Here is a 54268-nt window from a genome sequence, read left to right as displayed (position 1 = left end):
GCGCGCCGGCCGCAGGCGCTGCAACCCCTGTCAGTCCATGCCGTGCCGCGGGAGGTGGCGCCATTGGTGACAGCCCTCAATGGCCTGTTCGAGCGCATGACCGACTTGCTGGAGTCGGAGCGGCGATTCACGGCCGATGCGGCGCACGAACTGCGCACCCCGATCGCCGCCATCCGGATGCAGGTGCAGGTGGCTCAAGAAGCCCCATCGGACGCAGGGCGTGAACAGGCGCTGGCGGCCACATTGCAGGGGTGTGACCGTGCGGCGCGGCTGGTCGAGCAGCTGTTGCAACTGGCCCGCCTGGAGAGTGAAGCGTCTTATGGCGAGGGCCCGGTGCGACCGGGGCCTTCATCGGCGGACATGGCTGCCACCGCGCGCGCCCTGGTGGCCGAGTTCGAACGACAGGTGACGGCGCGTGGCCAGCGACTGGTCCTGGATGCCGCCGCCGCCGTGCCTTCTCCATTGCCGGCGGCGCTGGCACAGGTTCTGATGCGCAATCTGATCGACAACGCCGTGCGCTACAGCCCCGATGGTGCCCTGGTGCGGATTTCGGTCGGCTGCTCGCCTGAAGGGGGCGCGGGGCGGCTGGTGGTAGAGGATGGCGGCCCGGGGCTCACGCCCGATGCCATGGCGCGGCTGGGTGAGCGCTTCTTCCGTGTGGTCGGATCGCCACAGACTGGAAGTGGGTTGGGATGGTCCATCGTTCGCCGGCTGGCCCGCTTGTTTGAACTTGACCTTGTTGTGGATCGCAGTGCGGCACTGGGTGGACTGCGCGTGACGGTGTCCTGGAAGCAGGATGGGCGGGTGCACCAAGCTTGATGTTGGTCAATACTGGTGGAAAGGTTACGATATTCAATCGTGATACTTTTCACGGCACAGGAGCGGGCAATGCGCACAGACATGTTTCAGCAATCGCTGGAGGACCTCAACGGCTCGACCGCCGATATCGAGGCCTCCGCGCTCATTTCAACCGATGGTCTGATGATTGCCTCGGCCCTGCCCAACGGCATGGACGAGGACCGAATCGGTGCGATGTCCGCAGCCCTGCTCTCTCTTGGTGACCGCACCGCGCGCGAGCTGGCGCGTGGCAACCTGCAGCGGGTGCTGGTGCAGGGTGAACGTGGGTACGTGATCATGAGTTCAGCCGGCCCGGAAGCGGTGCTCACGGTGCTGGCCAAGCCGAACGCGAAGCTTGGCCTGATCTTTCTGGACATCAAGCGGGCCGCGGAGACGCTGTCCAAGCTGATCTGATGGAGGCCATGATGGGACTTCCCGATATGGCCCGGCCCGCGGAACCTTCCAGCGAGTCGCGCCTGACCTATACCGACGGCAGTTCGCGCACCGTCTACGCAACCGACGTGGAGAAGCCCTTCCCGGAGGGGCGCCTGATCGTTTCCCGCACCGATCTCAACGGCATCATCACGCACGCCAATGACGCCTTCGTCGAGATGAGCGGATGGGCCCGCGAAGAGTTGATCGGCGCGCCGCACCACATCCTGCGACACCCTGACATGCCGAAGATCGCATTCAAGGGTCTTTGGGACGACATCGCCGCTGGCAAGAAGTGGCACGGCTATGTCAAGAACCTGCGCAAGGATGGCGCTTTCTACTGGGTCTATGCCACGGCGGTGCCCAATATCCGCAACGGTGTGATCGTGGGCTACACCTCGGTGCGCCGCAAGCCCTCTCGCACGCGCATCAATGAACTGGTGCCGGTGTACGCGCAGTGGCTGGCTGAAGAAAAGGCCGCATCATGACCCTAAATTTCCTGATCGCCCCTGACTTTGCGCCCGAACGCTTCGCCGGCTGGCACATGCTCAACACCACGCTGCAACGGCGTTCCGGCATCGGACTGCATCTGCTGACGCCCGTCAGCGCGCACGAGCAGGCCGAGCTGCTTTCTGCCGGAAAGGCCGACCTCGTCTACGCCAACCCCTTCGACGCGACCGACATGATCCGCACGCAGGGCTATATCCCCTTCGCGCGGCCCGCCAAGCGGTACGACGAGATGGTCATCGCCACGGGCGCTGAATCCGGTCTGACCCATGTTGAGGACCTGAAGCCCGGTTGCCGCATTGCGCTGACCGAGAATCGGGACGTCAAACTGATCGGGCTGCGGCTGCTGGAGCCGGCCGATCTGACCGAAGCCACCATCCAGTGGGTTCCTGTGGACAGCTACCAGGCGGCGGCGCGACTGGCCATCAAGGGTGAGGTACAGGCCGCTTTTTTTCTTGCCGACGCCTACGCCTCACTGACCCGCATGTCGCGCAGTCAATTGCGGGTGCTGGTAGAGAGCGCCATCAGCGACATCTCGCATGTGGTGCTGGCCCACCCCCGAGTGGGCGAGAACCTGCCCGCCATCGAAAAGGCTCTGCTGGGCCTGGGCCAGGCGCCGGGTGACAACGAAGTGCTCGACGCACTGGGCCTGCCCAACGGTTTCGAGGCGATGAACCAGGAAGAGGCCGAGTTCATGATCGACCTCATGGATACCCTGCTCGACTGAGAGAGCCAGAAATGAGCGAATCACAGGCTCCGGTCCGGCAGGTTCGCATTGCGGTTCGCCAGCATGCGCGTCGCTTGCTGCGGGATCCGTCCGATGTGAGCGCGCATTTCGCGCGCCTTCATGCCGCGCTGGAGTTGCCTGGGGCGGAACCGGTCCAGGGCGCGCTGGCGGATCTGTTCGTCACGTTTGGCGAGCGTGAGGAATCGCTCAAGCGAACGGCGCTGCAGATGGCGCGTGACCGGCTTGCGGTCCACGCGGCACGTTGGTTCGAGGCACAGGCCGGCCTGTCGCGCCTGTCACGCATCACACCGCTGGCCACCCGCTGGAGTGTGCTGGCGCGCCCATCGGCCGACATTTCGACCCGTGCCCGCCGTTGCAGCACCGACGATTCGCGGGCGCTGGCCGAACAGGTCATGCAGGCGGTCGCGCAGGGCGATGCGCAGGCGCAGCAGGAGTTCCTTCACCATTGTGTGACTTGCCACGACAATCTGGCCTTCATGCTCGCGCGTCGCGCCCTGCTGCGCTTTGGCGGGTCGTTGCCAGCCGACTGGGAAGCCGTCAGCCAACAGCTTGAGCAGGCCGGGACCACGCCATGAATGTGCTGGTCGCCGGGCTGTCGCCGCGTGACGAGGCCGCTTTCGGTTTCTTTCTGAGCCGTTCGATGAAGGGCTGGTCCTGGGCCAGCACGCCGGCCGGGCGCGGCACCGTATTGCCCAAGGCCGATCTGCTGGTGGCCGACCTGGTTGCGCTGGGACTGGCCCAGTGGTCGCAGGCCGCTGAGGCTGAGTTGCTGAGAGTGCTTCAGGGCAATTCGGCGGTGCTCCTGGTGCCATCGAACGACCAGACCTGGGCCACCATGAATCCGGTGACGGTGAAGCAGCATGCGCTCGTTTGGCTGCGGAAACCGTATGGCACCGAGGACATGCGCATGGCCCTCGAAAAGGCGGCGGCTGCGTGCCAGCAGGCCGCTGCGCCACCGCCTGCTGCCGCGAGAGCGAAGCCCGCGCCGAGAAGTCCCGGGGCTGTGCCCGGCGCGGCAACCCTGTCGGAGGGACCTGGTCCGGTCACGCCAACAGCGCCACCCGTCGCGCGATCGCCTCAGGAAAGGCCTGTGCTGCCGACCGTGAGTTTCCGTTCGCCAGCGAGTCTGCCCCAGGTGGTCAGCCACGATGCGAGCGACGAGGTTCCGGGTCTGTCGGCGCAGGACCTGCAAACCCGGCTCGCCGGCCTCCCGGATTCCGGGCGTCATCTGTTCCTTCGCAAGCTGGCGGCGATGCTGATGCAGAGGCAGCCATTCGAGGCGCGCTTCACGGTCCACAACTCCGTCATCTTCCATCCGGTCGATGGATGGGTGGCGAGCAACACCCCCATGATGGTGATTGAACGGGTCTGCCAAAGTGACGCGCTTGCCGCCGCGGTGACGGTTCGGGAAATCGAAGGCTCCCAGGCCGAAGAGCGCGCGCACCGCTTGGGCATGCCCCTGCGCGAACTCGACACCTTCCTTTGGGAGCTGGCGACGGCATCGTTGGACAAGAAGAGCGGCGGCGCGGCCGGCTCCCGACTGCACTGAGGTTGCTTCGACCATGGCAATTTCGACTTCGATTGCTGGCAATGTGGCTTCGGCGGATGTTCGTCGCTTGCTACCCGTCGGCTTGGCATTCCTACAACCTCATTCTTGACAGGTACTTCGATGACGACCCCAGCATCCGAATGGTTCATGTTGACCCCTGCGGGCGCCCTGCATGCTTTTGCCCGTGCTGAGCCCGGCGAATCGGAACTGGCCTTGCAGGCTCTGCTGACCGGCGATCGGGCGCTCGATGCCGCGGCATGGAGCGAGCGCGCTCCCCAGGCGCCTGCCCTCGTTGCGCAGGCCATTCAGGAGGGTTGGGTGCAGGTATTGCACCGGCCGCTGCAAGGACCGGATGCGAAGCTGGACGACTTCCTGCAGCACGTGATTGCTTCTTTGTCCGGTGAGCGTCGGGCCGTGCTGGCTTCTGAAGGCGGCTTCTGCCTCGGTCGTTCCGGGATCGATCAGGACGAGGCCGATGCGCTGAGCGCCGCTGCGGCCGACTATTCGGACTTTGCCGCTCGGCAGGCGCGCCGTGGCTGGAGCGGTGCCAAAGGACTGGTGTCTTTTCACGTCGACGCCGACTTCCTGCTACCGACCTTTTCGTTCGTACCGCTCTGGGTTGATGGCGCGGGCTACTGGCTGATCGTGGCGGGTGAACCCCTGCTCAACAATCCGGCGCTGGTTGAACTCCTCTGGGGCGTCAAGGCCGCCGGTACGCGCTTCGCCGTACCCGCCGGCCTCTAGATTGGGCCTTCGGCCGGGCGGAAGAAGCTGGCGAGCAGGTTGTGAAGCCCCGGCGACTCGTCGGCGAGTCGCCGGGGATTGACGAAGTAGGCCTCAACGGCCACCGCGAAAAACTCGCTTGGGGCCTGCGCGGCGTACGGGTCCATCCAGGGCATCTCCACGAGACCAGCGAAACGCTGTGCAGCCGCGACGCGATCGCTGAATCGGTCGTATTCGGCCTGCAAGCGCGAAAGCCACAATGTGCGTGCCTGCGACGCGCTGGTGCTGCCGAGGAAGCCGGACGGCAAAGGCGGGCAACCGTCGGCTTCCCCGTCGCGCATGTCGATCTTGTGGGCAAACTCGTGGATGACGACGTTATAGCCTTCTTCGGCGGTTGCGCCGGCATTGGCCACGTCCGACCAGCTCAGCATCACCGGTCCGCCGTCCATCGCCTCGCCGGTCAACGCCTCGCGGTAGTGGTGCACCACGCCGGATTCATCGGTCACTTCGCGGCGCGCAAGCACCTCGCCGCGGTGTAGCACGATGCCGACGAAGTCGTCATACCACTGCAGGGCGGCCATCGGGGACGCGGCGGGTGTCAGCCAGACCAGCGGCAGGCACGCCTGCGCGGCAACCGCCAACGCCATGGAATCGGTGACGGCCAGACCGGCGGCACCGTGGAACTCCTTTTCCCGGAGAAAAGCCATTGACAGCTCGCGCAGGCGGCCGCGGGCCGCGGGATCGAGGGTCTCCAGAAAAGGATAGGCCGCCAAGGTCCCAAGCCAAAGCTCGTCTGCCAACCGCAACCCATCCGTCCGCGTTGCGGTCGGGCTGAACTTTTGACGAAGCCAGCTCAACATCAGCCGATTGCGATGCGTTCCAGTCCGGCGCTGGACAGGCGCAGAACCTCGGCGCGGGGCGGCTTGGCGCGCATGTCCCAGTCGCTAAGTACCACACGGCGCAGTGTGGGTCCGGTGCTGGCGCGGGCACCTTCTGGCTCGGGCAGGTCGTGGGCGCCCGGGCGATGGGTGTGGCCGTGGATCAGGGTGGTTGCGCCGGCGGCCTGCAACCAGCCTCGGGCGGCCGTGGCGTCGACGTCGGCGTAGTCCCCGGGATTGCCGGTCGACGCGCGGTTGCCATGCTCACGAATCTGACGCGCGATGGCTCTTCGTTCGGCCAGCGGTCGTGCCAGCATCGCCGATTGCCATACGGGGTCGCGCACGACTTGGCGAAACTGCTGGTAAGAAACATCGTCCAGACACAGCGCATCGCCATGGGACAGCAGCCACCGACTCCCGGCAAAGGCCAGAACGGTGGGGTCGGCAAGACCCCGCATGCGGCTGGCCTCAAGGAAGTCCGGGCCCAGCAGGAAGTCCCGGTTGCCCTGCATGAAGTGGATCTCACATCGCTCGGCTGCCTTTGCCAGAATCCCGGCGCAGTCCTGCTCGAAGCCAGGCGCGGCCGCGGCGTCGTCGCCGACCCAGACTTCGAACAGGTCACCGAGGATGATGATGGCCTGTGCCGGCGTGCTGGTCAGATAGTGCTTCCAGGTGTCGACCGTGGCCGGATCGCCGGCTTGCAGGTGCAGGTCGGAAATGAAATCGATCCGATGCCAGGTCGCCGGTGCGTGGAGCTCAGGCAACACCGGCGCAGGCGCGGTCACGGTGGATTCCGGGTCAGAGGGCGACAGCCTTCTCGATGACCACATCCGTCACCGGCACATCGGCATGTCCCATCTTGTTTCCGGTCTTGACCGCCTTGATCTTGTCAACCACATCGGTGCCTGCAATCACCTTGCCGAAGACGGCATAACCCCAACCCTGGGCGCTGGGTGCGGTGTGGTTGAGGAAGTCGTTTTTCGCCACATTGATAAAGAACTGCGAGGTGGCGGAGTGGGGCGCATTGGTTCGGGCCATCGCCACGGTGTACATGTCATTCTTGAGACCGTTGTTGGCCTCGTTTTCGATCTGTGGATCGGTGGCCTTTTGCTTCATGCCCGGCTCCATGCCGCCGCCCTGGATCATGAAGCCCGGAATCACCCGATGAAAGACGGTGTTGTCATAGTGGCCCTTGTTGACATAGCTCAGGAAGTTGGCCACCGACTTGGGTGCCTTGTCCGCGTCCAGTTCAAGCGTGATGACGCCGTAGTTGGCGATGTGGAGTTCGACTTGGGGTTTGTTCATTTATTTCACCAGGGTGGCTGAGTTGATGATGATCGGCGTCTTGGGGACGTCCGAAGGGAAGGGGCCACCCGCACCAGTGGGTGTGGCCTTGATGCTGTTGACGACGTCCATGCCGCTGACAACCTTGCCGAAGACGGTGTAGCCGTACAGCTGGGGTGCATTCATCAGTTGGGCGCGCGGCGTATTTTCATAGACGCGGCCCTGGTATTCGAAGCGGGGCACGGGGTCACCCGGCGGGATCGGCGTGGGGTCGAGGAAGGCATTGTCCTTCACGTTGATGAAGAACTGGGCGGTTGCCGAGTGGGGGTCGTTGGTGCGCGCCATGGCCACGGTGCCGACCACGTTCTTAGCCCCACCCTTGGCGAGTGCGTCGCGGCCTTCGTGCGTCACCGCAGCACGGGTTGGCTTTTGCACGTACTTGGCATCAAAGCCGCCGCCCTGAACCATGAAATTGTCGATCACGCGGTGGAAAATGGTGCCGTCGTAGTGCTTGTCCTTGACGTATTGCAGAAAGTTCTCAACGGTCTTGGGGGCCTTGTCCGGATACACCTCGATCACGAAGTCCCCTGCCGTGGTGGTGAACTTGACGCGCGGCGCGTCGGCACCGATGGCCGGGCCGGAAAGAATCAAAAGAATTGCACTCGCCAGCAGCGCGCGGCGGGTAGCCGCAATCCTGTGAATCGTCATCCAAGCACTCCTTCAAAGAATATCTTCCACTGGGTGCCCCTGCGCACCCAGTATTGCCGCTTCACCACTCCGGTCCGCGTGCCGGCGACCACCTCGCCGAAGGTGGCGACCATGATGTCGGAACTGTCGGTCCAACGCAGGTAAGACAGATCCTTGAGTTCGATGCCACGTCCCTTTGCGCTGGCCATTTCACTGCGAAGCGTGGGCGTCCACTCCTGCAGCGTCTTGGCAAAGCTGCGGAAATCCGGTGCATAGTAGCCCAGCACGCGGTTCAGGTCACCACTGGCCTTGGCGCCGCGCCAGGCCTGCAGGGCGTCTTCGAAGGTCTTGCTGTCGGCGCGCACGCTGTGGGGCGGGGCCCAATGCAGTTGCTGTGCAATCACAACCGGGGTGGTGCGAACCTCCACGGTGCGGATGATGCGCTCCAGATCGGGGTTGGCCAACACCACTCAGCCGTCGGACGCTTTGGGCGCGCGCGAGAACTGGCCTGGCGGCGTGCCGTGCAGCCAGATGCCTCCACCGGTTTTCCCCCGGCTGACGTCCAGCGGGGTGCGCTGGTCCCCCTCCAGGTTCTTCTCAATACCTGATTTCCCGATTGAGGTGTAGTAATCGGCAATCAGCTTCAGACCTTCGGCGGAGTTCTCGAAAAGGTAGAGCCGCGACTTGGAGGTGTCCACCGCGATGGCATGGCGGGTGCGGGGCGACAAGGCCAGGAATTGCGACTGAATGCTCCCGGGCCGCGGGCGCTCGCGCAGTGCTTTCAGCCGGATGCGGGACTCTTCGCGCAGGTCGGCCAGCATCGGGGCTGCTGTCTTTATAGCAGTCCACGATGGCGACTCGGTCGCCGCACCGTACGACTGCTGGTACTGTCTGGCCAGTACCAGCCTTGGATACCGAGCGAAGACCCGCATCACAGCGCGTCTGGAACAGAAGCGGCACGCCGCGCGGGAGCCGTGTAGATCCATTTCATCCGGCGCCCGAAGATTCCTTCACGATGACCCACCGATCACCGGATTTCACCAAGTCCAAGGTCTTGCGGCTCGATAAGTTGAGCGAGTCGGCGTAGTAGCTCGGGCGGAACTTGGCGATGGCCTTATTGCCATACAAATCAAGGTTCAAGGTGGACAGCTTGACCGAAATACACGACTTGCCAAAGACGTGTCTGCGATGGTCTTCTTCCCACATCTTTCGCGTCTGCTTGCCCGGTGGGTCGAGGTCGGTGCCGTACGCGGAGAGAAAACGGGCCATGTCCTAGGCAGACCAGGCTGCCGCCCATGCGATCACCGCGGTTTCGACGCCATTCTCAGCGTTTGAGGGCGCTGCCGGGGTGGGTGCCGTTGCCGGGGTAGTGCTGGCAGCTTTCGCTGCAGGTTTGACCGGCGTGGCGGCAGGTATCGCCGGAGGCAGCGACACGGTGGCCGGCCCCAGTGTGCTCGCGGACGGCGTGCCGGCTGGGGCGGTGGTTGGTGTCTGCGTGGCAGGCGTTACCGCCGGAGCAGTCGGACGCACACCTTTTGCACCCAACGCAAAAACGCCGCCGATCAGGGCCAGCTTGGGCTGGACGCCGGTGTTGCTGCTGTCCAGTTGCAAAGCCTTGCTGTAGGCCTGGCTGGCGAGCTTGGCGTAGACATCGCCGAGGTTCTCATGGGCCGTGGCATAGCTGGGGTTGGTGCGGATGGCCATTTCCAGAGCGGCACGGGCCTTGTCGTACTGTCCCTGGCTCGCGTACAGCACGGCCAGGTTGTTGTACGGCTCGGGCAATTCCGGGTAATCCTCGGTCAGCTTGACAAACGTGCCGATCGCATCCGTCGGCTTGCCGGACTCGGTCTGGATCACGCCCTTGAGGAAGCGCATCTGCGGGTCACGCGGTTTGGACACCAGGTACTGGTCGGCCTTGGTCAGCGCTTCGGCCAGCTTGCCGGAGCGCACGAGTTGATTTACATCGCTGTATTCGTCTGCGTAAGTCAGTGGCGCTGCCAATGCGGTTGCCAAGGCAACCAGGCGGAAGACCTGACGCACGCAGTGCGTGATGGCAGACGGGGCGTTCTTCATGGCGTCTTTTCTAAAATGCGCAATAGCGAGCCCAAGCGCGGGCTTTATACTGGCCTCGATTGTAGCTGAGGGGGTCAAGTTACGACCCCGCCACGAAAGCCACTTCGCCACACCGACTCCGCTGGAAAAAGCACGCTTTCCATGCCATTTCTGCTCCGCTGCCCGCATTGATCCCATGAGCCTTCGCATCTACAACACCTTGTCGCGTTCCCAGGAGGCGTTTCACCCGATCGAGCCCGGTCATGTGCGCATGTATGTCTGCGGCATCACCGTCTATGACCTGTGCCACATCGGCCATGCGCGTGCCAATGTGGTGTTTGACGTGGTGCAGCGCTGGCTCAAGGCCTCGGGCCTGCGGGTGACCTTCGTGCGCAACATCACCGACATCGAAGACAAGATCATTCGCCGCGCGGTGGAAAACGACGAACCCATCAAGGCGCTGACCACGCGCATGATTGCCGAGATGTACCGGGACTTCGACGCGCTGGGCATCGAACGTCCGACCCATGACCCCTGTGCCACCGATTACGTGCCGCAGATGCTGGCGATCGTGAAGCTGCTGCAGGACAAGGGGCTGGCCTACCGCACCGAGGCGGGCGACGTGAACTATGCGGTGCGCAAGTTCCCGGGCTACGGCAAGCTGTCGGGGAAATCGCTGGACGAACTGCATGCGGGCGAGCGCGTGGCGGTGCTCGACGGCAAGGAAGACCCGCTGGATTTCGTGCTCTGGAAGGCGGCCAAGGCAACTGAGCCCGAGGACGCCAAATGGGACAGCGCCTGGGGGAAGGGTCGTCCGGGCTGGCATATCGAATGCTCGGCCATGGCCTGCGCGACGTTGGGCGAGACCTTCGACATCCACGGCGGCGGAGCGGACCTGCAGTTCCCGCACCATGAGAACGAGATCGCGCAGAGTGAAGGCGCGCACGGCAAGCCCCTCGCGCGGTTCTGGATGCACAACGGCTTCGTGAACATCGACAACGAGAAGATGTCGAAGAGTCTCGGCAACTTTTTCACCATCCGTGAGGTGCTGGAGAAGTTCGACGCCGAAACCATTCGGTTCTTCATCGTGCGCGCGCACTACCGCAGCCCGCTGAACTACAGCGATGTGCACCTGGACGACGCGCGCAATGCGCTACGCCGCTTGTATACCGCGCTTGACGCCGTGACGCCGGCTGCCGTGGACATTGAATGGACGCAGCCCCATGCAGCCCGCTTCAAGGCGGCGATGGACAACGACTTCGCAACGCCGGAGGCCGTAGCGGTGTTGTTTGAATTGGCGGCCGAGATCAACCGTGGCAAGTCGCCCCAGGTGGCCGGGCTGCTCAAGACGCTCGGCGGTGTATTGGGCTTGCTGCAGTGTGACCCGAAAGCCTTCTTGCAAGCGGGCGCCGGGCTCGACGAAGCCAGCATCCAGCAGCAGATCGTTGCCCGGGCGGCAGCCAAGAAAGCCCGTAACTTCGCCGAGGCCGACCGCATTCGCGACGACTTGCTGGCCCAGGGTATTGTGCTCAAGGATTCCGCCGCTGGCACGACCTGGGAAGCGGCCCAGTGAGGGCTTTCTGCATGATTTTTTGCCTTTCCCAGCGTCGAACGGTTCATGTCTGCTACAAAAATTAAAGCTCCCGAGATCGCCACACCGGCCTATTGGGACGAGGCCTGCAAGCACCTGATCCGCAAGGACCGGGTCATGAAGCGGCTGATCCCGCAGTTTGGTGACGCCTGTTTGCAGTCGCGCGGCGACGCCTTCACGACTTTGGCCCGAAGCATCGTGGGCCAGCAGATCTCGGTCAAGGCGGCACAGACGGTGTGGGACCGGTTTGCGGGCCTGCCACGGGCCATGACGCCGCCCAACGTGCTCAAGCTCAAGGTGGACGACATGCGGGCGGCGGGGTTGAGCGCGCGCAAGGTCGAGTACCTGGTTGATTTGGCCTTGCATTTCGACTCCGGCGCTGTGCATGTCGGATCCTGGGAGGGCATGGACGACGAGGCCATCATTGGCGAACTGGTGGCGATTCGTGGCATTGGCCGCTGGACCGCCGAGATGTTCCTGATCTTCCACTTGCTGCGGCCCAATGTGCTGCCACTGGACGATGTGGGCCTGATCAACGGCATCAGCCGGAACTATTTTTCCGGCGAGGCCGTCAGCCGCAGCGATGCGCGCGAGGTGGCCGCTGCATGGGCGCCTTACCGCAGCGTGGCGACTTGGTATATTTGGCGCTCCCTCGACCCCGAGCCCGTCGCTTACTGAGCCCTCGGACATCGGACAAGCCCCCTCGCGGTGAACCAGGAGAACAGTCGTTGGCCAAGAGAACATTTCTGGATTTTGAGCAACCGATTGCCGATCTCGAAGGCAAGATTGAAGAGCTGCGCTATGTGCAGACCGAGTCTGCCGTTGATATTTCAGAAGAGATCGATCAGCTCAGCAAGAAGAGCCAGCAGCTCACCAAGGACATCTATTCGGACCTCACGCCGTGGCAGATCACCAAGATTGCCCGCCATGCCGAGCGTCCCTACACGCTGGACTATGTCAACGAAATATTCACCGATTTCGTCGAACTCCACGGCGATCGGCATTTTGCCGACGACCTGAGCATCGTCGGCGGCCTGGCGCGTTTCAATGGCACGGCCTGCATGGTGTTGGGGCAGCAGAAGGGCCGCGACACCCGTGAACGCGGCCTGCGCAACTTCGGCATGAGCAAGCCCGAGGGCTATCGCAAGGCCTTGCGGCTCATGAAGACCGCCGAGAAATTCAAGCTGCCGGTTTTTACCTTCGTGGACACGCCGGGCGCCTATCCGGGCATCGACGCCGAGGAGCGCGGCCAGTCGGAAGCGATAGGGCGCAACATCTTCGAGATGGCGCAACTGGAAGTGCCGATCATCACGACCATCATCGGTGAGGGCGGCTCCGGCGGCGCACTGGCGATCTCTGTGGGCGACCAGGTGCTGATGCTCCAGTATTCGATCTACTCGGTCATCAGCCCGGAAGGCTGCGCCTCGATTCTCTGGAAGACCTCCGACAAGGCCCAGGAGGCGGCCGAAGCCTTGGGCATCACTGCGCATCGACTCAAGGCCCTCGGCGTGGTGGACAAGATCGTGAACGAACCCGTGGGCGGCGCCCACCGTGATCCCCGCCAGATGGCCGCCTTTCTCAAGCGGGCTCTCAACGATGCCTTCCGCCAGGTCGGCGATCTCAAGGTCAAGGACCTGCTGGAGCGCCGCTATGAGCGGATCAAAGGCTATGGCCGTTTCACCGACACCAAGGCCGACAGCAAGTAAGGCCACCACGGGCGCGTGAACCGCCCGCGCCCGAACTCCCGCCATGAGCCAGACCCTGCCTGAGGCACTGGCTGCATTCCATCCCGGCTTGCCCCTGGCGGTTGCGCTCAGCGGCGGCGCAGATTCCACCGCGCTGTTGCTGGCCTGCGCCGAAAAATGGCCCGGGCAGGTGCGCGCCATGCACGTTCACCATGGCCTTCAGGCGGCGGCTGATGGCTTCCAGTTGCACTGCGAGACGTTGTGCGCACGCCTGGGTGTGCCATTGGCCGTGCGCCGGGTGGACGCGCGGCACGGGCGCGGCGCAAGCCCCGAAGATGCCGCCCGCCAGGCAAGATACGAAGCTTTTGAGGCAATTCCCAGCGTGGAATGGACCGATGTTGCTATCGAAAACATTGCGATTGCCCAGCATGCGGACGATCAGGTCGAGACCATCCTGCTGGCCCTGTCGCGCGGCGCGGGCCTGCCCGGCCTGTCGGCCATGCCGGCTTGCTGGCAACGGGGCGGCCTGACCTTCCACCGCCCGCTGCTGGCGGTGCCCGGCCCGGCTATCCGTGACTGGCTGATCGCGCGCGGCGAGGCATGGGTGGAAGACCCCAGCAATGCCGATGTACGGTTCACCCGCAACCGCATCCGGGCACGCCTGCTGCCGGCCATCGAAGCGGCGTTCCCGCACTTTCGCGAGACCTTTGCCCGCAGTGCGGCCCATGCCGCACAGGCCCAGGCGATCCTCTGCGACCTTGGCGCGCAGGACCTGGTGGCCCTGGGCCTGCCACCCCGGATCGACGGGCTTCAAGCCTTGTCCCGACCGCGCCAGGCCAACGCGCTGCGCCATTGGCTGCGCCAGGTCCACGGCACCAGCGCGAGCAAAGCGCAACTGGATGAACTGCTGGACCAACTGGCCGACTGCACCACACGGGGCCATCATCTGCACCTGAAGATCGGCCGGGGATTCGTGCGCCGGCAGGGCGATACCCTCGAGTGGCATGCCGCCTGAGTGCGGTGTCCGGATGCCGTCGGTCCGGTTGGTACAATCCCGAGGCTTTGCCGGACCCTGCCGGTGGGGCTTTTCGGCGCGTCTGGGGTGCTTTCGAGCCGATCCGGGGCCGCGCTATTCCCGTTTTTCCGCATCACACCACATGGCATTGATCGTTCATAAATACGGCGGCACGTCGATGGGCTCGACCGAGCGCATCCGCAACGTCGCCCGGCGGGTCGCCAAATGGGCCCGAGCCGGCCACCAGATGGTGGTTGTTCCCAGCGCCATGAGTGGCGAAACCAACCGGCTGCTCGGCCTCGCCAAGGAGTTGGCGCCCTCCAAGGCGGACACGGCGTACAACCGCGAACTCGACATGCTGGCCGCGACCGGTGAGCAGGCCTCGTCGGCGTTGCTGGCCATCGCGCTACAGGCCGAAGGGATGGAGTCGGTCAGTTACGCCGGCTGGCAGGTTCCGATCCGCACCAACAGTGCCTATACCAAGGCGCGCATCGAGAGCATCGATGACCAGAAGGTGCGCGCCGACCTGACCGCTGGCAAGGTGGTCATCGTCACCGGCTTCCAGGGTGTCGACGACGCGGGGCACATCACCACGCTGGGCCGAGGCGGCTCCGACACCTCGGCCGTGGCCGTGGCGGCCGCGATGAAAGCCGACGAATGCCTGATCTACACCGATGTGGATGGCGTCTACACCACCGATCCGCGCGTGGTACCCGAGGCCCGGCGTCTACAGACGGTGAGTTTCGAGGAAATGCTGGAGATGGCGAGCCTGGGCTCCAAGGTTCTGCAGATCCGCTCGGTCGAATTCGCCGGCAAGTACAAGGTTCCCATGCGCGTGCTGTCCAGTTTCACGCCCTGGGATATCAACATTGACGAGGAAGCCAAGTCCGGCACCCTGATCACCTTTGAGGAAGACGAAAAAATGGAACAAGCCGTCGTATCCGGTATTGCGTTCAATCGCGACGAAGCCAAAATTTCCGTACTTGGCGTGCCCGACAAGCCCGGCATCGCCTACCAGATCCTGGGTGCGGTGGCCGATGCAAACATCGAAGTCGACGTGATCATCCAGAACGTCAGCAAGGATGGAAAGACCGACTTCAGCTTCACCGTGCACCGCAACGACTACGCACGGACGATCGACCTCCTGAAAGACAAGGTGGTGCCGGCGCTGGGCGCGCAGGAAGTGGCGGGCGACGCCAAGATCTGCAAGGTCTCCATCGTCGGCATCGGCATGCGCAGCCACGTGGGCATTGCCAGCAAGATGTTCCGTTGCCTGTCGGAAGAAGGCATCAATATCCAGATGATCTCCACCTCGGAGATCAAGACCTCGGTCGTGATCGACGAAAAGTACATGGAACTGGCCGTGCGAGCGCTGCACCGCGTGTTCGAACTGGACCAGCCAGCCGCCTGAAGCGGCGGCCTGCTTGAGGCATAATACGTACGCTGGAAACGTGACCGAGTGGCCGAAGGTGCTCCCCTGCTAAGGGAGTATGGGGTGTAGAGCCTCATCGAGGGTTCGAATCCCTCCGTTTCCGCCAAAGATAAGTTTTAGGACTTCCAAAGAAGTCCAAAAAACAAGAAAAAAGCCCCGTAATTCATAGAGTTACGGGGCTTTTTCGTTTGTTAGCGTCCAGCAAAGTGTTTTGACAGCCACTTCATTCCGGGGGCATATTCGGGGGCATCAATCGGGATTTTCCGGTGCCCCCAAGAAAAGTGCCCCCAAATGCCACTGACCAAGATCGAATGCGACCGGGCCGCGTGCCCACCAGGGCGGCCCGTTGCCCGCTTGTCTGATGAAAAGGGGATGTACCTTGAGGTCACGGCGGCCGGGGGCAAGTACTGGCGGATGAAGTACCGCCACGGCGGCAAGGAAAAGCGCCTGGCGCTGGGGGTGTACCCGGCTGTTTCCCTGGCACAGGCCCGCAAGGCCCGTGACCTGGCACGCGAGACGCTGGCCGCTGGCAACGACCCCGCACAGATCAAGCGTGACGCGAAGCTGATCCGGGCCATGAGCGACGCGAACACCTTTGAGAAAGTGGCCCGCCAGTGGTGGGAACACTGGAAAGGTCCCAAGAGCCCGCGCCATGCTGACTACGTGATTCGACGCCTTGAGGCGGACGTGTTCCCGGCGCTGGGGGCACGCCCGGCCGCCAGTGTCACGGCCCCCCAGTTGCTGGCGATGGCAAAGGCAATCGAGGCCAGAGGCGCAGTGGACATTGCCAAGCGGTCATTGCAGACGTGCGGACAGATCCTGCGGTTTGCAGTGGCGCATGGCCTGATCGAGCGCAACCCGGCCGCCGATGTGCGGCCCTCCGACGCCCTCAAGCCCCGCACCAAAGAGAACTACGCCCGACTGGACGCAAAGGAAATGCCCGAGCTGCTGCGCAAGATCGAGGCGTACCAGGGCAGCGCCTACACCCGCCTGGCCATGAAGCTGATGGCCCTTACCTTTGTACGCACGGGCGAACTGATCGGGGCGCGGTGGGCGGAATTCGACCTGGGGGCGGCTGAGTGGCGCATCCCGGCCGCCCGCATGAAGATGAAAACCCCGCACATCGTGCCTTTGGCCCCGCAAGCGGTGGAAGTGTTGCAGGCGCTGGAAACAGTGCCCGGGGGCCGTGCGCTGCTGTTCCCTGGAGAGCGCGACCACGAAAAGCCCATGAGCAACAACACCATATTGGCCGCGTTGAAACGCATGGGCTACGCGGGCCGAATGACCGGACACGGCTTCCGGGGGGTGGCTTCGACCATCCTGCACGAACAGGGCTACCCGCACCACGTCATAGAGCTACAGCTTGCGCACCAGGAGCGAAACGCAACGGTGGCCGCTTACAACCACGCAACCTACCTGAAAGAGCGCCGGGCCATGATGACCGCCTGGGCGATCCACCTGGACAAGCTGCGCAAGGGTGCCGACGTGATCGAACTACCCCAGCGGGCCGCGTGACCATGACGAAAAGCACCGCGTGCAGACGTTTGCACGGGCTTCCAACCCTTGCTAACGGCGGAAATCGTAGGGATGCAGGGGGGAAATCGTTGAAACCCAGCATTCATGCGGGTTTGCGGCCGATACCTGTAGGGACCTGGCAGGGGGCAAACAGGGGGCAAATAGGGACTGAATTAGATGATGAAGATTTATTCAATCATTCATACCCTGCCACTTCCCAGCTAAACCGCCCGGCGCTGCACCTGTGCGGCCCGTAGTGGCCCACCATGCACGTTTATGGAAATGAGCGCAAAGAGGCCTTCCCCTGGAACCCCTCAGCGGGCCGCGAAACGGTGGCGAATGCCCCCAACGATGAAAGAATCCGCCATGCCCGGCGGCGGTTTGAGCCGGGCACAAAAGGCGACGGAGCGGGTGTCATCACCACCCGCCCCGCCTGGCCACAAACAGGCTACAAAGGAGCTTGAATCATGGTTGCAACAAACTCTACAGCAAAGGCAAAGCGGCCGGCCGGCCGGTCCGGCGTCAGGACGTGCGAACCCGCCCCCGCTTATGGCGTTCCCGATGGCGTGCTTTCGTTCCGGCACGGGCTGCGGGCGCGCGAACGCGGGGTGCTTGATCGAGCACTCGAAATCGTGGGGCGGGCCTTACGTGAACGCGAGGTTTTCCGCACGCCCGATGCGGTGAAGCACTACCTGCAATTGCACCTAGCCGGGGAACAGCGCGAGCATTTCGCGGTCATGTACCTGGACAGCCAACACCGGCTGATCGCGTTTCAAGTCCACTTCACGGGCACGGTGACGCAGACCAGCGTGTACCCGCGCGAGATCGTGCTTGCGGCACTGGGCTACAACGCGGTAGCCGCAGTGCTGGCCCACAACCACCCCTCAGGCACCGTTACCCCAAGTCCTGCCGACGAGGCTCTGACGCAGGCCCTGAAAGCGGGGCTGGCATTGGTTGATGTGCGGGTGCTGGATCATGTGATCGTGGCACCAGGCGCAGCCCTGAGCATGGCCGAACGGGGCCTGATCTGAGGGCTTGAGTTTTGCCACGCCTAGCCCGACGGGGCGAAAAGCCGGACACCTTCACCGGCCTGGCGCTGGCACCCAATGAAGGCCGCACCGTGAAGGGGGCGCGAATGAAGAAGCACCAAACACCGGCTAGCCCAAAGGCCGACGCGAACACTGGCTTTAAGCTAGGTTTCGACAGCGAAGCGGCATTCGTTATCGGTCTCGATGGGGAAAAGTATGACGGGACGGAAGGCGATTTGGCCAGTATGGCGGCCCGATATATCGAACAGGAAAGAATCGAGCGCGAACGCCTGTTTGACGGGCTTAAAAGGGCGGCAGAGTTTCAAGGGAAATGCGAGGATGACGCAGCGGAATTTGTCGCGCTTTACTGGAGCGGTTACGACGGCAAAAGCAATACCCTTTGCCTTGAGAAGTTTGAACGCTGGCTACAGGATCACGAGCCATTGGACCGCTGGTTCTATATTCACCTGATCGAAGCGGCGGGCGCGAAAGCATTGGAGCTTGGATACTCGCAACACAAGTCCGACATTGCCAAATCCAAGAATGCCCAGCCTCGCGCCTGGGTGCTTTCAGAGTGGCACAACAGGACCGACAAAGGGCAAAGCAAAGCGTCATTTGCACGGCAATATGCCCCGATAGTAAAGAAGCGGTTCCCGAAGGATTCGGCTGCTGTGACCCCCGATACCATCGCCCGAGAGTGGCTGCCAAAGGCCAAAAAAGCAGCGCCCAAATAGGGGGTTTGCTAGCAAACCGCGTGGTTTGCTGGCTGGCTACATTTACCGCGATTGCGGCAACGTAGACCATGCATTCCTCAACTTCATGAGGCATGTATGGACCCCAGAAAACCACCCGAAACCCAGCCCGAGCAAAGCACGCACGGCGCAACCCCCAAGACCTATGACGGCCGCGTGACCGTCACCCAGACCCGGCCCGAAAAGCTGCTCAGATTGGACGCAGTGGAGGAACGAACGGGCTTGAAAAAATCAAGCGTCTATGCCGGGATGAAATCACACACCTTCCCGGCCCCCGTGCGTCTGTCTGCCCGCGCGGTGGCTTGGCGTGAAAGCGAAATTGACCAGTGGATTGCGGCCCGGACGGCGACCCGTTGATTGGGTCGCGAAGTGGCGACCATCAAGAGCCTTGAGCAAGCCCGCATCCTTGCTGAAGCCAGAAAACTTTTCAAGGCAAGTTTCTTCCCAAGCCAGCCGATCTGGCGGCGGCGCATTCGATACGCCTGGCAGACCAGTTTGAAACGGGGTTTTGTCGTGGAGCTGCTGCCAAGCCTTGAGCTTCAAGTGAAAGACGGCAAGACCGGCGAAGTGCTTTGCATCGGTCCAGCGATCCCTCCCCATGAAAAAAACAACCATCACGCCTGAGCTGATCCGCGAAGCGCTTTCGCACATCCCGGCGAACTGCGACCGCGAAACCTGGGCACGGGTGGCGATGGCCATCAAGTCCGAATATCCCGACAGCACGGGCCGCGAACTGTTCGAGGCATGGAGCGCCACGGCCGATAACTTCGACCCCAAGGCCACGGCCGCCACCTGGCGCAGCGTGAAGGCAGGCGGCGGCGTAACCGTTGGCACGTTGCTGCACCTGGGCAAAGAAAACGGCTTCACACTGCCCAAACCCGACCAGGCACCGGCCGCACCCAGCCCCGAAGCCCTGGCGCAACGCGAACGCGACCGAGCCGAAAGCCAACGGCGCGAGCAAGCCCGCACCAAAGCCGCCCACACCCGCGCAGCGGCCGAAGCGGCGGCCCTGTGGGGGCAAGCCAGCGACGCGGGCGAAAGCGCCTACCTGACCGCCAAGGGTGTGCAGGCGTATGGACTGCGCTTCACGGATGACGGCCGCGTGCTGGTGCCTATGCGCGACGCGGGCGGCGAGTTGCGCAACGTGCAAACGATCAACGCCAGCGGGGTAAAACGCTTCCTTCCCGGTGGCCCAAAGTCCGGGCTGTGGCACTGGTGCGGCACACCCGAAGGTGCGCCCGTGCTGGCCGTGTGCGAGGGCTACGCCACGGCCGCCAGTGTTCACCAGGCCACGGGCCGCCCGACTGCTGTGGCCTTTGATGCGGGCAACCTGGCCAACGTGGCAAAGACCCTGCGCAAGCTGTACCCGGCCGTTTTGGTTGTGATTGCTGGCGATGATGACCGCGCCACCGAAGCCCGCACCGGATCGAACCCCGGCCGCCTGAAGGCCGAAGCGGCGGCGCGTGCGGTGCATGGCCTTGCCGTGTTCCCCGCGCCCCTTCCTGAAAATGGATCTGATTTCAACGATCTGCACCAGGGCGAAGGGCTTGACGCGGTGCGGGCTTGTATCGAAGGCGCAATCGAGGCGCACCAGGCCTGCGCATCGGCCGCCCACGCTGCGCAAACCGACCGGCAGGGCAACCCTAGACACGGCCCGCGCCATGCGCCCCACGATGGCGGCAACGATGCCCACGACACCGGCCGCGCCTTTGACCGCTTCCATGTTGACGATGAAGGCGTCTGGTTCACCCCGCCCGGCGATGATGGCGGGATGCCGCGCAAAGTGTGCGGGCCGCTGCGCGTCACGGGCCTGGCCCGCGACGGCAACGACAACCAGGCGGCATTGCTGTTGGAGTTCGATACGCCCTTCCGGGCTGGGCGGCGCTGGTTGATGCAGCTGTCCATGCTGGCGGGCGATGGGGCCGCGTTTCGATCCGCGCTGCTGAGCCAAGGATTCATGACCCCGACCGATGCGAAGCGCCGGGGATGGTTGACCGAATACCTGCAAAGCCGCGCCCCTGCCGAGCTGGTGCGGCATGTTCCCCGTGTCGGCTGGCACGGCCGCTGCTACGTGTTGCCAGAAGAGACGCTGGGCACCAGCCCGAGCGGCGAGCGTGTGATCTTTCATAGCGAGGCAGGCATTGAAGCCCGCTTCAGTCAACGCGGCACGCTGGAACGATGGCGGCAAGACCTGGCCCGCCTGTGCATCGGTAACAGTCGGTTTGCATTCGCCACGGCGACCGCGTTTGCCGGGCCGCTGCTGGCCTGGGCAGCGGGCACACCTGGAGGCGGATTTCAGTTGACCGGCCCGACCAGTATCGGCAAAACGACCGCCTACCTGATCGCTGCGAGCGTGTTCGGAAAGGGTACAGAAAACGACCCCGAGAGCTACATCCAGAAATGGCGCGGCACATCAAATGGGTTCGAGTACCTTGGGGAGCAACACAACGACGCGACCTTGATCCTTGACGAAATGGGCGCGATTGACGCGATTGAAGCCGGGCTCGTGGCGTACATGCTGGCCGACGGTGCAGGAAAGAGCCGCGCAAAGGCGGGCGGCGGACTGCGCCAGAAGCCAACCTGGCGCACGCTGTTTCTGAGCAGTGGCGAGGTTTCGCTTGAGCAACACATGCGCACGGCCGGCAAGGTGATGAAGGGCGGGCAGGAAGTCCGGCTGATCCCGATCCCGGCCGAAGTGTTGCCTGGCTCTGCGGCCGAAACCAATCATGAATTTGACGGGGGGCATGAGCTATCCGGCTGGGTGAAGCAACACGCGGCCCGCTGCTACGGCACGGCAGGGCGTGCCTGGCTGGAGTATCTGGTGAGCCATACCGAAGGGCTGGCGGCGACGCTGCGCGAGCGTATGAACGCTGTAGAGGCGCAGATCGTGCCCGAGAGCGCGGCCGGGCAAGTCCAACGCGGCGGGCGGCGCTTCGCCTTGGTGGCAGCGGCGGGCGAGCTGGCCACCGAAGCCGGCTTGACCGGCTGGCCAGCGGGTGAAGCCACGCGGGCCGCCCGTGCCTGCTTCGAGGCGTGGATTCAATCGCGGGGCGGGTCCGGCAGTAGCGAAGTCGCGGCCATGCTGCGACAGGTGCGGCGCTTCCTTGAAACCAACGGTGACGGTCGCTTCTCGTATTGGCATCGTTCCGGCGCCAATGACCGCGTTCCGAAGACCTTGATGCGGGCCGGGGTACGGCGGATGCTGGATTCGGGCGGCAAGCCAATCAAGACCAACTCTCAGCACGGCGCAGAAATTGGCGACGAGATGCCCGCAGACATTGGTGAGGGCATGAGCTTCGAATACTACGTCCTGGCTGAGACGTTCAAGACCGAAGTCTGTCAGGGCTTCGACCACCAGGCGGTGGCCCGCGTGCTTCTGGAGCATGGGTGCTTGATTACCAGGGAACCCGGCCGCTACAGCATCAAGACCACGTTACCCGGCATCGGCCCCGCCCGGTGCTACCTCATCCCGCCCGCCATCTTCGGGCTTGACCCATGACCCGGCGGAGCACACGGGCCGCCGAAGGGCGGCGGGGCGCCGAAGTTCATTCCGCGCAGCAAAACCAAGGCACCAGGATGCAATGGAAGCTGAAGGCGGGGCCGAAAGCTGGCCCACCCCCTTGTGGGTCCTTCCACATCACCCGCCAACGCGGGTTGTTCGTGCCGCGTCAAAAGGCTAGCGGGTGGCCTGGCAATTAGTTACTCAACAAGGTAAATGCATGGCAAAAGTTAGCAAGGCTGAGCGGGATCGACCCGTTACGCGGCTATGAGGGGGCCCAATATGACGCCTCCCCTGCGAGGTGATGCGCTGCTGGAGGCGCTTTCGACCGGCGCGTTCAACCAGGATGCGATGGTGGCGCTTTTACTGGCTGCACAGATGTGGCTTGCGTCCGGCGGCACGACGTCGATCAATCGGTTTCTCAGACTCCCCGCCACGGGCGCGCAACTTAAAAAGGCGACCCGGAATTACTGGCTTCGCAAGGCGGCCGACACGATGAATGATCCAAGTTCGTTCAAACGCGCCTGCTACCTGGAGCGCGAGCTGAACGCATTCATCACGCGCGGGCCGTGGGCGACCTGGCGAGAGTGGCAGCACCCGCCCGAGGGCTGTAGCGATCTGCGGCGGTGCCTTTTCTACGTGGCCAAGTTCAATGATGGCGAAGGTCTGACAGACCGCACGATCTACCAAGCGGTGAAGTGAATGGCCGAAGCTTTTTCAGTGGATAGCGATTTCAATGGAGGCTCCATCAACCAACCGAAAGGCGAACATGCAGGTCATTTTTGTGCATGGCGGATACATCAACGACATGGGGCCGTTCGAGCCTGGGGCACTTGTTTCCGTGCCAGATGAGATTGGCAATCATCTGTTGGGAACCGGGGCCGTAACGCCCGTGCTCCCGGCCAGCAAAAAGCCGATCTCTTTTTCTCTGAACGTCAAGTTCGACAACAAGGAACCCACCGATGTTTGACCTTTTTTCCGTTCGCAAGAACCTGAAGAATTTCGCCGACGAGCTGGCATCTGTGCGGGTGCAAATTGAAGAGGTGACGCGCGAGATTGAAGACGTCAACTTCGCACCGCTGCCCGATGCTGATGTGCTGGCCATGTTCCGCACCTGGGCCGAACGCGGGGCAAACGAATATCAAGCCCACCTGAAAACCGTCATCAACGGCGTGCGGCACCGTCCAACCATCACCGATGGCGACGTTTACCGGCACCTGCAAAACATGGAGCTTCTGCCCGAGCCGAGCATGAACCGGCCGCTGAGTCACGACAAAAAACTGTGCGGCTTGTTTGGGCCAGATGCTGTTGTGGCGCTGCTGGCCGAGCGAATGGCAGCAATGGACCTGCCCGCTGCCGGGCTGCCGCGTGCAGAGCGAGCAAAGGCCCTGGAAGCACTTGAAGCGAAGCTGTCCAAGCTGAAGGCGACCGAGGCCAATTTGCTGGCCACGGCAGAGAAGGCCGGGCTGGCCGTTTCGTGAATTGAGTCAGTCACGCGGGCCGAGGGACGAAGCCCATAGGCGCGTGCGAGCGACAGTCCGGCGGTGTCCGGCACATACGCTGAACATGGGCTTCGACTGGGGGCCGGGTTGTCACCGCAACCCGGCCGTGAGTCACCAGGCACGGCGCAAGTTCACGGCGCAAGTGCGGCATGACTCACACCACCACCAATAGGAAGGACCCGCCATGAATGAGCCGCAAAAAGCCGCCTACGCCGAGGGCTTCGCAATGATCGTGAAGAATTTTCAGGCCGGCTCACGACTTGACATGGAGCGATTGACCGCCTTGATAAATGCTGCGTTGTCTGGAGACACCTCAATTGCGGAGAGCACCAAGGTTGTCGCCCGAGATGGAAACGGCGAGATTGAAAAAATCATAACGCACGAGGTCCGGCGCAACGAGCGGGCGGGATACGTCCTGATCGGAGCTTTCAATGCAGTTGAGGGCATCCGTGCCGGGCTGGCCGCCAAGGGCGTCTCCTTTACCGTGAGCGCAGCACCGTGAACAACTTCATCAACATCATCAACGCGCCGTGGGCCATCGAACCCGGCAAGCTGCTGGAGATTCAAGCCATCTACGCCACGCGCCTACGCGGCGAGAAAATCGACCTGGAGGCCATCGAAAAGCGCCTGGGCCGCCCGCTGGCCAACGAGCCCAAGGCCTTCGACATCATCGACGGCGTTGCCGTGCTGCCCATCGAGGGCATCATTGCCAAGCGCATGAACCTGTTCACGCAAATCAGCGGCGGCACCAGCACCCAAATTGCGGCGCAATCTCTGCAAAGTGCGCTACTCGATCCGTCCGTGCATAGCATCATCCTTTCCATCGACAGCCCCGGCGGCACCGTGGACGGAACCGAAGCCTTGGCAAATGCCGTCCATGCCGCGCGATTGCAGAAGCCCGTGGTGACGCTGGCTAGCGGCACCATTTGCAGTGCAGCCTACTGGATCGGCAGCGCCGCGCAATCGGTATTCCTGGCGGATGGCACCACACAAGCCGGGAGCATTGGCGTTGTGTCCACTCACACCGACATTTCCGGCTCGCAAGCCGCGCAGGGCGTCAAGACAAGCGAGATAACCGCCGGCCGATACAAGCGCATTGCCAGCAACTACGCCCCCCTGAGCGAAGAAGGCCGGCAAACGATTCAAAACCAGGTGGACTACACCTACAGCCTGTTTGTGGAGGCCGTTGCCAAGAATCGGGGCGTCAGCACAGCAACCGTTTTGCGCGACATGGCCGACGGTAAGGTTTTCGTTGGCAAACAGGCCATCGACGCAGGGCTTGCCGACGGCATCGTGACGATGCCCAATCTGGTTTCAATGCTGAACAAGGACCGCACCGCAGCGAAAGCCGCTTCGGCATCTGCGGCAAATCGCCCCAAGACCCGGGCCGAACTTGACCAGGCAGCGAAGAACTACATGCGCAGCCGACCTGGCACGGATTATCTGTCTGCGGTCAAGGCGGTAGAGCGCCTGGCATGAGCCCCTTTTACCTCTGACTGCCCAGCGGTAACGCAGGGCTTCACGACCGGCCGCAAGGCCGCGACCTGCCTGGCCACGGTGACAGCCATCAAACTGTGGAATCCTTCGGGGTTTTTCGTGCGGCGGTGGCACCGAAGGAGGAAAAGCCCGGCAGTGTCCGGGCTTTTTCCGTGGCTAGATATTGCACCTCTGCGCGATCAGGATAAGCGGTGAGGCGTGCCGTTCCGTTCAGGTGAACAGCCAGCAAATGCCGCAGGCCAGCAGCACGAAGGCAATGCGACGCACCCACTTGGCGCTGATGCCGCGCGTGGCGGCCAAGGCGGTGGCGTCGCCAGCGGCAATGGCGATCAGGGATGTGATGTGGTCCATGCCGGGAGCGTACTCTGATGGCCAACGAAGTCAAGATCAAGCTGAGCGTGGATGGCGCGAGCTCAAGGCGCGGGATACGGGTTGGGACGGGTCAGCGCATGAACAGGCCGAACAGCACGGCCGCGCCCAGCGCCTGCATCCGCGTCAGTCCGGCCCAGCGGGCCAGCGCGCCGAAGGCCAGCCATAGGCAATACAGGCCGGCAAATACCGTGACTGTAGCCATGAGATCGAAAAAACCGTTCAGGGCGGGCATGGGCGGATTTTAGCCTTCGCGTCCGGTCAACAGCCAGCTTGCGCCACGCGCTACCGCGTGCGCGGCGTCGGACAGCACCAATGCCGCAGCACCCAGCAGGCACAGCACGAAGCCTTGCATGAAGAACGCGCTCAGCGCCTCGTGCAGCGGCAGGCTCAGCAGGGCCAGCAGGCCGCATGCTATGGCAAGGTGGAGTATGAATCGGAAGGGGGACATGAGGGCAATCGTAGCATGAGGGTTGCGCGCTGGTGGCCCGGACCTGCCTGCACCTTGCTGGAGTGAGTTGCCCCCTGTGCCCCCTGCTGAAAAACGTTTAGTCCCTACACTGCCGGGACTGGAATTCTTCAATGGTGACAACGGGTTACGAGCGTTTTTCATTTTCGTCCCGGTAGTCCCTACAAAACGAAGCGGGAGCCCGAAGCCGACCGGGGCAAGCACGGGCCAAACCGCCTGGGGATCAAGCTGGCAAGGTGCCCAGCGTTGCAGAAGGGCCACAAAACGCAATGCGCTATCCGACCCGCCAGAGATGATGGGACGGGCCACTGAAAAGCCGGGGAAGCCTGTGCGACTTGGGGGCATATTCGGGGGCACATTCTGAAATTGAAAAACGTGAAACCTAGTATCCATGCGGGTTTCAAGGCATCATGTGAAGCCCTCCGTTCCGCCAATTTGAACCCTAAGTGATTGATTCACTTGGGGTTTTTCATTTTGGTGCTCCTGGCCTTGTCCCGTCATTGGGTTTGCACCTTCAAACGGGGCCGGGTTTGCTTCATGCCCTTGCCGCCTCCGGCGACCCTCGTACTGTCGTGGCCCGCGATCCACGATCCCGCTGCCCGGAGCCCGCCCCTGCCTGACGGAACAGGAGCAAGCAGCAATCCGTTTGAGGAGTGGCTGGTTGGTGATCGGTCGGCACGCGGCAGACCATAATCATCCTTTTTTGGGTTCTCGCATGAAACTGGAATCTCCTATCGATCCTTCGTTCTCGCGCCCGGCCGTTGCGGCGTTTGTTCTTGCTGGATGCGCGCTGTTCTCCGGCTGCGCGACCAATGATTCCATGACCATCAGCGGCACGGGCATCACCGCCACCGATTCGGCGCGGCTCACGCGCAGCGGATTCCTTTCCGATTTCGCGCGACTGAAACCGACGACCTGGGGGCAGGGCATTGAGTGCTGGCGCGATTCGAAGCTGGACGCGCGCAGCTACGACAAGGTCCTGATTTCGCGCATTGTGGTTTCGCTGGCGCCGGCCAAGGCCGGTAGCGGGGCGCAGACGATCGACCCCAGCGATCTGAAGACCCTGACCGACTACTTTCACAACTCGTTGGTCCAGGCCCTGAAGCCGCAGATGCAGGTTGTCGACAAGGCCGGGCCCGGCGTGCTGGTCATGCGCATTGCTCTGACCGATCTCGTGCCCACCGTGGTCACCGACAGCCTGGCCGGCACGCTGATTCCCTACGCGTTCGTGGCCGAGGCCGGATCGGGCGTGGCCACGGGAAGACCGGCCGGCTCGACGCCCTACATGGGTGAAACCGGAATGGAGATGCAGTTCCGCGATGGCGCCACGGGCGCCGTCCTCGGCGAGTGCCGTGACACCGAAATCGGACGCAAATACGCCGCTGACGTCAATGCAGGGGCTGCGGGGGCGGCACAGACCTGGGTCGGCGGCTACCTGAACTCGTTCCAGGCCTGGTCCTATGCCCGCAACGCATTCGACAAATGGTCGAGCCTGGTGGCGCAACGCCTCGCGCAGCTGCGGGGCGCATCCGCGCCAGCCCAATAATGGCGTCGACCTCGGCGGCGGTGCTACACGATGGTCAGGCTCAGGGATGGAAGCGGTGAGCTGAATCTGGCTGTCCAGCGATCACCGGCCTTGACCGGCCAGGCATCGGTCCAGGTGCCGGTCGTGACCACGTCGCCCGCCGTCAGGTCGGGCGCGCCCGGGCATTGGCGAAGTTCCGTCAGAAAGTGAAGAAGGGCCTGCAACGGGCTGTCCAGCACGTTGGCGCCCGCGCCCTGCTCGACAAGCTGTCCGTCTTTCAGCAGAGACACCTGGGCCGCCGCGAGTTGATGATGCAGGCCCGATGCGGAGGATGCGAGGGCCGCGACCGGGATTTTTCGGCCGACGATCAGCCGGGCGTGAAGGCCCCCGTCGGCAACCGTGTCGGCGGCCTTGAACTTCCAGTCGGGCCGATGGGACTGCACCACCTCGAACCCCGGTGCCACCCAGTCCAGCGCGTCAAAGAGCTCGTCCAGCGATGCGTCCGGGACGGGCGTGCTTTTCATGCCGAAAACCGCTTCAGGCTCCAGGCGGGGCTGGCAGGTACCTGCCGAGGACACGATGCCGTGTTCGTCAACGAAGCTCAGGGTGGTGTCCCACACCGTTCCCCAGATGGGGGCAAAGACGTTGTAGCGCGCCCAGATCTGGCGGTTGGTGAATCCGATTTTGAAGCCTCCGGGGCGTTCGCCGCGTGCGATGCGCAGCGCCCGAACCGCCAAGGCCTGTTGATAGGCCTCTTTCACGCCGAAGCCGGGCTCGTCACTGGGCGCGCCGTTCCACAGTTGTCCGCTGTCGGTGTGTTCGAGCAAGGTGTGCGGGTCCATGGATGCTCTTTCAAACGATGGTGCGGCCTTGATCAGGTCCCGGCGTTGATTCGGAAAAGGGTCCGGCGCAGCCGTGGCCGAACCAGCATGGAGCTCTGAAGGCCTGGCCGCCTACCGCTGTCCGATCCGGATGTCACCGAACAGCCCGGTCAGCTCGCGCGGCTGCGATCGCCAGTATTGCCGCGGGGCCTGCACCCTCGCACCCAGTTTCGCGGCCGCGTGCCAGGGCCAGTGCGGGTCGTAAAGCATCCCGCGGGCCAGTGCCACCAGATCGGCCTGGCCAGTGGCAACAATCGCTTCGGCCTGTTCCGCCTCGGTGATCAGGCCCACCGCGATCGTCGGCAGGCCGGTGGCGGTGCGGATGGCCTCGGCAAACGGCAGCTGGTAACCCGGTCCGAGGGCAATCTTTTGCAGCGGCGACACGCCCCCGCTGGAGACATGGATGAAGGCACAACCCCGCTGGCGCAGGGCCTGGCTGAATGCGATGCTCTGCTCGAGATTCCAGCCGCCGTCGACCCAGTCGGTGGCCGATAGTCGGATACCGACCGGATAGCCAACCGGCAGGGCGGCGCGCACCGCCTCGAACACCTCCAGCGGGAAACGCATCCGGTTCTCCAGCGAGCCACCGTAGGCGTCGGTGCGCTGGGTTGCAATCGGCGAGAGGAACTGATGCAACAGGTAACCATGCGCGGCGTGCAACTCGATGGCGTCGATGCCGATCTTTTGCGCGCGCACCGCGGCATCGGCAAAGGCCTGTTGGATGCGTGCCAGTCCTGCGGTGTCCAGCGCCTGTGGCGGCGCTTCGCCGGCCGCGTGCGGCAGGGCCGATGGTGCCAGTGGCAGCCAGCCGCCATCGCCGGGCGCGATCAGCTGTCCGCCGTCCCAGGGTGCGCGGCTGGATGCCTTGCGCCCGGCGTGCGAGAGCTGGATCGCCACCGGCATGGGGGAATGGCGCCGCGCAGTGGCCAGAACCCGGGCCAGCGCGGCCTGCGTCGCGTCGGACCACAGGCCCAGGTCGCCGGGGCTGATGCGGCCCTCGGGTGTCACGGCCGTGGCCTCGATGATCAGGAGTCCGGCGCCTGACAGCGCCAGCTGCCCCAGATGCACGGTGTGCCAGTCACTGGCCTCGCCGTTCTCGGCCGAGTACTGGCACATGGGGGCGATGACGATCCGGTTGGCCAGTTGGATCGGGCCAAGGTGAAAGGGTGAGAAGAGGGCGCTCATGGATGCCATTATTCCTCGACCCCGGGGCAGTCGCGCAGGTGCAACGCAGTGCCCCGCGCGGGCAGTTACCATCGCTCGTCGACCCACTTCCCGGATCCTGCCCCATGACCGACACCCCGCAGCGTGAGAGGCTGGAGAAGCCGACGCTCATCTACCCGTTCAAGTCGGCGCCCGAGCCCGGCAAGGTGCAACAGATCGCACCGGGCGTGGTCTGGATGCGCATGCCCTTGCCGATCGCGCTCGACCACATCAACGTCTGGGGCCTTGAGGACGACGAGGGCTGGGCCGTGGTGGACACCGGGATGCGCACTGATGAGACCCTGGCTGCCTGGCGCGAACTCTTTGCCTCCACCACCGAGCAGCGGCCGTTGACCCGGATCTTTGGCACCCACATGCATCCGGACCACATCGGCATGGCCGGGTGGCTCACGCGCAAGTTCAACTGCAGGCTGTGGATGACGCGGCTGGAGTACCTGAACTGCCGCGTGTTGACCGCAGATACCGGTCGTGAGGCACCCGACGACGGTGTCGCGTTCTATCGCCGGGCAGGCTGGAGCGAGGCGGCGCTGGAGAATTACCGGGCCCGATTCGGCAATTTCGGCAAACGCATCCACGCCCTGCCTGAGAGCTACCGCCGCATCGTCGATGGGGAACTGATCCGCATCGGAGGCAATACCTGGAGGGTCATCGTCGGCACCGGCCATTCGCCGGAGCACGCCTGCCTGTACTGCGCCGAACTCAAGCTGCTGATCTCGGGCGATCAGGTCCTGCCGCGCATCTCATCCAACGTGTCGATCCACCCGACCGAACCCGACGCCGACCCGATGCGCGAATGGCTGGAGTCGCTGGCCAAGCTCAAGCGCGAGGTGCCCGACGACGTGCTGGTGCTGCCGTCGCACAACGAGTGCTTCCGCGGGCTGCATGCGCGTCTGGACTATCTCGGCGCCTCGCAGGGCCGCACGCTGGACCGGCTTCGCAAGACACTGAAGGAGCCTCGGCGTGCGGTTGATGTGTTCGCGGCGCTGTTTGGCCGGGCCATCGACGAGTCGGATGCCGGTTTGCTCAACCTGGCCACGGGCGAGAGCCTGGCCTGCCTGAACTACCTGTGGCACCGCGGTGAGGTGCGGCGATCCCTGGATGGCGCGGGCGTGGCCTGGTACCGGATGGAGAGCTGAAGGTATCCCGTATTTGCCCGTGTCGATGCGGGCCTCAAGAGTACGGCCGCTTTGCGCGCCCGGCCGGCAATGCCGCCTCCTCTCAATCGTCGATCGATGCGCTCCAGCGATCGCCCCAGGCCTTGCCAATGTCGCGCCGGTCGCGTTTGGTGGGCCGGCCGTGGGCGATGCCCAGCGCGGGCTCTGGCGCGAGTCGGCGCTGTTCCGCGGCGCGTTCACGCTCGACGACGCTGTCGGCGGTTTCTTCGTAAAGCGCCTGGGCCACCGGGGCCGGGCCGCGCATGCCCGAGATGCCCCGAACGATAACGGTGCGCCGCACCGGTCCCTGCTGCAGCGCCACCGTATCGCCGGACTTGACCTCTCGCGAGGGCTTGGCGTCCTGCCCGTTGACCTGGACCCTTCCGCGACCAATCTCCTCCACGGCGAGGCTACGGGTCTTGTAGAAGCGGGCGGCCCACAGCCACTTGTCGATGCGCAGTTTTTCCATCAAGGCGGATTGTGCCCCGGGTCGTTGGCCCTTGGCAGTCGCACCGTGGCATCCAGGCCGGCCGTGCGCCCGCGCTCGATCCGGTTCTCCAGGCTGATGCTGCCGCCGAGCGCTTCGGCGATTTCCCGGCAGATGGCCAGTCCCAGCCCCGATCCGTGGCGTACGTCGCCCGCGGAGAAGGGCTGGAACAGGCGTGCCGCCATTTCGCTGGCGATTCCCGGTCCGCTGTCGCCGACGGTGAGTGCGACGGTGCGCGAGTCGGCCACCACGCGCACCGCCAGCGGCGCGCCGTCCGGGGTGTGCTTGATCGCGTTGTGCAGGAGGTTGCGGGCCAGTTCCTGCAGCATCCACTGGTGCGCGACGACCGGAGCCGGCGTGGTCTCGATCGTGAAGTCGATGTCCTTGCCGGCGATGAGGGGCGATAGGTCGAGCGCCACCGCGCGGACCGCATCGGCCAGGTCACGCACACCCTCGCCGGTCTGCTGGCGAAGCTGCTCCACCTTGGCCAGCGCCAGCATCTGGTTGGCAAGTGCGGTTGCACGGTCCACGGTTTCATTGATTTCCTCGAGCGCCTGCCGGGGCTCGACGTCGCCGCGCAAGGCCGATTGCACCTGGGTCTTCAGCACCGCCAGGGGCGTGCGCAGCTGGTGCGAGGCGTCGCGCACAAAGCGTTTCTGGTGCGCAAGCAAGTGCTCCAGACGGTTCATCACCGCATTGGTGGCATCGACCAGCGGCAGCAGTTCCCGCGGGGCGTCGGGCGCGTCGATCGGGGTCAGGTCGCCCTCGGGTCGAGCCTGGAGCTCGGCACTCAGCTTTCGCACCGGCCGGGTGGCGCGCTGGACCACGACCACGACCACCAGGGCAATCACGCCGACCAGCAAAGCCTGGCGCCACAGCGTATCGAGCAGCATCTGCCGCGCCAACGTGTGGCGCAACTCCAGCGTCTCGGCCACCTGGATCACGGCCATGGCCCTGCCTCCGGTGCCGGTGACTGGCTGCAGTAGGGCGGCCACGCGCACCGGTTCACCGAGGTAGGTGTCGTCGTAGAAGTCCACCAGCGCGGCGTAGGCCGGCTTGTCGGGGATGCGTCCCTGCCAACGGGGCAAAGCGGTGTAGCCTGAGACCAGCTCGCCGGTCAGGTTCGACACCTTGTAGTAGATGCGGCTCTGGTTGTCGGCCTCGAACGCTTCCAGTGCGGAATAGGGCACCCGCGCCCTCAGCCGGGCGTCGTCGTCGTAGCCTTCGACGTCCAGCTGCTCGCTGATCGACTTGGCCGAGGCCAGCAGCGTGCGGTCATACGCGGTCGTGGCCGCGACCTGTGCCTGGCGGTACAGGCTCCAGGTGTTGATCACGACGAAGAGGCCGACCGGCAGCAGGATGCCCAGCAGCAGGTAGCGCCGCAGCGACAGTGCGCGCGCCGAGGTGGACGCGGGCCGCGCCGCGCCCGCCGGGACAGCACCCATGGGTTCGCTCACGTCGCAACCTTCAGCAGGTAACCCAGGCCGCGCAGCGTGACCAGCATCACGCCGCTGTGCGCCAGCTTCTTGCGCAGACGGTAGGCCACGACCTCGATGGCCTCGTATTGCACATCCTCGGCGCCCGGGAAGACCTGCTCGAACAGATGCTCCTTTGATACCGCATGCCCGGGCCGGGCCATCAGGGCCTGCAGCAGGGCCAGTTCGCGCGGGGCCAGATCCAGCACCTCGTCTCGGCAGTAAATGGCGCCGCTGTGGCGGTCGTGCCGCAGGCTGCCCAGGCTGACCGATGCGCCGGGATCGTCGCCGGCGGGGGGGCGGACGCCGGCGCGCCGAGCCAGCGCGCGCACCCGCGCCTCCAGTTCATCGAGGTCGAATGGCTTGGGCAGGTAGTCGTCCGCGCCGGTGTTCAGGCCGATGATGCGGTCGCCCACCGTGCCGCGCGCGGTCAGGATCAGCACCGGGGTGGCCCAGCCCTTGCCGCGCGCGCGCTGCAGCACCTGCAGGCCGTCCAGACCGGGCAGGGTCAGGTCCAGCACGACCACGTCGGGTTGAAACGCGGGCCATTTCTCAAGGGCCAGACCGCCATCGCCGCAGGTCGCCACCTCCATGCCGCGGCGCGACAAGCTGCGCTGCAGCGTGGTTTGCATCGTGGGGTTGTCTTCGACCAGCAGCAGTTTCATGGGGGCGACATTAGCACTTTCCCTGATACACCGGACAGCCGTTTGACAGCTTTCGGCCGCATGATCGGTGGGTTATTCATCTGTACCAAGGAGATACTCATGCGTCGCGACACCTTTCTCAAATCCATGGCTGCACTGGCCGTTTCGGGCGGCTTTCCCCTTTCGGCACTGGCCGGAGCCAACATCAAGATGATGATTCCGGCCAATCCTGGAGGCGGCTGGGATACCACGGGACGTGCGCTCGGAAAGGCATTGCAGGATGCCAAGGTGGCCGATACGGTGACTTATGACAACAAGGGCGGCGCCGCTGGCGCCCTGGGCCTGGCCCAATTTGTCAATGGCAGCAAGAGTGATCCGAACGCCATGATGGTGATGGGCCAGGTGATGCTGGGTGGCATCATCACTGGCAAGCCCCCCGTAAACCTCAGTACCGCCACGCCACTGGCGCGGTTGACCAGTGAATACAACGTCTTCGTGCTGCCCGCCAACTCCCCTTTCAAGTCCATGAAGGAAGTGATCGAACAACTGAAGAAGGATCCTGGCAGCGTCAAATGGGGCGGCGGGTCGCGGGGCTCCACTGAACACATCGCGGCCGCCATGATCGCGCGCGAAGCGGGCGTCGATGCCTCCAAGATCAACTATGTGGCTTTCCGTGGGGGCGGCGAGGCCACGGCGGCCATACTGGGTGGTAACGTGACCATCGGCGGCAGCGGTTACAGCGAGTTTTCCGAGTACATCGCCGCAGGCAAGATGAAGGCCGTGGCTGTCACATCGGGCACCCGGTTGAAGGGGGTCAATGTGCCGACCCTCAAAGAGCAGGACATCAACGTCGAGATTGGTAACTGGCGCGGTGTCTACGGCGCGCCCGGCATCACGCCGGATCAGGCCAAGGCCTTGATCGAGATGGTGGTCAAGGCCACCAAGTCCAAGGCATGGGCCGAGGCGCTCGAAAAGAACAGCTGGACACCTGCGCTGCTGACCGGCGCCGAGTTCGCCAAGTTCGTCGACAATGATTTTGCCTCGCTGCGCGCCACGATGGTGAAGTCCGGCATGATCTGAGAAGCGTCATGGCTCAAGACAAGCGCAACCCGTCCTTCTTGCATGCGCTGGTGGGCCTGGGGGTGGTCGCGATCGCCCTCGGATTGGCCTTTGGCGCAGTCAGCATCCCGTCCGCGGCCGGGTATGCGGGTGTCGGTCCCAATTTCCTGCCGTGGCTCGTCTCGGGGGCGCTGTTCTTGTGCGGGGGCTTCATGCTCTATGAAGCACGCACTGGCGGATTCCGCCATATGGAAGAAGGCCCGCCAGGCGACCAAGCTTACTGGCCCGGCTTCGTCTGGATGTCCGCCGGCTTGCTGGCCAATGCGGCTTTGCTGACCACGATCGGCTTCATCTTCAGTTGCGCCCTGTGCTTTGTGCTGGCGGCGCGGGGCATGCGCAACGCGGAAGGCCAGGCGACGGACGGCCTCAGGACCTGGGTCCAGGACGGTGTCACCGGATTGCTGATTGCGGCGCCGGTCTACTGGATGTTCACGAAATTCCTGGCCATCAATCTGCCAGGCCTGACACAAAGCGGGTGGTTGTGATGGATATCTGGAGCCAGCTGATTCAGGGCTTTGTCACGGCGGGCACGCCGGTCAACCTGCTGTGGGCGTTTGTCGGTTGTGCGCTGGGCACCGCCGTCGGCGTGCTTCCAGGTATCGGTCCTGCCACGGCAGTGGCCATGCTGCTGCCGATCACGGCCAAGGTGGATGCGACGGCGTCGATGATCTTTTTTGCCGGCATCTATTACGGTGCCATGTACGGCGGCTCGACCACGTCGATCCTGCTGAACACCCCGGGCGAAACCTCCAGCATGGTCACGGCCATGGAAGGCAACAAGATGGCCAAGAGCGGGCGTGCCGGTGCGGCGCTGGCCACGGCCGCCATCGGTTCGTTCGTCGCGGGCACGATCGCCACGATCGTGGTGACCCTGTTTGCGCCGGTGGTGGCCGAATTCGCGGTCAAGCTCGGCCCGCCGGAATATTTCATGCTGATGCTGCTGGCGTTCACCACGGTGAGTGCGGTGCTCGGGCAGAGCACCTTGCGTGGGCTGACCTCCCTGTTCGTCGGTTTGGCCGTGGGCCTGATCGGCTTGGACCAGATCACCGGCCAGGCGCGCTACACCGGCGGGGTGCCCGAACTGCTGGACGGCATCGAGATCGTGCTGGTGGCGGTTGGCCTGTTCGCGGTGGCCGAGGCCCTGCATGCGGTCCTGTTCGAGGGCAAGATCGTCGAGTCCGAGAACAAGATGAGCCGGGTGACCATGACGCGCGACGACTGGCGCCGCTCGATCCCTGCCTGGCTGCGGGGCACGGCGATCGGCGCGCCGTTCGGCTGCATTCCCGCCGGGGGCACCGAGATTCCGACCTTCCTGAGCTACGCCGCCGAGAAAAAGCTGGCCAAGGAGGCCGACAGGGCAGAGTTCGGCCGCAAGGGCGCGATTGAGGGGGTGGCTGGCCCCGAAGCGGCGAACAACGCGACGGTGACCACCGCGCTGATTCCGCTGCTGACGCTGGGCATCCCGGTTTCCAACACCACCGCGATCATGCTGGGCGCGTTTCAGAACTACGGTATCCAGCCCGGGCCGCAACTGTTCAGCAGTTCGGCGGCGCTGGTCTGGGCCTTGATCGCTTCGCTCTACATCGGCAACGTGATGCTGCTGGTGCTGAACCTGCCGCTGGTGGGTTTCTGGGTCAAGCTGCTCAAGGTGCCCAAGCCCCAGCTGTATGCCGGCATCCTGATCTTCGCGACGGTGGGCGCCTATGGCATGCGCCAGAGCGCCTTCGACCTGTTCCTCCTGTACGCCATCGGCGTGATCGGTCTGATCATGCGGCGCTTCAACTTCCCGACGGCGCCCGTGGTGGTGGGCATGATCCTGGGGCCGCTGGCCGAGGCCCAGCTGCGCAACGCCATGTCGATCGGCGAAGGCAGTCCGATGGTGTTCCTGCAGCGCCCGATGTCGCTGACGCTGCTGTTCATCGTGCTGTCGGTGCTGATCCTCCCGCGCGTGGTGAGCTGGTGGCAGGGCCGAAAGGCTGCTGCGAGGGCCGTCTGATCTCATTTTCAGGAGATAAAGTGCCTGATCCCAGCGTGAAACGGTCGTGAGCAGCTACAAGTTCAGGAGTAATTTCGGCGGAAAGAAGGCGGGGTTACTCGTGCGTCCGGCGCGGTAACATCGCCGCATGAACACCCCCATGCCCCGCTTGCCGGTGTCCCAGCGGGATCTCCCGCGGGACGCGCAGAGCATCCTGGAGCTGGCCGCACGCTCGATGTTCGACCTGTTCGCCAACGCCAGCGAGGGCATGCTGCTGGTGGACCGCGAGGCCCGCGTGGTCTGGATCAACGACCAGTACCGCCGCTTCCTGCCGGCGCTGGGGTTCACGCGCGAAGAGGATTTTGTCGGCCATCCGGTGTCGGCCGTGGTGCAGAACACCCAGATGCACAAGGTGCTCGAAACCGGCAAGCCGATCCTGATCGACCTGCTGTCCAACCGCGCCGGCACCTTCGTCGTCAGCCGCATTCCGCTGCGCGATGCCGACGGCGCGGTGATCGGCGCGCTGGGCATCGTGCTGTTCGACCAGCCCGAGACCAATCTTCAACCGCTGATCGCCAAGTTCTCGCTGGCGCAGCGCGACCTTGACGAAGCGCGGCGCGAACTGGCCACCCAGCGGCTGAAGCACAGCGCGGGCAAGCGGCAGTCCAAGTACACCTTCACCAGCTTCGTGGGCACCAGCGCGGCGGCGGTCGAGGTCAAGCGCCAGGCGCGCCGGGCGGCGCAGTCGAGCAGCCCGGTGCTGCTGCTGGGCGAGACCGGCACCGGCAAGGAGTTGCTGGCCCATGCCATCCATGCATCGTCGGCGCGCGCGCAGGGCCCGTTCATCAGCGTCAACATCGCCGCGGTGCCAGACACCTTGCTGGAGGCGGAGTTCTTCGGTGTGGCGCCTGGCGCCTACACCGGCGCAGAGCGCAAGGGGCGTGACGGCAAGTTCCGCCTGGCCGATGGCGGCACGCTGTTCCTCGACGAGATCGGTGACATGCCGCTGGCGCTGCAGGCCAAGCTGTTGCGCGCGCTGCAGGAGGGGGAAATCGAGCCGCTGGGCTCCAACAAGCTGATTCCGTTCGACGCCCGGGTCATTGCCGCCACCTCGCGCGATCTGGTGAAGCTGGTGCGCGAAGGCAACTTTCGCGAAGACCTGTATTACCGCCTCAACGTGCTGCCGATCCGGGTGCCACCGCTGCGCGGGCGCAGCGAAGACCTGGCGGCGCTGGTCGAGGCTCTCGGGGAGGACATGGCGCTGCGAAGTGGCGAACAACCCCCCGAACTGAGTTCCGAGGCGCTGGCGCTGCTGGCCCGACAGCCCTGGCGCGGCAACATTCGCGAACTGCGCAACGTGCTGGAACAGGCGGCCATGCGGGCCGACTCGCACTTCCTCGGGCGCGAGCAGATCGAGGCCGTGCTGCGCGAGACGGCGGGTGCGCGCATTGGCCCGGCGGACGACGCGTTCCGGCTGGCACTGAAGCCGGCCGGCGCTTCGGGCGCGCCGGTGTCCCCCAACCTGCTGCGCCCGCTGGACGAGCAGGTGGCCGAACTTGAGCGGGCGGCGATCGCCGCCGCGATGGACCGGTGCGGCGGCAACAAGGTGGCGGTGGCCCGGCTGTTGGGCATATCGCGCGCCAAGCTGTACGAACGCCTGCGCCCCGCGGATGAGGCGGGCGCCTGAATCGATTGGCACAGCCTGAACCTGTCCGATGACGGGTCGTTGATGTCAAGGGATAACCCTGATCAGATTTCAGGCAGATGGCTGAAATACATACAACTTCAATGTCTGATAATAAGACATATGATCCAAAGTTCATTGAAAATTCCAATGAAATCAAGGCTTTCCAAGTTGGCATGATGCATGCACAGTCATGGCCAGCAACTACAGGAGACTTTTCATGCAACGTCGTCAACTGATGGCTCTCGCGGTTCTGGCGGCTGCGATTGCAGCACCGGCCTTCAGCCAGTCCAAAGAAGTGAAGATCGCCGTCATCGCTAGCAAGACCGGCCCGCTGGAGGCCTATGCCAAACAGACCATCGTCGGCTTCAACATGGGTCTGGATTACGCCACGGGCGGCACGATGATGGTGGCCGGCAAGAAGCTGGTCGTGATCGAAAAGGACGACCAGGGCAAGCCGGACGTGGGCAAGGCCGCGCTGGCCGCCGCCTACGGCGACGACAAGGCCGACATCGCGGTGGGCCCCACCGCCTCGCCGGTGGCTCTGGCCATGCTGCCCGTGGCCGAGGAATACAAGAAGGTCCTGCTGGTCGAGCCGGCGGTGGCCGACTCGATCACCGGTGACAAGTGGAACAAGTACATCTTCCGTACCGGGCGCAACAGCTCGCAGGACGCCGCCGCCAACGCCGCAGCCCTGGACAAGCCGGGCAACGTGATCGCCACGCTGGCCAATGACAACGCCTTCGGCCGCGACGGTGTCAAGGCCTTCAAGGAATACATCAAGAAGGGCAAGTTCGTCCACGAGGAATACCTGCCGGCAGGCACCACCGATTTCACGGCCGGGCTGCAACGCCTGGTCGACAAGATGAAGGATCAGCCGGGCCGCAAGTATGTCTGGGTGGTCTGGGCCGGTGCACCGTCGCCCTTCAGCAAGTTCGCCGAGCTTGAGCTGCAAAAGCGATACGGCATCGAGATGGCCACCGGCGGCAACATCCTGCCCGCGATGGTGGCCTACAAGCAGTACCCCGGCATGGAAGGTGCGCTGTACTACTACTTCGGCATCCCGAAGAACAAGGTCAACGAATGGCTGGTGGCCAACCACTACAAGCAGTTCAAGGCACCGCCTGACTTCTTCACCGCCGGCGGCATGAGCGCGGCCATCGCCGTGGTGGAAGCACTGAAGAAGACCAATGGCGACGCCAGCGCGGCCAAGCTGATCCCGGCCATGGAAGGCATGAGCTTCGAGACGCCCAAGGGCAAGATGACCTTCCGCAAGGAAGACCACCAGGCCATGCAGGACATGTACCACTTCAAGATCAAGAACGATCCGGCCTTCGCCTGGGGCGTGCCCGAGCTGGTGCGCGAGATCCCCGCCAGCGAAATGGCCATTCCGATCCGCAACAAGCGCTGATGTTCGGCGCCTGCGCAGCGGCCATGCGTCGTTGCGCAGTGCGCGAGAACCTCACGTACTGGAGTTCGTTCCAGTCTCTGCGCACTGCCCGCTGTGCGCCCCCCACCTGACCCCTGCGCGCTGCGCCGCTCCCGTTCTTTTTTCTGGAACCTGCCGGGCTGGTTGCCATGCTTCAAACCACAGATCTCACGATCCGCTTCGGTGGACACGTCGCGGTGAATGCCGTCTCGTGCCGCTTCGAACCGGGCACGCTGACCGCCATCGTCGGCCCCAATGGTGCCGGCAAGACCACCTATTTCAACCTGATCTCAGGCCAGCTCAAGGCCTCGGCAGGCACGGTGAGTCTGAACGGGCGCGAGCTGTCCGGTCTGTCGGCGTCGGCCCGCACCCGGGCCGGCCTGGGACGCGCCTTCCAGCTGACCAACCTGTTTCCCAATCTCCCGGTGCTCGAGAACGTGCGGCTGGCCGTGCAGGCTGCCCACGACGGCCCGCACCGACGCGGACTGAACCTGTGGAGCATCTGGAGCGACCACGCCGCGCTGACGCAGCGCGCGCACGAGATCCTCGCGGCCGTCGCCATGTCCGACAAACAGGACACGCCTGTGTCGCGCCTGCCGCATGGCGACCAGCGCAAGCTCGAGGTGGCCTTGCTCATGGCGCTGGACCCGCTGGTCTACATGTTCGACGAACCGACGGCCGGCATGAGCCACGACGAGGCGCCTGTCATCCTCGACCTGATCCGCGCGCTGAAGAAAGACAAGACCAAGACCATCCTTCTGGTGGAGCACAAGATGGACGTGGTGCGTGAACTGGCCGACCGCATCATCGTGCTGCACAACGGCGCGCTGGTGGCCGACGGCGAGCCGGCCGAAGTGATCGCCTCGCCGGTGGTGCAGGAGGCGTATCTCGGTGTCGCCCCGCAGGCCGGCGCCACGCCAGTCCCGCATCAGGAGGCCGCATGAGCGACGCTCTTCTCACCCTCGAAGGCGTGCACACCCACATCGGGGCGTACCACATCCTGCATGGCGTGGACCTGGTTGTGCCGCGCGGCCAGCTCACCATGCTGCTGGGGCGCAACGGCGTCGGCAAGACCACGACGCTGCGCACCATCATGGGCCTGTGGCCCGCATCCAAGGGGCGCATCCGGTTCAACGGCCAGGACATCACCCGCTTGTCCACGCCGCAGATCGCCTGCCTGAACATCGCTTACGTGCCCGAGAACATGGGCATCTTCTCCGACCTGACCGTCCGCGAAAACATGCTGCTGGCCGCGCGCACAGCCAAGCGGGCCGAGCAGATGGATGACAAGCGCCTGCAGTGGATCTTCCAGCTGTTTCCGGCGGTGGAGAAGTTCTGGAACCACCCGGCGGGCAAGCTTTCGGGCGGGCAGAAGCAGATGCTGGCGGTGGCGCGCGCCATCGTGGAGCCGCGCGAACTGTTGATCGTGGACGAGCCGAGCAAGGGCCTGGCGCCGGCCATCATCAACAACATGATCGACGCGTTCGAGCAACTCAAGGCCAGCGGCGTGACGATCCTTCTGGTCGAGCAGAACATCAACTTTGCCAAGCGGCTGGGCGACACGGTGGCGGTGATGGAGAACGGCGTTGTCGTCCATGCCGGCGCCATGCAGGCCTTCGCGCAGGACGAATCGCTGCAAACCTCGCTGCTGGGACTGGCGCTATGACGATTTTCATGACAAATCCCTGCTCTCCCAGCGTCCTTCGGTCATCTGGCGCTATATTTTTTGAACGATTCCCGGGTCGGGGAGGTGCGGCATGAAGGCGCTCGACTTCGACTGGAAGCCCCTGGCCCTGGTGCCGCTGCTGGCCCTGGCTGCGTTGCCGCTGGTGGGCTCGGGTTCGACCTGGATCACGCTCACGGTGGCCGGCCTGGCCATGGGCATGATCATCTTCGTCATCGCCTCAGGCCTCACGCTGATCTTCGGCCTGATGGACGTGCTGAACTTCGGGCATGGCGTCTTCATCGCCCTGGGCGCCTTCGTGGCCACCTCCGTGCTCGGCGCCATGGGCGACTGGACCGGCTCGCAGGAACTCTGGCGCAACCTGCTCGCGCTGCTGCCGGCGATGCTGGTGGCCATGCTGGTGGCTGGCGCGGTCGGCCTGGCGTTCGAACGCTTCATCGTGCGCCCGGTCTATGGCCAGCACCTCAAGCAGATCCTGATCACGATGGGCGGCATGATCATCGGCGAGGAACTGATCAAGGTGATCTGGGGGCCGCAGCAGATTGCACTGCCGCTGCCTGAAGGCCTGCGGGGTTCGCTGCTGCTGGGCGACGCCGCGATCGAGAAGTACCGGCTGGTGTCGGTGTGCGTGGGCCTGCTGGTTTTCGCGCTGCTGGCCTGGACGCTGAACCGCACCAAGATCGGCCTGCTGATCCGCGCCGGCGTGCAGGACCGCGAGATGGTCGAGTCGATGGGCTACCGCATCCGGCGCCTGTTTGTGGGCGTGTTTGTGTTCGGCAGCGCGCTGGCGGGCCTGGGCGGCGTGATGTGGGGTCTGTACCAGCAAAGCGTCACGCCGCAGATGGGCGCGCAGGTGAACATCCTGATCTTCATCGTCATCATCATCGGCGGGCTGGGCTCCACCGGGGGCGCGCTGATCGGCTCGCTGCTGGTGGGCCTGATGGCCAACTACACCGGCTTCGTCGCGCCCAAGGTGGCGCTGTTCTCCAACATCCTGCTGATGGTGGTGGTGCTGTTGTGGCGCCCGCAGGGCGTTTATCCGGTGGCGAACCGCTGAAGACCATGTACCCCCACGCTCATCACTTCGTGTATTCGCTGCCCCCCGAGGGGGCTGGCCTCCCTTGGGGCGGCCCGGCGGGAGGCCGCTCACCATGCTGAACCGGATTCTTTCCAATGACCTGCCGCGCAGCCGCCTGCTGGCGGTGCTGCTCGCGGCCATCCTGCTGGGCCTGGCATTTGCGCCCTTCATCTTCCCGGGCGTCAAGGCGCTCAGCGTGGCGGCCAAGGTGCTGGTCTTCGTCGTGCTGGTGGCCAGCTTCGACCTTCTGCTGGGCTACACCGGCATCGTGAGCTTCGCGCACACCATGTTCTTCGGCATCGGCGCCTACGGTATCGCCATGGCCAGCACCCGCCTGGGGCCGACTTGGGAGGCGCTGGCCATCGGCCTGGGCGCGTCGCTGGTGCTGTCCTTCGGGCTGTCGCTGGCCGTGGGCCTGTTCTCGCTGCGGGTGCGCGCGATCTTCTTTGCCATGATCACCCTGGCGGTGGCCGCGGCCTTCCAGACCTTCGCCTCGCAGATGTCGGACTTCACGGGCGGCGAGGACGGACTGAGCTTCAAGGTGCCCGAACTGCTGATGCCGAGCCACGAGTTCCTGGAGCAGCCCTTTCTGGGCGTGTCGGTCGACGGGCGGCTGCTGACCTACTACGGCCTGTTCGTGTGCGCGGTGGTCCTGATGCTGGCCATGCTGCGCATCGTCAATTCACCTTTCGGCCGCGTGCTGCAGGCGATCCGCGAGAACGAGTTCCGCGCCGAGGCCATCGGCTACCGCGTGGTGGTGTACCGCACCACGTCGAGCGTGCTGTCGGCCCTGTTCGCCACGCTGGCCGGCGCCATGCTGGCCGTCTGGCTGCGCTACAACGGACCGGACACCTCGCTGTCTTTCGAAATCATGATGGACGTGCTGCTGATCGTCGTGATCGGCGGCATGGGCACGATCTACGGCGCGGCCATCGGCGCCGTGCTGTTCCTGATCGCCCAGAGCTACCTGCAGGACCTGCTGCGCCTGGGCAGCGAGGCTGCCTCCGGCGTCCCGATGCTGGCGGCCCTGCTCTCGCCTGACCGCTGGCTGCTGTGGCTCGGTCTGTTGTTCGTGTTGTCCGTCTACTACTTCCCGACCGGGGTGGTGGGCCGGCTGCGTGCATTGCGCGCGCCCACTGCCTGAATTTCAACCCACCCAAGAGGAGACATCGGCGATGACCACTGAATCAGGAACCACGCTTTCTCACAAGCGGCCCACAGGCCTCAGGACCCGGGCAGCGGCCTGGGCAGGCGCCATCGGTGCCGCCCTGCTGCTCTCGGCGTGCGGCGACGGCGGCAACGACCCGCTGCTGCGCAAGACCCATCTGGGAGACATTCGCGGGGCCGTGGACATCGCCTCTGCAACCTACTCCTGGAAAGGCATCCCCTATGCGAAAGCACCCGTGGGCGCGCTGCGCTGGCAGCCGCCGCAGGAACCCGAGGCATGGGCCACGCCCCGCACCACGACGGCTTTCGCCAATGCCTGCGCGCAGTACGGCCGCATCTACGGCCCCGGCAGCAACAACAAGCACGACGAAACCATCGCAACGACGCTGAACCAGGCCGTCGGCAGCGAAGACTGCCTGTACCTCAACGTCTGGCGTCCCGCCAGCAACGAGTCGAACCTGCCCGTCATCGTCTTCCTGCACGGCGGCAGCAACGTCTCGGGCTACACCGCCGACCCCATGTATGACGGCGCGGCCTTGGCCAGGACCGCCAACGCGATCGTGGTCACGCCCAACTTCCGGCTGGGCATTCTGGGGTTCATGAATCTGCCGCAGCTCAAGACGGGCGACGCGTCCACAGACTCCGGCAACTTCACGATGCTCGACAGCATCAAGGCGCTGCAGTTCGTGCGCACCAATTCCTCCTCCTTCGGCGGCAATCCGGACAACGTCACGGTGGTGGGCCAGTCCGCCGGCGCGATCAACGTCTGGGCGCTGCAGACGTCGCCGCTGATGACGGCCGCCAATCCGAAGCTGTTCCACCGCGTGATGCCCCTGTCGGGCGGCATTTCGCTGGCGACCAACCTGCCAGCCGGCAGCCTGCCCACCTTGAACCCGGCATCGGTGTACCTGGCCCAGGGCAACGCGCTGCTGCAAAACCTGGTGATCGGTGACGGCCTGGCGACCGATACCGCCTCGGCCAACACCTACATCGCCAGCCGGACCCACGCGCAGATCGCGGATTACGTGCGCAGCAAGTCGCCCTCGCAGCTGTTCACCACGCTGCTCACCCGCCTGGCCGCTCTGGGCCTTGCCGGATCGGGCCCGATTCCCGATGGCGCGGTCGTGGCGAGCGACCCGATCGGCGCGATCAATGCGGGCAACTATGTGAAGGTGCCGGTGCTCGCGGGCAACACGCGGGACGAAGGCAAGTTGTTCCCCTCGTTCCTGCCGCTCGTGGGCGGCACGGGCAATGCCCGCCTGGTGACGGACGCGCAACTGTTCACCAACCACTTCAGCTACAACCCGAACGCCGCCGCCCAGACCACGGTGGAGCAGTGGATCGCTCCGACCTACCTGCCGGTGAGCGCGCCGACCACGGGCTTCACGGCCCGCGCGGAGTCGCTCAACCGCATCTTCTTCCTGAACAGCCGGGACAACGTGCTGAACGCGTTGAAGACGAAGCAGGAGAACGTCTGGTACTACCGTTTCGATTGGGACAAGCAACCGGCCCCGTGGAACGACATCTACGGCGCGGTGCACGTGGTCGACTTGCCCTTCATCTTCGGCAACTTCGGACCGTCGCTGTTCAGCAACGTCTGGTTCAGCACGGCGAATCGCCCTGGCCGGGTTGAACTCTCGAACGCGATGATGCAGACGATTTCGAGCTTCGCGCGCAACGGCGACCCGAACCATGCAGCGCTGGGCGCTTCCTGGGCCCCATGGCCGCGCACGATGGTGTTCGACGCGAGCCTTGGCGCCAAGTCGATCCGCGCCGAGTAAGCCCTTTGCGCCGGGCCGGGCCCGACAAGGCCCGGCGCAAGTTGCCGAAGCAGCACCGCACGGCATGCCACAGATCAGAACAAGGAGGATTACTCCATGCCATACACCTCACACTACCTGACCTGCGCCGGACGCGAGATCCATTTCACCGAATGGGGCGCGGGCAGCGCCGGCACCGTGATCGCCTGGCATGGCCTGGCCCGCACCGGGCGCGACATGGACGAACTGGCCGAGCACCTGAGCCAGCGCGGCTGGCGCGTGATCTGCCCTGACACGCTGGGCCGCGGCCTTTCGCAGTGGAGCCCGGACCCGAAGCACGAATACTGCCTGGCGTTCTACGCCCGCCTGGCGCGTGAGCTGCTGGACCAGCTCGGCATCGCGTCCACCCATTGGGTCGGCACCTCGATGGGCGGCGCCATCGGCATGGTGTGCGCGTCGGGCTATTTCGAGCCTTCGCTCAAGGGACGCATCCGCAGCCTGGTGCTGAACGACAACGCGCCGCAACTGGCGCAGCCCGCCATCGAGCGCATCAAGGCCTACGCGGGCAGCCCGCCGGCATTTGCCACGGTGCTGGAGCTCGAAGCCTTCTTCCGCCAGGTGTACGCGCCCTATGGCTGGCTGAGCGATGCGCAATGGCGCCGCCTGACCGAGACCTCGACGCGCCGCCTGCCCGATGGCCGCGTCACGCCGCATTACGACCCGGCCATGGTGCGCCAGTTCACCGACCACCCGGACGATTACCGGATCTGGGACCACTACGACGCGCTGGAGATTCCGGTGCTGTGCCTGCGAGGTGCGGTGAGCGACCTCGTGCTGCCCGAGACCATCGCCGAGATGCAGCGCCGCGGCCCGGCCCTGCGCGGGCATCTGCAGGTGGTGGAGGTGCCCGGCTGCGGCCATGCGCCCGCGCTGAACGTGCCCGATCAGCTGGAGCAGGTGACGGCTTTCATCGAAGCGTCGGCCTGAACAGCCGTCTTTGCGAAAAAGGCGGGTGGCGGATCCGCACCGTGCCCGAAACCGGCGTGTGACCGTCCCGGCGTCACCTTTTTTGGACCAAATTGGCGATTTCCCAGCGTCAAATGGTCATGAATAGCTACTGTTTCAGGAGTGATTCGCAGCCTCAGCGCGACGCCCCCGCCGCCAGCGCCGCCGCGCGCGAGGCGGCCAGCGCGGCCTCATCCGGCTTGTCTCGGGTGGGCCATCCGGCGAGGTGGCGCTCGGCGATGGTGGCCAGCGCGGTGATCCAGGCGTCGCTGTCGTTCAGGCAAGCGATGTAGTCAAAGCTCTGGCCCCCCGCGTGCAGGAAGGCCTCGCGCGCCTCCTGGGCGATCTCCTCCAGCGTTTCCAGGCAGTCGCCGGTGAAGCCGGGGCAGATCACCTGCACCGACTTCACGCCGCCCTGTGCCAGCGCCACCAGCGTCGGCTCGGTGTAGGGCTGCAGCCATTTCGCCTTGCCGAAGCGCGACTGGAAGGTCACGCGGTAGCGGTCCTTGGCCAGCCCCAGGCGCTCGGCCAGCAGGCGGGCGGTTTTCAGGCACTCGCAGTGGTAGGGGTCCCCCAGGTGCAGCGTGCGCTCAGGCACGCCGTGAAAGCTCATCACCAGCTGCTCGGCCTGGCCGTTCTTCATCCAGTGGTCGCGCACCCGCCGCGCCAGCGCGTCGATGTAGGCGGGGTCGTCGTGGTAGCGGTTCACGAAGCGCAGCTCGGGAAGGTGGCGCACCTGCGCTGCCCAGGTGTAGACGGCATCGAACACACTGGCGGTGGTGGTGCCGCTGTATTGCGGGTACAGCGGCACGATCAGGATGCGGGTGGCGCCTTCGGCCTTGAGTTGGTCCAGCTCGCTGGCGATCGACGGGTTGCCGTAGCGCATCGCATAGCGCACCGTGAGCAGATGCCCACGCTCGCCCAGCCAGCCGCGTAGCAGGGTGGCCTGCTTGGACGTCCACACCTTCAGCGGCGAGCCCTCGGGCGTCCAGATCGAGGCGTATTTCCTGGCCGATTTGGCGGGGCGGGTGCGCAGGATGATGCCGTGCAGGATCAGCCGCCAGATGGGGCGGGGAATCTCCACCACCCGGTGGTCGCCCAGGAACTCGGCCAGGTAGCGGCGCAAGGCGGGCGCGGTGGGCTCGTCGGGCGTGCCCAGGTTGCACAGCAGCACGGCGGTGCGCTCGGCCTGGCCATGCTGGAAGGCGGGTTCTTTTTTAAACGGCATGCGGTATTCTCCCGCAAGCCCTTTCACCCGCGCGGCGCGCGCCCTTTTTGCCCAGCCTTGCCTACGCCCATGCTCGACGTTTCCCGCATCCGCGCCATCACCCTGGACCTGGATGACACCCTGTGGCCGATCGGGCCGACCATCCGGCGCGCCGAGGCGACGCTGCAGGCCTGGCTGGGGCAGCGCGCGCCGGCCACCGCGGCCCTGTGCGCCGCACCCGGCGCGATCCGCGAGGTGCGCCAGCAGATGAACAGCCAGCGCCCCGACCTGGCGCACGACATGAGCGCGCTGCGCCGCGAGTCCATCCGCGTGATGCTCATGCGCGCCGGCGACGACCCGGCGCTGGCCGAGCCCGCCTTCGATGCCTTCTTCGCCGAGCGCCAGCGTGTCGAGTTCTATGGCGATGCGCTGCCGGCACTGGCGTTTCTCAGCAGCCGCTACCCGCTGGTGGCGCTGTCGAACGGCAACGCGGATGTGCAGCGCGTGGGCATCGGCCATCATTTTTGCGCTGCCTTCAGCGCCACCACGCTCGGCGTGGGCAAGCCGGATCCGCGCATGTTCCAGGTCGGCGCACGGGCGGCGGGTGCCTCGCCTGAGGCGGTGCTGCACATCGGCGACGATGCGCACCTTGACGGCGTGGGCGCGCTGAACGCCGGCATGCAAATGGCCTGGGTCAATCGCGGTGGCCACGCCTGGGAGCACCCGGTGCATGCGCCGCACGTGACCGTGGCCGAACTGCGCAGCCTGTGCGAGCTGCTGTCCTGACGCCTTGACCCCGATCCCACCGCTTGCATCCCATGAGCCTGACGATCCATGGCATCACCGCCTCCCGCGCCATTCGCCCCCTGTGGGTGGCCGCCGAACTGGGGCTGACGTTCGAGCACGTGCCCACGCCTTACCAGGGCGGTGCCACCCGCACGCCGGCGTTCCTGGCGCTGAACCGCAACGGCCACATCCCGGTGGTGATCGACCATCGCCCGGAGGGTGAGGTGGTGGTGTGGGAAAGCATGGCCTGCGCGCTGTACCTCGCCCGCCACCACGGCGTGGCCGATGGCGCCAGCCTCACCCCGGCCACGGCGCGCGAAGATGCCGAGGCGCTGCGCTGGAGCCTGTGGACCGTCAACGAAGTGGAGAAAGACGCGCTCACCGTGTTGATGCATCGCCTGGCCATGCCGCCGGATCAGCGCAAGCCCGATCTGGCCGATGTGGCCGAGCGCCGTCTGCACGTGCCACTGCGGGTGCTGGAGCAGCACCTGGCGGCGCAGCAGGCGCGCGGCGAGGCCCACATCGCCGCCGAGCGCTTCACCGTGGCCGATCTCTGCGTGGCCAGCGTGCTCAATTGGGCGCGACCCGCGCGTGAACTGATGGCCGCTCATCCCCGGGTCAATGCCTGGCTCGGGGCCTGCATGGAGCGGCCGGCGTACCGGGCGCTGCGGGGTGAAACGCACGCGGACTGACGCCTGGCGCCTGCCAAAGCGCCTTTCGGTCGATTTTGAAGAAAATTTGGCCAATACCCATCGTCAAATGGTCATTTATTGCTATTGAATTGGGAGTGATTTCCAGCAGTCCTAACACGTCGACCTTGCCGAGCGCTTGTCTTCTGGCCGCGCGGCACCATCTCCAGCCGGTAACGACATCCCTGAAGAAGGCGCAACCCATGATGAATCGATCCCTGATGCAGCGTTTGGCCCGGTGGCTGGCCGTGGCGGTGTTGCTGGGTGCGGCCCTGGGCGCTGGCTTGGGCGCGATGGCGCAGGCCGAACCCACCCTGAAGCAGATCTATGACGCGGCGCAGGCTGGCCGCCTGGAGCAGGCGCAGACCATGATCCAGCAGGTGCTGGTGCTGCACCCGAAGAGCGCCAAGGCCCATTTCGTGCAGGCGGAGCTGGCGGCGCGCCAGGGCCAGATCGCCCGTGCCCGCGAGGCGCTGGCCGAGGCCGAGAAGCTGGCGCCCGGCCTGCCGTTCGCCAAGCCGGAGGCCGTGCAGAGCCTGCGTGCCGCTTTGGTGGCCCAACCGGCCACCGCAGTGAAGCCCGGCGCCATGGCCCAGGCGCCCCAGGCGGCGCCGTTCGCGGTGTCCACGGCGCCCGCGCCGGCCTCGTCCTCGCAGATAGGGCTGGGCATCGCGCTGGGCGGCGCGGCGATCGCCCTGGCGATCTATCTGGTGCGGCGCAAGCCGGCTCCGGTTCCCGCGCCACAGGCGGGATATGGCAGCCCCGCCGCGGCGGGCAGCGGCCTGAGCGGTCCGCAGACCTTTGGCACCGACGTCTCCGCCGCGCCAGGCTCTGGCCAGGCCCCGTATGGGCCGGCGCCGGGCAGCGGCTTGGGGGGAAAGGTCATGGGCGGGTTGGCCACCGGCCTGGCGGTGGGCGCCGGCGTGGTCGCCGCGCAGGCCATCGGCAAGAGCCTGATGGGCGACCACGGCGAGCGAGCGCCGCACCCCGCCGCCGGCAGTGGCCTGGACGAGGGCGCTTTCGCGCGCAACGCCGACCTGGGCGGGGAGAACTTCGGCATCCGCGACGCGGGCGGCTGGGACGACGGTGCCTCGCTGGCGAGCAGCGACGACGGCGGCGGCGACTGGGATACCTGAGCGCCAGCATCGCCGGCCCCTGCCCCTGACAATCGCCCCATGACCCAAACACTGCCTGACATCGCCTTGTCCATGCTCGACCTGGTCGCCGTGCGCGAAGGCGGCACGGTGGCCGACGCGCTGGCCATCGCCCTGCGCACCGCGCAGCATGCCGAATCGCTCGGCTTCAAGCGCTACTGGCTGGCCGAGCACCACAACATGGCCGGCATCGCCAGCTCCGCCACCGCGGTGCTGGTGGGGCACATCGCCGGGGGCACCCGCACGATGCGCGTGGGATCGGGTGGCGTGATGCTACCCAACCACGCGCCGCTGGTGGTGGCCGAAGCCTTCGGCACCCTGGCCGAGCTGTACCCGGGCCGCATCGACCTGGGTCTGGGCCGCGCCCCGGGCACGGACCGCGTCACCATGCGCGCGTTGCGGCGCGATCGTGTGGAAACCGAGGAAGACTTCCCGCGCGACGTGGCCGAGCTGCAGCAGCTGCTGGGCCCGGTGCGTGGCGGCCAGCCCATCGTGGCCATGCCCGGCGCGGGCACCCAGGTGCCGATCTGGCTGCTGGGCTCCAGCCTGTTCTCGGCGCGCCTGGCGGCCGAGCGCGGACTGCCTTATGCCTTTGCCTCGCACTTCGCGCCGCGGCTGCTGTTGCAGGCTCTGGAGCTGTACCGGGGCCTGTTCCGGCCGTCGGCCACGCTGGCCAAGCCCTATGTGGTGATCGGCGTGCCGCTGATCGCCGCGCCCACCGACGACGAGGCCGAGTTTCTGGCCAGCAGCACCTACCAGCGCGTGCTGGGCATCCTCACCGGCGACCGGCAGCGCCTGCAGCCGCCGGTGGCGGACTTCATGGCGGGGCTGATCCCGCAGGAGCGCGCGGCGATTGCCGATTTCCTGGCGGCGGCCGTGATCGGGGGGCCGGACACCGTGCGCGCGGGTCTCGCGCGCCTGGCAGAAATCACGCAGGCCGACGAATTCATGTTGGTCTGCGACGTGTTCGACCCGGCACTGCGCCTGCGCTCGCTTGACATCGCCGCGCAAGTGATGCGCTGAGGCAGCGCCGGTTGTCGGCGACGCGCGGCCGGATCGCTCGCGCGGCGTCAGCGCGGGTCGTAAGCCGAGTGCACCCGCATGCGCAGGCTGAGGTCGGTGCGCGAATCGGCATTGGCCAGCGCGGTGTCCTGGTCGATGCGACCGGCGTTGAACAGCTCCAGCAGCACCTGGTCGAAGGTGTGCATGCCGACGCCGCCGCTCTTCTCGATGGCGTGGCGGATCTCGTCGACCGCGCCCTTGAGGATCAGGTCGGCCACATAGGCCGAATGCAGCAGCAGCTCGGTGGCCAGTACACGTTTGCCCTCGTGCCCGGACAGCAGGCGCTGCGAAATGATGGCCTGCAGGTTCAGCGACAGGTCCATGCGCAGTTGCGGGTGCAGGTTTTCCGGGAAGAAGTTGATGATGCGCTTGAGTGCCTGGCTGGCATTGGCCGCGTGCAGCGTGGACACGCACAGGTGGCCGGTCTCGGCATAGGCGATGGCGTGCTCCATGGTTTCGCGGTCGCGGATCTCGCCGATCATGATGATGTCCGGCGCCTGGCGCATGGCGTTGCGCAGGGCGTCGGCGAAGCTGTGCGTGTCGATGCCGACTTCGCGCTGGTCCACGGTGCAGCGGTCGTGGTTGAACAGGTACTCGATCGGGTCTTCGATGGTCAGGATGTGGCCCTGGCTGTTGCGCGCCCGGTGGTCGATCATCGAGGCCAGCGTGGTGCTCTTGCCCGAGCCCGCAGCGCCGACGACCAGCAGCAAACCTCGGCGCAGCAGGGCCAGGTCCTGCACGACCGGCGGCAGTCCAAGAGATTCGAAGTCCGGGATGATCGCGTGGATGAGGCGGGCCACCATCGCGGTCTCGCCGCGCTGGCGGTAGACGCTGACGCGGAAGCGGCCGATGTCCGGCGCGGTGTAGGAGAGGTTGGCCTCCAGCTGCCGCTCGAAGTCGGCGATCTGCTGGGCGCTCATGATCGAGTAGGCCAGCGCTTGTGCCTGTCCTGATTGCAGGGGCGGGACGGACAGCGGCCAGGACTCCCCCTGGACCTTGATGTGCGGCGGGGCGCCAACGGTCAGAAACAGATCCGATGCATCGGTCTCGACCATCTTGCGCAGCAAAGCATGAAGCGTGTTCTTGTCCATACCAAGACTCCTTTTTCAAGGCCGGCAAGCTGCGCCATGCAACCCACCCTGTCGGCATGCTAATCCGACCGGACCCAACCGGCCACCCCTGCGGGGCCGTTTGTTGATTCAGGGCAAATTTCCGGCGTCCCGGCCGCTGCGCACGGCGCCTTCGAGCGTGGCCGGGTAGGGGCCGGCGATGTAGTCGCCACAGGCCAGCAGCCCCGGTGCGACCGCCATGGGCGGGCGCTGCACGCCTGGCGTACAGGCGAAGGTGGCGCGTTTTTCGGTGATGGTGCGAAGGGGCTCCAAGTCCAGCCCCAGCTGCTCGCGCGCTTGCGCGACGACCAGCTTCTGCAGGGCCTCGCGCTCGCCGGTGCTGGCGCTGATGACGAAGGCCAGCAGACCACGCGGCCCCCCAAGTTGGCCCCGGTCGAAGACGAACTGCGCCGGGTGCTGCGCGGTGGCCGGCAGTGCCAGCATCGGGCGCGTCAGGCCGCTGGCGGCCAGGGCATACACGGTGGTGATCGCTTCATGGTGCAAGGCCTGTGTCGCCGCCGCCCAGCTCCGCAGGCTGGATGCTATGGGTTCGGGAGCATGAAGTGACCATTCCGTGCTGGCATGGGCCGCATCGGATGCCGAAGTGGCGAGTATGACCCGGTCAAAAGGCTCGCCGTCGGCCAACCAGCGGCCCGCCGGGCCTTGCGCGTCGCGCGTGAGGCTTCGCACGCGATGGCCCAGGTGAACGGTGTGGCCCTGCTGCCGCAGCCAGCCGGCAGCGGCCTGCGGGAACAACGCACTCAAGTCCTTGGTTGGCAGCAGCAGGTTGGAGCTGCCGGGCGCGCCGAAGAGCGCGTCGCGCAGCACGCGAAGGAAGACGGCGCCGCTGGCCGCCGCCGCTGGCGTGTTGAGCGCCGAGACGCACAGCGGCTCAATGAACGTGTCCAGCAGCCGGCGCGTGAGCGGCGCGCACAGGTCGGCCACGGTGGCCTGCGGCGCGCAGGTGAAGCCGCTGAGCTGCCAGCCGGTGGCGGCGCGCAAGAGGGAAAGGCGGTCGCGCCAGCCCCAGCCGCGGGCGCGCAGGATGCCGGCGAGCGCATCCCAGGGTGTGCGTCCCCAAGAAAGCGCGAGGCCTGTGCCGTCGGGGAAGACAAGGGCCAGCGGCAGGCGCAGCAGCGCCTGATCGGGGTCCACGCCCACCTTGCGCATCAGGCGCAGGGAGTCGGTGTAGGCGCCGATCAGGATGTGCTGGCCGTTGTCCACGAAGATGTCGCGGCCGTCGGGCAGGGTCAAGGGCAGCGCGCGGGCGCGCCCGCCCAAGGTGCGTGCGGCCTCGAACACGGTGACCTGATGGTCGGCATCGGCGGCCGTCACTGCCGCCGCCATGCCCGCCCAGCCGCCGCCGATGACGGCGAGCTTCATCGGGCCACCCTCACAGCTTCCCCAGCGCCTGCACCTTCCACGCCAGCCAGAGCTTGCGCAGCGGGGTCAGGGCGATGCGCTGGTGCAGCACCTTGAACTGGTCGTGCTCGATCTCGCGCAGCAGCGTGCGGTAGATGCTGGCCATCATCAGGCCGGGCTTCTGGGCGCGGCGGTCGGCGGCCGGCAGCAGTGCCAGCGCCTCGTCGTACAGGCCGTGGGCGCGCCGGGCCTGGAACGCCATCAGGGCGGTGAAGCGTTCCGAATAGCTGCGTTTGAGGATTTCATGGGCCTTCACATCGAACTGCTGCAGCTCGCTGATCGGCAGGTAGATGCGCCCGCGCAGCGCGTCCTCGCCGACGTCGCGAATGATGTTGGTGAGCTGGAAGGCCAGGCCGAGCTTGTGCGCGTAGGCCGTGGTGGCAGGGTCGGTCTGACCGAAGATCAGCGCCGAGACCTCGCCCACCACGCCGGCCACGAGGTGGCAGTAGCGCTGCAGGGCCGGGTAATCGAGGTAACGGGTCTGCTCCAGGTCCAAC

At 65.2% G+C, this 54268-nt stretch carries 57 protein-coding genes, 1 tRNA gene and 2 pseudogenes (2 of these 60 running past the window's edge); 41 read left to right on the top strand and 19 right to left on the bottom strand.

Annotated elements, in window-relative coordinates; translation table 11 throughout:
- The 7 genes from ACMUOY_RS04725 to ACMUOY_RS04695 form a co-directional block, all read left to right on the top strand.
- Positions 1–819, top strand: the 3' portion of a protein-coding gene (locus tag ACMUOY_RS04725) for an ATP-binding protein (protein ID WP_413891540.1). The gene continues 585 nt to the left of window position 1, outside the view; the window shows 819 of its 1404 coding nt (coding positions 586–1404); its start codon lies beyond the left edge, outside the window; the stop codon is at positions 817–819.
- 69 nt (positions 820–888) lie between these two features.
- Complete coding sequence (locus tag ACMUOY_RS04720) at positions 889–1251, top strand: roadblock/LC7 domain-containing protein (RefSeq protein WP_413891539.1); 363 nt, start codon at positions 889–891, stop codon at positions 1249–1251.
- 11 nt (positions 1252–1262) lie between these two features.
- Complete coding sequence (locus ACMUOY_RS04715) at positions 1263–1757, top strand: PAS domain-containing protein (RefSeq protein WP_413891538.1); 495 nt, start codon at positions 1263–1265, stop codon at positions 1755–1757.
- Entirely contained in the window at positions 1754–2503 is a 750-nt protein-coding gene (locus ACMUOY_RS04710) for a phosphate/phosphite/phosphonate ABC transporter substrate-binding protein (protein WP_413891537.1), read from the top strand. Before ACMUOY_RS04715 ends, ACMUOY_RS04710 begins: the two co-directional genes overlap by 4 nt.
- 11 nt (positions 2504–2514) lie before the next feature.
- A complete protein-coding gene (locus ACMUOY_RS04705) occupies positions 2515–3099 on the top strand; it encodes a hypothetical protein (protein WP_413891536.1) in 585 nt (194 codons plus the stop codon).
- Positions 3096–4073 (top strand): hypothetical protein, encoded by a 978-nt coding sequence (locus ACMUOY_RS04700; protein ID WP_413891535.1) that lies wholly within the window; start codon positions 3096–3098, stop codon positions 4071–4073. Before ACMUOY_RS04705 ends, ACMUOY_RS04700 begins: the two co-directional genes overlap by 4 nt.
- A gap of 120 nt (positions 4074–4193) precedes the next feature.
- Positions 4194–4817: a hypothetical protein gene (locus ACMUOY_RS04695; RefSeq protein WP_413891534.1), complete on the top strand. Its 624-nt coding sequence runs from the start codon at positions 4194–4196 to the stop codon at positions 4815–4817.
- On the opposite strand, the gene ACMUOY_RS04690 is transcribed toward ACMUOY_RS04695, so the two are convergent.
- The 7 genes and pseudogenes from ACMUOY_RS04690 to ACMUOY_RS04660 form a co-directional block, all read right to left on the bottom strand.
- Positions 4814–5656: a zinc-dependent peptidase gene (locus tag ACMUOY_RS04690; RefSeq protein WP_413891533.1), complete on the bottom strand. Its 843-nt coding sequence runs from the start codon at positions 5654–5656 to the stop codon at positions 4814–4816. The genes ACMUOY_RS04695 and ACMUOY_RS04690 overlap by 4 nt on opposite strands.
- Positions 5656–6459, bottom strand: coding sequence for a UDP-2,3-diacylglucosamine diphosphatase (locus ACMUOY_RS04685; protein WP_413891532.1), 804 nt, complete (start codon positions 6457–6459; stop codon positions 5656–5658). Before ACMUOY_RS04685 ends, ACMUOY_RS04690 begins: the two co-directional genes overlap by 1 nt.
- A gap of 13 nt (positions 6460–6472) precedes the next feature.
- Complete coding sequence (locus ACMUOY_RS04680) at positions 6473–6979, bottom strand: peptidylprolyl isomerase (RefSeq protein WP_413891531.1); 507 nt, start codon at positions 6977–6979, stop codon at positions 6473–6475.
- Positions 6980–7666: a peptidylprolyl isomerase gene (locus ACMUOY_RS04675; RefSeq protein WP_413891530.1), complete on the bottom strand. Its 687-nt coding sequence runs from the start codon at positions 7664–7666 to the stop codon at positions 6980–6982.
- Positions 7663–8514, bottom strand: a pseudogene (locus ACMUOY_RS04670) (L,D-transpeptidase family protein); the annotation flags it as partial. The pseudogene ACMUOY_RS04670 and the gene ACMUOY_RS04675, both read right to left, overlap by 4 nt.
- 118 nt (positions 8515–8632) lie before the next feature.
- A complete protein-coding gene (locus tag ACMUOY_RS04665) occupies positions 8633–8914 on the bottom strand; it encodes a hypothetical protein (RefSeq protein WP_413891529.1) in 282 nt (93 codons plus the stop codon).
- A gap of 3 nt (positions 8915–8917) precedes the next feature.
- Positions 8918–9718: a tetratricopeptide repeat protein gene (locus ACMUOY_RS04660; protein ID WP_413891528.1), complete on the bottom strand. Its 801-nt coding sequence runs from the start codon at positions 9716–9718 to the stop codon at positions 8918–8920.
- A gap of 175 nt (positions 9719–9893) precedes the next feature.
- Between ACMUOY_RS04660 and cysS the strand changes: the two genes are divergently transcribed.
- The 17 genes and pseudogenes from cysS (at position 9894) to ACMUOY_RS04575 (ending at position 25195) form a co-directional block, all read left to right on the top strand.
- Complete coding sequence (gene cysS, locus ACMUOY_RS04655; protein WP_413891527.1) at positions 9894–11270, top strand: cysteine--tRNA ligase; 1377 nt, start codon at positions 9894–9896, stop codon at positions 11268–11270.
- Positions 11271–11315: 45 nt separating this feature from the next.
- The gene (locus tag ACMUOY_RS04650; RefSeq protein ID WP_413891526.1) at positions 11316–11966 is read left to right on the top strand and encodes a DNA-3-methyladenine glycosylase family protein; all 651 of its coding nucleotides are present in this window, start codon (positions 11316–11318) and stop codon (positions 11964–11966) included.
- Positions 11967–12016: 50 nt separating this feature from the next.
- Positions 12017–12994 (top strand): acetyl-CoA carboxylase carboxyltransferase subunit alpha, encoded by a 978-nt coding sequence (locus tag ACMUOY_RS04645; RefSeq protein ID WP_413891525.1) that lies wholly within the window; start codon positions 12017–12019, stop codon positions 12992–12994.
- Positions 12995–13037: 43 nt separating this feature from the next.
- Positions 13038–13988 carry a tRNA lysidine(34) synthetase TilS gene (gene tilS, locus ACMUOY_RS04640; protein WP_413891524.1) on the top strand — a complete coding sequence of 317 codons (951 nt, stop codon included), beginning with the start codon at positions 13038–13040 and terminating at the stop codon, positions 13986–13988.
- 142 nt (positions 13989–14130) lie between these two features.
- Entirely contained in the window at positions 14131–15399 is a 1269-nt protein-coding gene (locus ACMUOY_RS04635) for an aspartate kinase (RefSeq protein ID WP_413891523.1), read from the top strand.
- 34 nt (positions 15400–15433) lie between these two features.
- Positions 15434–15526: transfer RNA gene (locus ACMUOY_RS04630), tRNA-Ser, on the top strand.
- 185 nt (positions 15527–15711) lie between these two features.
- The gene (locus ACMUOY_RS04625) at positions 15712–16935 is read left to right on the top strand and encodes a tyrosine-type recombinase/integrase (protein WP_413891522.1); all 1224 of its coding nucleotides are present in this window, start codon (positions 15712–15714) and stop codon (positions 16933–16935) included.
- A 590-nt stretch (positions 16936–17525) separates the two neighbouring features.
- Positions 17526–17966: pseudogene (gene radC, locus ACMUOY_RS04620) on the top strand (RadC family protein); the annotation flags it as partial.
- Between the two features lie 11 nt (positions 17967–17977).
- Positions 17978–18697 (top strand): hypothetical protein, encoded by a 720-nt coding sequence (locus tag ACMUOY_RS04615; RefSeq protein WP_413891521.1) that lies wholly within the window; start codon positions 17978–17980, stop codon positions 18695–18697.
- Between the two features lie 96 nt (positions 18698–18793).
- Positions 18794–19072: a helix-turn-helix transcriptional regulator gene (locus tag ACMUOY_RS04610; protein ID WP_413891520.1), complete on the top strand. Its 279-nt coding sequence runs from the start codon at positions 18794–18796 to the stop codon at positions 19070–19072.
- A 12-nt stretch (positions 19073–19084) separates the two neighbouring features.
- A complete protein-coding gene (locus tag ACMUOY_RS04605; protein WP_413891519.1) occupies positions 19085–19339 on the top strand; it encodes a hypothetical protein in 255 nt (84 codons plus the stop codon).
- The gene (locus tag ACMUOY_RS04600) at positions 19314–22214 is read left to right on the top strand and encodes a DUF927 domain-containing protein (RefSeq protein WP_413891518.1); all 2901 of its coding nucleotides are present in this window, start codon (positions 19314–19316) and stop codon (positions 22212–22214) included. The genes ACMUOY_RS04605 and ACMUOY_RS04600 overlap by 26 nt, the downstream gene beginning before the upstream one ends.
- Positions 22215–22496: 282 nt before the next feature.
- Positions 22497–22916, top strand: a complete 420-nt coding sequence (locus ACMUOY_RS04595; RefSeq protein ID WP_413891517.1) for a hypothetical protein — start codon at positions 22497–22499, stop codon at positions 22914–22916.
- 67 nt (positions 22917–22983) lie between these two features.
- The gene (locus ACMUOY_RS04590; RefSeq protein WP_413891516.1) at positions 22984–23184 is read left to right on the top strand and encodes a hypothetical protein; all 201 of its coding nucleotides are present in this window, start codon (positions 22984–22986) and stop codon (positions 23182–23184) included.
- The gene (locus ACMUOY_RS04585; RefSeq protein ID WP_413891515.1) at positions 23177–23695 is read left to right on the top strand and encodes a hypothetical protein; all 519 of its coding nucleotides are present in this window, start codon (positions 23177–23179) and stop codon (positions 23693–23695) included. Before ACMUOY_RS04590 ends, ACMUOY_RS04585 begins: the two co-directional genes overlap by 8 nt.
- A 205-nt stretch (positions 23696–23900) precedes the next feature.
- A complete protein-coding gene (locus ACMUOY_RS04580; protein ID WP_413891514.1) occupies positions 23901–24218 on the top strand; it encodes a hypothetical protein in 318 nt (105 codons plus the stop codon).
- Positions 24215–25195 carry a S49 family peptidase gene (locus ACMUOY_RS04575; protein WP_413891513.1) on the top strand — a complete coding sequence of 327 codons (981 nt, stop codon included), beginning with the start codon at positions 24215–24217 and terminating at the stop codon, positions 25193–25195. The genes ACMUOY_RS04580 and ACMUOY_RS04575 overlap by 4 nt, the downstream gene beginning before the upstream one ends.
- 228 nt (positions 25196–25423) lie before the next feature.
- Here the strand turns inward: ACMUOY_RS04575 and ACMUOY_RS04570 are convergent, their stop codons facing one another.
- The 3 genes from ACMUOY_RS04570 to ACMUOY_RS04560 all read right to left on the bottom strand — a co-directional run bounded on the left by ACMUOY_RS04570 (position 25424) and on the right by ACMUOY_RS04560 (position 26033).
- The gene (locus ACMUOY_RS04570) at positions 25424–25564 is read right to left on the bottom strand and encodes a hypothetical protein (RefSeq protein ID WP_413891512.1); all 141 of its coding nucleotides are present in this window, start codon (positions 25562–25564) and stop codon (positions 25424–25426) included.
- Between the two features lie 91 nt (positions 25565–25655).
- Entirely contained in the window at positions 25656–25817 is a 162-nt protein-coding gene (locus ACMUOY_RS04565) for a hypothetical protein (protein WP_413891511.1), read from the bottom strand.
- 9 nt (positions 25818–25826) lie between these two features.
- Entirely contained in the window at positions 25827–26033 is a 207-nt protein-coding gene (locus tag ACMUOY_RS04560) for a hypothetical protein (protein WP_413891510.1), read from the bottom strand.
- 733 nt (positions 26034–26766) lie between these two features.
- Between ACMUOY_RS04560 and ACMUOY_RS04555 the strand changes: the two genes are divergently transcribed.
- A complete protein-coding gene (locus ACMUOY_RS04555) occupies positions 26767–27597 on the top strand; it encodes a DUF3313 domain-containing protein (protein ID WP_413891509.1) in 831 nt (276 codons plus the stop codon).
- A gap of 23 nt (positions 27598–27620) precedes the next feature.
- Here the strand turns inward: ACMUOY_RS04555 and ACMUOY_RS04550 are convergent, their stop codons facing one another.
- Complete coding sequence (locus ACMUOY_RS04550; RefSeq protein ID WP_413891508.1) at positions 27621–28418, bottom strand: 2-keto-4-pentenoate hydratase; 798 nt, start codon at positions 28416–28418, stop codon at positions 27621–27623.
- A 111-nt stretch (positions 28419–28529) separates the two neighbouring features.
- The gene (locus ACMUOY_RS04545) at positions 28530–29642 is read right to left on the bottom strand and encodes an NADH:flavin oxidoreductase/NADH oxidase (protein WP_413891507.1); all 1113 of its coding nucleotides are present in this window, start codon (positions 29640–29642) and stop codon (positions 28530–28532) included.
- 104 nt (positions 29643–29746) lie between these two features.
- Here ACMUOY_RS04545 and ACMUOY_RS04540 point away from each other — a divergent pair, with 104 nt between their 5' ends.
- Positions 29747–30817, top strand: coding sequence for an MBL fold metallo-hydrolase (locus ACMUOY_RS04540; protein ID WP_413891506.1), 1071 nt, complete (start codon positions 29747–29749; stop codon positions 30815–30817).
- A gap of 82 nt (positions 30818–30899) precedes the next feature.
- Here ACMUOY_RS04540 and ACMUOY_RS04535 read toward each other — a convergent pair whose 3' ends face one another.
- The 3 genes from ACMUOY_RS04535 to ACMUOY_RS04525 are packed head-to-tail and all read right to left on the bottom strand — an operon-like array spanning position 30900 to position 33462.
- Positions 30900–31304: an RNA-binding S4 domain-containing protein gene (locus ACMUOY_RS04535; protein WP_413891505.1), complete on the bottom strand. Its 405-nt coding sequence runs from the start codon at positions 31302–31304 to the stop codon at positions 30900–30902.
- Positions 31304–32767 (bottom strand): sensor histidine kinase, encoded by a 1464-nt coding sequence (locus ACMUOY_RS04530; RefSeq protein WP_413891562.1) that lies wholly within the window; start codon positions 32765–32767, stop codon positions 31304–31306. Before ACMUOY_RS04530 ends, ACMUOY_RS04535 begins: the two co-directional genes overlap by 1 nt.
- 8 nt (positions 32768–32775) lie before the next feature.
- Positions 32776–33462 (bottom strand): response regulator, encoded by a 687-nt coding sequence (locus ACMUOY_RS04525; RefSeq protein WP_413891504.1) that lies wholly within the window; start codon positions 33460–33462, stop codon positions 32776–32778.
- 99 nt (positions 33463–33561) lie between these two features.
- Here ACMUOY_RS04525 and ACMUOY_RS04520 point away from each other — a divergent pair, with 99 nt between their 5' ends.
- From ACMUOY_RS04520 to ACMUOY_RS04470, 11 genes are all read left to right on the top strand, one after another.
- Positions 33562–34521: a Bug family tripartite tricarboxylate transporter substrate binding protein gene (locus ACMUOY_RS04520; RefSeq protein ID WP_413891503.1), complete on the top strand. Its 960-nt coding sequence runs from the start codon at positions 33562–33564 to the stop codon at positions 34519–34521.
- Positions 34522–34529: 8 nt separating this feature from the next.
- Positions 34530–35045 (top strand): tripartite tricarboxylate transporter TctB family protein, encoded by a 516-nt coding sequence (locus tag ACMUOY_RS04515; protein ID WP_413891502.1) that lies wholly within the window; start codon positions 34530–34532, stop codon positions 35043–35045.
- Positions 35045–36556, top strand: a complete 1512-nt coding sequence (locus ACMUOY_RS04510; protein WP_413891501.1) for a tripartite tricarboxylate transporter permease — start codon at positions 35045–35047, stop codon at positions 36554–36556. Before ACMUOY_RS04515 ends, ACMUOY_RS04510 begins: the two co-directional genes overlap by 1 nt.
- A gap of 127 nt (positions 36557–36683) precedes the next feature.
- Positions 36684–38222, top strand: coding sequence for a sigma-54 interaction domain-containing protein (locus ACMUOY_RS04505; RefSeq protein WP_413891500.1), 1539 nt, complete (start codon positions 36684–36686; stop codon positions 38220–38222).
- 217 nt (positions 38223–38439) lie between these two features.
- On the top strand, positions 38440–39630 hold the full coding sequence (locus ACMUOY_RS04500; protein WP_413891499.1) for a substrate-binding domain-containing protein: 1191 nt from the start codon (positions 38440–38442) through the stop codon (positions 39628–39630).
- A 167-nt stretch (positions 39631–39797) separates the two neighbouring features.
- On the top strand, positions 39798–40592 hold the full coding sequence (locus ACMUOY_RS04495) for an ABC transporter ATP-binding protein (protein ID WP_413891498.1): 795 nt from the start codon (positions 39798–39800) through the stop codon (positions 40590–40592).
- A complete protein-coding gene (locus ACMUOY_RS04490; protein WP_413891497.1) occupies positions 40589–41314 on the top strand; it encodes an ABC transporter ATP-binding protein in 726 nt (241 codons plus the stop codon). Before ACMUOY_RS04495 ends, ACMUOY_RS04490 begins: the two co-directional genes overlap by 4 nt.
- A 91-nt stretch (positions 41315–41405) precedes the next feature.
- Complete coding sequence (locus tag ACMUOY_RS04485) at positions 41406–42389, top strand: branched-chain amino acid ABC transporter permease (protein WP_413891496.1); 984 nt, start codon at positions 41406–41408, stop codon at positions 42387–42389.
- 94 nt (positions 42390–42483) lie between these two features.
- Positions 42484–43554, top strand: coding sequence for a branched-chain amino acid ABC transporter permease (locus ACMUOY_RS04480; protein WP_413891495.1), 1071 nt, complete (start codon positions 42484–42486; stop codon positions 43552–43554).
- Between the two features lie 31 nt (positions 43555–43585).
- Complete coding sequence (locus ACMUOY_RS04475; RefSeq protein WP_413891494.1) at positions 43586–45358, top strand: carboxylesterase/lipase family protein; 1773 nt, start codon at positions 43586–43588, stop codon at positions 45356–45358.
- Between the two features lie 96 nt (positions 45359–45454).
- On the top strand, positions 45455–46324 hold the full coding sequence (locus tag ACMUOY_RS04470; protein ID WP_413891493.1) for an alpha/beta fold hydrolase: 870 nt from the start codon (positions 45455–45457) through the stop codon (positions 46322–46324).
- Positions 46325–46478: 154 nt separating this feature from the next.
- Here the strand turns inward: ACMUOY_RS04470 and hemH are convergent, their stop codons facing one another.
- The gene (hemH, locus tag ACMUOY_RS04465; protein WP_413891492.1) at positions 46479–47570 is read right to left on the bottom strand and encodes a ferrochelatase; all 1092 of its coding nucleotides are present in this window, start codon (positions 47568–47570) and stop codon (positions 46479–46481) included.
- A gap of 69 nt (positions 47571–47639) precedes the next feature.
- Between hemH and ACMUOY_RS04460 the strand changes: the two genes are divergently transcribed.
- The 4 genes from ACMUOY_RS04460 (at position 47640) to ACMUOY_RS04445 (ending at position 51201) form a co-directional block, all read left to right on the top strand.
- On the top strand, positions 47640–48335 hold the full coding sequence (locus ACMUOY_RS04460) for an HAD family hydrolase (protein ID WP_413891491.1): 696 nt from the start codon (positions 47640–47642) through the stop codon (positions 48333–48335).
- Positions 48336–48367: 32 nt separating this feature from the next.
- Positions 48368–49027 carry a glutathione S-transferase family protein gene (locus ACMUOY_RS04455; RefSeq protein WP_413891490.1) on the top strand — a complete coding sequence of 220 codons (660 nt, stop codon included), beginning with the start codon at positions 48368–48370 and terminating at the stop codon, positions 49025–49027.
- A 200-nt stretch (positions 49028–49227) separates the two neighbouring features.
- Positions 49228–50160 carry a tetratricopeptide repeat protein gene (locus tag ACMUOY_RS04450; protein ID WP_413891489.1) on the top strand — a complete coding sequence of 311 codons (933 nt, stop codon included), beginning with the start codon at positions 49228–49230 and terminating at the stop codon, positions 50158–50160.
- A gap of 39 nt (positions 50161–50199) precedes the next feature.
- Entirely contained in the window at positions 50200–51201 is a 1002-nt protein-coding gene (locus ACMUOY_RS04445) for an LLM class flavin-dependent oxidoreductase (RefSeq protein ID WP_413891488.1), read from the top strand.
- Positions 51202–51248: 47 nt separating this feature from the next.
- On the opposite strand, the gene ACMUOY_RS04440 is transcribed toward ACMUOY_RS04445, so the two are convergent.
- The 3 genes from ACMUOY_RS04440 to hpnD all read right to left on the bottom strand — a co-directional run.
- On the bottom strand, positions 51249–52331 hold the full coding sequence (locus tag ACMUOY_RS04440; protein WP_413891487.1) for a PilT/PilU family type 4a pilus ATPase: 1083 nt from the start codon (positions 52329–52331) through the stop codon (positions 51249–51251).
- A gap of 108 nt (positions 52332–52439) precedes the next feature.
- Entirely contained in the window at positions 52440–53732 is a 1293-nt protein-coding gene (gene hpnE, locus ACMUOY_RS04435) for a hydroxysqualene dehydroxylase HpnE (protein ID WP_413891486.1), read from the bottom strand.
- 10 nt (positions 53733–53742) lie between these two features.
- Positions 53743–54268, bottom strand: partial view of a presqualene diphosphate synthase HpnD gene (gene hpnD, locus ACMUOY_RS04430; RefSeq protein ID WP_413891485.1) — the 3' portion only. The gene runs 314 nt beyond the window's last position; 526 of the gene's 840 nt are visible here — the last part of the coding sequence; its start codon lies off the right edge, out of view — the gene reads right to left on this strand; the stop codon is at positions 53743–53745.

Source organism: Candidatus Skiveiella danica (assembly GCF_022705245.1).
Classification (GTDB): domain Bacteria; phylum Pseudomonadota; class Gammaproteobacteria; order Burkholderiales; family Burkholderiaceae_C; genus Skiveiella; species Skiveiella danica.
Note: the sequence above shows the minus strand (reverse complement) of the source record. Positions and strands in the feature narration are given on the sequence as shown.

What these genes read in the sequence shown, in the direction of transcription:
- ACMUOY_RS04520 (WP_413891503.1), top strand. Translation starts at nt 33,562, where the DNA reads ATGCGTCGCGACACCTTTCTCAAATCCATGGCTGCACTGGCCGTTTCG.
- ACMUOY_RS04555 (WP_413891509.1), top strand. Translation starts at nt 26,767, where the DNA reads ATGAAACTGGAATCTCCTATCGATCCTTCGTTCTCGCGCCCGGCCGTT.
- ACMUOY_RS04540 (WP_413891506.1), top strand. Translation starts at nt 29,747, where the DNA reads ATGACCGACACCCCGCAGCGTGAGAGGCTGGAGAAGCCGACGCTCATC.
- ACMUOY_RS04710 (WP_413891537.1), top strand. Translation starts at nt 1,754, where the DNA reads ATGACCCTAAATTTCCTGATCGCCCCTGACTTTGCGCCCGAACGCTTC.
- ACMUOY_RS04440 (WP_413891487.1), bottom strand. Translation starts at nt 52,331, where the DNA reads ATGGACAAGAACACGCTTCATGCTTTGCTGCGCAAGATGGTCGAGACC.
- ACMUOY_RS04585 (WP_413891515.1), top strand. Translation starts at nt 23,177, where the DNA reads ATGTTTGACCTTTTTTCCGTTCGCAAGAACCTGAAGAATTTCGCCGAC.
- ACMUOY_RS04470 (WP_413891493.1), top strand. Translation starts at nt 45,455, where the DNA reads ATGCCATACACCTCACACTACCTGACCTGCGCCGGACGCGAGATCCAT.
- ACMUOY_RS04675 (WP_413891530.1), bottom strand. Translation starts at nt 7,666, where the DNA reads ATGACGATTCACAGGATTGCGGCTACCCGCCGCGCGCTGCTGGCGAGT.
- ACMUOY_RS04715 (WP_413891538.1), top strand. Translation starts at nt 1,263, where the DNA reads ATGGGACTTCCCGATATGGCCCGGCCCGCGGAACCTTCCAGCGAGTCG.
- ACMUOY_RS04635 (WP_413891523.1), top strand. Translation starts at nt 14,131, where the DNA reads ATGGCATTGATCGTTCATAAATACGGCGGCACGTCGATGGGCTCGACC.
- ACMUOY_RS04565 (WP_413891511.1), bottom strand. Translation starts at nt 25,817, where the DNA reads ATGCCCGCCCTGAACGGTTTTTTCGATCTCATGGCTACAGTCACGGTA.
- ACMUOY_RS04650 (WP_413891526.1), top strand. Translation starts at nt 11,316, where the DNA reads ATGTCTGCTACAAAAATTAAAGCTCCCGAGATCGCCACACCGGCCTAT.
- ACMUOY_RS04495 (WP_413891498.1), top strand. Translation starts at nt 39,798, where the DNA reads ATGCTTCAAACCACAGATCTCACGATCCGCTTCGGTGGACACGTCGCG.
- ACMUOY_RS04485 (WP_413891496.1), top strand. Translation starts at nt 41,406, where the DNA reads ATGAAGGCGCTCGACTTCGACTGGAAGCCCCTGGCCCTGGTGCCGCTG.
- ACMUOY_RS04595 (WP_413891517.1), top strand. Translation starts at nt 22,497, where the DNA reads ATGACGCCTCCCCTGCGAGGTGATGCGCTGCTGGAGGCGCTTTCGACC.
- ACMUOY_RS04695 (WP_413891534.1), top strand. Translation starts at nt 4,194, where the DNA reads ATGACGACCCCAGCATCCGAATGGTTCATGTTGACCCCTGCGGGCGCC.
- ACMUOY_RS04625 (WP_413891522.1), top strand. Translation starts at nt 15,712, where the DNA reads ATGCCACTGACCAAGATCGAATGCGACCGGGCCGCGTGCCCACCAGGG.
- hpnE (WP_413891486.1), bottom strand. Translation starts at nt 53,732, where the DNA reads ATGAAGCTCGCCGTCATCGGCGGCGGCTGGGCGGGCATGGCGGCGGCA.
- ACMUOY_RS04705 (WP_413891536.1), top strand. Translation starts at nt 2,515, where the DNA reads ATGAGCGAATCACAGGCTCCGGTCCGGCAGGTTCGCATTGCGGTTCGC.
- ACMUOY_RS04535 (WP_413891505.1), bottom strand. Translation starts at nt 31,304, where the DNA reads ATGGAAAAACTGCGCATCGACAAGTGGCTGTGGGCCGCCCGCTTCTAC.
- tilS (WP_413891524.1), top strand. Translation starts at nt 13,038, where the DNA reads ATGAGCCAGACCCTGCCTGAGGCACTGGCTGCATTCCATCCCGGCTTG.
- ACMUOY_RS04580 (WP_413891514.1), top strand. Translation starts at nt 23,901, where the DNA reads ATGAATGAGCCGCAAAAAGCCGCCTACGCCGAGGGCTTCGCAATGATC.
- ACMUOY_RS04720 (WP_413891539.1), top strand. Translation starts at nt 889, where the DNA reads ATGCGCACAGACATGTTTCAGCAATCGCTGGAGGACCTCAACGGCTCG.
- hemH (WP_413891492.1), bottom strand. Translation starts at nt 47,570, where the DNA reads ATGCCGTTTAAAAAAGAACCCGCCTTCCAGCATGGCCAGGCCGAGCGC.
- ACMUOY_RS04500 (WP_413891499.1), top strand. Translation starts at nt 38,440, where the DNA reads ATGCAACGTCGTCAACTGATGGCTCTCGCGGTTCTGGCGGCTGCGATT.
- ACMUOY_RS04600 (WP_413891518.1), top strand. Translation starts at nt 19,314, where the DNA reads ATGAAAAAAACAACCATCACGCCTGAGCTGATCCGCGAAGCGCTTTCG.
- ACMUOY_RS04450 (WP_413891489.1), top strand. Translation starts at nt 49,228, where the DNA reads ATGATGAATCGATCCCTGATGCAGCGTTTGGCCCGGTGGCTGGCCGTG.
- ACMUOY_RS04550 (WP_413891508.1), bottom strand. Translation starts at nt 28,418, where the DNA reads ATGGACCCGCACACCTTGCTCGAACACACCGACAGCGGACAACTGTGG.
- ACMUOY_RS04515 (WP_413891502.1), top strand. Translation starts at nt 34,530, where the DNA reads ATGGCTCAAGACAAGCGCAACCCGTCCTTCTTGCATGCGCTGGTGGGC.
- ACMUOY_RS04665 (WP_413891529.1), bottom strand. Translation starts at nt 8,914, where the DNA reads ATGGCCCGTTTTCTCTCCGCGTACGGCACCGACCTCGACCCACCGGGC.
- ACMUOY_RS04490 (WP_413891497.1), top strand. Translation starts at nt 40,589, where the DNA reads ATGAGCGACGCTCTTCTCACCCTCGAAGGCGTGCACACCCACATCGGG.
- ACMUOY_RS04505 (WP_413891500.1), top strand. Translation starts at nt 36,684, where the DNA reads ATGAACACCCCCATGCCCCGCTTGCCGGTGTCCCAGCGGGATCTCCCG.
- ACMUOY_RS04455 (WP_413891490.1), top strand. Translation starts at nt 48,368, where the DNA reads ATGAGCCTGACGATCCATGGCATCACCGCCTCCCGCGCCATTCGCCCC.
- ACMUOY_RS04680 (WP_413891531.1), bottom strand. Translation starts at nt 6,979, where the DNA reads ATGAACAAACCCCAAGTCGAACTCCACATCGCCAACTACGGCGTCATC.
- ACMUOY_RS04610 (WP_413891520.1), top strand. Translation starts at nt 18,794, where the DNA reads ATGGACCCCAGAAAACCACCCGAAACCCAGCCCGAGCAAAGCACGCAC.
- ACMUOY_RS04690 (WP_413891533.1), bottom strand. Translation starts at nt 5,656, where the DNA reads ATGTTGAGCTGGCTTCGTCAAAAGTTCAGCCCGACCGCAACGCGGACG.
- ACMUOY_RS04660 (WP_413891528.1), bottom strand. Translation starts at nt 9,718, where the DNA reads ATGAAGAACGCCCCGTCTGCCATCACGCACTGCGTGCGTCAGGTCTTC.
- ACMUOY_RS04590 (WP_413891516.1), top strand. Translation starts at nt 22,984, where the DNA reads ATGCAGGTCATTTTTGTGCATGGCGGATACATCAACGACATGGGGCCG.
- cysS (WP_413891527.1), top strand. Translation starts at nt 9,894, where the DNA reads ATGAGCCTTCGCATCTACAACACCTTGTCGCGTTCCCAGGAGGCGTTT.
- ACMUOY_RS04445 (WP_413891488.1), top strand. Translation starts at nt 50,200, where the DNA reads ATGACCCAAACACTGCCTGACATCGCCTTGTCCATGCTCGACCTGGTC.
- ACMUOY_RS04525 (WP_413891504.1), bottom strand. Translation starts at nt 33,462, where the DNA reads ATGAAACTGCTGCTGGTCGAAGACAACCCCACGATGCAAACCACGCTG.
- ACMUOY_RS04700 (WP_413891535.1), top strand. Translation starts at nt 3,096, where the DNA reads ATGAATGTGCTGGTCGCCGGGCTGTCGCCGCGTGACGAGGCCGCTTTC.
- ACMUOY_RS04545 (WP_413891507.1), bottom strand. Translation starts at nt 29,642, where the DNA reads ATGAGCGCCCTCTTCTCACCCTTTCACCTTGGCCCGATCCAACTGGCC.
- ACMUOY_RS04530 (WP_413891562.1), bottom strand. Translation starts at nt 32,767, where the DNA reads ATGGGTGCTGTCCCGGCGGGCGCGGCGCGGCCCGCGTCCACCTCGGCG.
- ACMUOY_RS04475 (WP_413891494.1), top strand. Translation starts at nt 43,586, where the DNA reads ATGACCACTGAATCAGGAACCACGCTTTCTCACAAGCGGCCCACAGGC.
- ACMUOY_RS04570 (WP_413891512.1), bottom strand. Translation starts at nt 25,564, where the DNA reads ATGGACCACATCACATCCCTGATCGCCATTGCCGCTGGCGACGCCACC.
- ACMUOY_RS04480 (WP_413891495.1), top strand. Translation starts at nt 42,484, where the DNA reads ATGCTGAACCGGATTCTTTCCAATGACCTGCCGCGCAGCCGCCTGCTG.
- ACMUOY_RS04510 (WP_413891501.1), top strand. Translation starts at nt 35,045, where the DNA reads ATGGATATCTGGAGCCAGCTGATTCAGGGCTTTGTCACGGCGGGCACG.
- ACMUOY_RS04460 (WP_413891491.1), top strand. Translation starts at nt 47,640, where the DNA reads ATGCTCGACGTTTCCCGCATCCGCGCCATCACCCTGGACCTGGATGAC.
- ACMUOY_RS04560 (WP_413891510.1), bottom strand. Translation starts at nt 26,033, where the DNA reads ATGTCCCCCTTCCGATTCATACTCCACCTTGCCATAGCATGCGGCCTG.